Origin of the sequence: Pseudomonas sp. W2I6 (assembly GCF_030815935.1) — a bacterium.
Lineage (GTDB): Bacteria > Pseudomonadota > Gammaproteobacteria > Pseudomonadales > Pseudomonadaceae > Aquipseudomonas.
This window is the reverse complement of the sequence record NZ_JAUSXJ010000001.1, coordinates 1,889,784-1,944,671: the sequence shown is the minus strand read 5'-3', so window position 1 is coordinate 1,944,671 and position 54,888 is coordinate 1,889,784. Positions and strand designations below refer to the sequence as shown.

The following is a 54,888-nucleotide window of genomic DNA, read 5'->3' as shown; positions in this document are numbered from 1 at the left end:
AGGGTGGGTCTGACCGTTTGCTGGAACGCCGCGTTGCTGAAGGCGGGTCTGATCGCCTGCTGGAACGTCGTGTTGCTGAAGGTGGTGCTGATCGCCTTCAAGAAAACCGTGTAGCTGAAGGTGGCGCTGAGCGTCTCCAAGAAAACCGTGTCGCTGAAGGTGGCGCTGACCGCCTGATGGAAAACCGCGCGTAACCCCTGTCGTTCGCGGTTCACCCCCAGCCGGCCTGATCAGCCGGCTTTTTTTCGCCTGCTGTTAACTGATCCTCACAAGCGCCACGACCCCTGTGGCGAGGGAGCTTGCTCCCGCTGGGCTGCGCAGCAGCCCCAATGAACTCACCGCGTTTCTCCAGGAAGACCCCATTGGCAGGTGTTGGGGCCGCTTCGCAGCCCAGCGGGAGCAAGCTCCCTCGCCACGCAAGCTCCCTCTCCATTAGTGAAGTTCACGGTCCAGCCACACCACCGCCTTGCCAATCTGCTGCCGTGCCTCAATCCTCGCGTGCACCTGCTGCACCTCTTCCAGGGCGTAATGCCCTTCGATATCCACCGTCAGCGAACCTTCGAGCATCGCTGCAAACACCGCATTGGCACGCCGTTGCACGGTCGGGCCGTCGGCCATGTGGTCGTTGAGCCGTGGGCGAGTCAGGAACAGTGAACCGGCTTCCCCCAACTCCATCGGGTCCAGATCAGTGATCGAGCCGGAGACGTTGCCGTAATTGACGATCAACCCCCGCGTGCGGCACGCCCTGAAGCTCTCGCGCAAGGTGGCCTTGCCCACCGAATCGAACACCACATCCACGCCCTGCCCTTGCGTGGCCTCCAACACCCGCTTGGCAAACCCGTCGTATTGCCAGGCCTGATCCGCGCCACGCTCAAGGGCAATCGCGCACTTTTCGACGCTGCTGCCGGTGGTGAACACCGTGGCACCGAGCCGATGGGCCATTTGCACCAGCAACTGGCCGATGCTGCCGGACGCCGCGTGGATTAAGCAACGGTTGCCCGCCTGCAACCGCGCGACGTCTTCAATCAGGTAGTGAGCCGTGCAGCCCTGGAACATCGCCGCAGCCGCCTGATCGAAGCCGATCGCATTGGGAATTTGCGCCACTCGCGCGGCGGGCACGCTGGCGTATTCAGCGAACGCGCCCCAGGCAATGCACCAGGCCACCCGATCACCCGGAGCCAAATGGCTCACGCCCTCGCCCACCGCCACCACCACACCCGCCCCTTCCATACCCAGAGTGCACGGCAGCCGTACCGGGTAGGTCACCGACTTGGCGTACTTGCCCTGGCGGGTGTGAACATCCATGAAATTGATCCCGGCACAGGCCACCTTGACCAGTACATGGCCGGCGGTCACTTGGGGTTTGGGCACATCAAGGCGCAGTTGAACGACCTCAGGGCCGCCGTAGGTTTCAAGGGTGAGGGCTTTCATCGCGGGACAACTCCGTTTGCAGTGGGAATGCGCCATGGTAAAAGGCGCCACTCTGTACGAGAATTCCCCAATACCTCCCACCCTCCGTGCGGAAATAACCCGATGTTCGACTGGCAGGATCTGTTTTTCTTCACCGTACTGGCACGCACCCAGTCGCTGTCGGCTGCCGCCCGCGAGCTGCAGGTGGAACACGCCACCGTCGGCCGGCGCGTCGATGCCCTGGAAAAAGCCCTCGGCGTCAAACTGGTGGATCGCCTGCCCCGCAGCCGGCCGCTCACCGAGGAAGGCCGGGCACTGGCGAAATTGGCGGCAGGCATGGGCGACATGGCCACCGAAGTGATGCGCCTGTCCCGCGTGGCCTCGATCGAAGTGGCCGGCACCGTGCGGGTCAGTTGCCCGCCTTCGATTGCCATCCACTGCATCGCGCCCCATGTCGCACGCTTCAGGACGCAGTATCCCAAACTGAATATCGTGTTGATGTCCTCGACGACGCTGGCCGCCCTCGACAAAGGCGAAGCCGACATTGCCCTGCGCACGGTGCGTCCCGATGAGGAAGCGCTGGTACGCAGAAAGGTCGGCGCCGTGCGCTTCGGCCTCTATGCCACGCCCGAGCTCAAACAACTGCCCGCTGAACAGTGGACATTCATTGCCTATGACGCCACCCGCGACCACCTGCCCCAACAGGCGTGGATGCATCAGGTACGCGGCAACCGCACGATTGCCTTCGCCGCCAGCGACCTGATCACCCAGCAAATGGCCGCCCGGTCCCAAGTAGGTGCGGTGGTATTGCCCACGCTGGTGGGAGATCACGACGCGGCATTGGTGCGGTTGGCAACGAACACCGAAGGCCCGGTTCGCGATATCTGGCTGACGGTGTATCCGGATATGCGCCGCTCGCCTTCGGTGAAGGTGGTGATGGAGTTTCTGGTGAGCTGCATTGAAGGCGAGCCGCAGTTGCGGCGCTGCCTCAGTTGAGGGCGGGCTGGAATTTCTTGCGATAAGCCACCGGCAACACACCCACCCGTTGCTCAAATAAGCGGCGGAAGGAATTGCTGTCCTCATAGCCTACGGCGTAGGTGATGCTGTCCAGCGTCATACGGGTGGTTTCCAGCAGTAGCTTGGCCCGCTCCAAACGCAGGGTTTGCAGGTAGGCAATGGGTGTATAGCCGGTGGACTCCTTGAAGCGCCGCTTGAAATTGCGAACGCCAAAACCAAAGCGCCGAGCCAGGTCATCGATTACAACGGCTTGTGCAAAGTGCTGCTCCAGCCAGTGTTGCACCCGCAAAATATCTCCGTCGCAGTGGTTTTTAGGCGATGACCACATCACATAGATGGATTGCTCACTGCGCACGTTGTCGATCAGCAGGTACTTGCTGCAGGTATGCGCCAACTCCGGTGTGCCGAAGCGGCGTATCAGATGCAACAGCAGGTCCATCGCGGCACTCGCCCCGCCGCTGGTGATCACCCGGTTTTCTTCACAGAGCATCTGCGTCTCCTGCAACGTCACCCCGGGGTAGCGCCGGGCAAAGAGTTCGGCAAAAGCCCAGTGAGTGGTGGCGCGCAACCCATCCAGTAGACCGTTCTCGGCAAGCATGAACGCGGCGGTGCACATTGATGCAACCACCGCGCCTTGCGCGTGCTGCTTGCGCAGCCATGCACCGTAGGCGGGAAACGCCGGCAAGGCCTCTTTCAAGGTGAACAAAAACCCCGGTATCAGCACCAGATCCGTGTGCCCTAGTTGTGCCATCGAACAATCAACCTGCAAGCACTGCCCGCCCCAAGCGTTGACGACCTGACCGTCGAGCGAGACGACGACCACTTCAAAGGGCTGCTTACCCTCGGCAAACAGATTGGCCGCACTCAGCATCTCAAGGGCGAGCGTGGCGCTGGCAGCCGAACACCGATCGGCCAGGAGCAGGGTAATGTGCATAAAAATTCCAGATTGCGCTTTTCGCATGAAATAAGTCATTTGCGCACCTACCTTACCTGATTCCTCCGCACTACAGTGCGAGCTTCAATCACTGCTCGGCTAATTCATGAATCTCTGGTTTCGCTTACTGCTCATGCTGTTTCGGCGCCCCTGGCGCAAGCCCGTCGATGGCCTGGCCACCACCGTTGTACGGATGCGTGTCTGGCCGCTGGACCTTGACCTCAACCGGCACGTCACCAACGGCCGGTATTTCACCCTGGCCGATGTCGGGCGCATGGATTTCGTACTGCGCAGCGGCGCATTTCGCGTGGCTTTGCGCAATAAGGCGCTGCCGGTTGTCGGTGACACCTGGGGCAAGTTCCGACGGGAATTGAAGCTGTTCGAAGCGTTTGAAATCCACACCCGGATTCTGGGCTGGGATCAAAAATGGAGCGTGATGGAGCACCGCTTCGTCAGCCGGGGCCGCGTGGTCGGAGTAGTGGTGATGCGCGGGCTGTTTCGCTCGGCCAAGGGCACCCTCCCCGCCGCAGATTTTGTGCGGGAGCTGGGATTGGCCGAGGTATCACCCGCGATGCCTGAATGGCTGAGGGCGTGGACGCACAGTTGCGACACCATGAGCGCCCAGTTGCGCGAGGAGGAGCACCGTTCAGGTGTTATTGCGCGGTCGAGTACTGAGCGTCGCTGACCTGCTCCATACAGTCCACCACCTTGCCGTCGAGCATTTCGTTAATCGCGATATGGGTCATGGTGGCCGCCAGGCTTCACCCGCATTTGCGCTGTTGGTGGAAGCGTTGCGTTATCGCGGCTGAAGGAAGTCCGTCAGGGCCGCGCCCAAGCCATCGAACACCACGGCGATGCGCGGAACCTTGCGCATGTCCTGATGCATGGCGATCCACACGTCAACCTTGAAATCCACCTGCGCGGGCAACACCCGCACCAGCCCGTGACGTTGTGCCACCTGGGCTGAACACACGCCGATCCCAAGCCCCGCACGCAGAGCGGCCAACTGCGCGAGGTGATCGTCGGTGCGAATCACCGTACTGGGAGCCGAACAGTCGAAACCGCGCTCACCCAGGAATTCGATCTCCAGCAAGTTGCGGTCCGGCCCGATCAGCGGGTAGCCGTGCAATTGCGCAACGGTGTCCGGCGTGCCCTGCTCTGCCAACAGTTCGGGTGCGGCGTACAACCCTACGTGAAGGTCGCCGACCTTGCGCGCGACCACCGTGGATTCGACCGGGCGACGGATGCGTACGGCGACGTCGGCCTCTTGCCGGGCAAGTGCCTGCAGCCGATTGGATACGCTCAGTTCGATGGCCAATTGCGGATGATCACGGCGCAGGCTGCGCAACATGGGCGGCAGCACTTCAACGCCCAGCAGCTTGCCGCTGGTGAGCCGCACCGTGCCGCCGGCGAGCGCCGTGTCGGCCGAGGCTGCGCGGCTGAAGGCGTTGGCGGCAACGGCCATCGCTTCAACGTGGCTGATCAGGTCCTTGGCCGTTTCGGTGGGCAATAGCCCGGCGGGTGAGCGGATAAACAGGCTGACCCCGACGCTCTGCTCCAGGGCCTCGATCCGTCGCCGCGCGGTGGCCTGGGCAATCCCCAGCAAACGGGCCGCGCCCGACAGGCTGCCGGTGCGCAACACGGCGAGGAAGGCGCGCTGGGTTTCCCATTGGAGTTGCGGGGCGTTCATACATTTCCTGTGAGCCGCTGGGCAGTTTTGGCGGATGTTCTTTGTTCGGAGGCTGCGGCATGCTGGCGAGCATAACCGATGGGGCTTTCGCCCTCACTTTGCACAGGATCGTTTTTGATGACACTCACCGGCCAATGTCGCTGCACCCGCGTGACCTACACCCTCGATACCGACGCGCCGCTGGCGGTGTATGCCTGCCATTGCCGCCACTGCCAGACCTGGAGCGGCAGCGCGTTTGCCCTGCATGCGCTGTTGCCGGCGGATGCGCTGCGGGTTGAAGGTTCGCTGACGGAATATGCCTATGACGTTGATGGGCAGCGCTCGGAACATCGGTTGTGCGGGGTGTGCCATACGCGGATCTGCAACACCACGACGGCCGCGCCGGGGTTGGTTGTGCTGCGAGTCGGGACACTGGATGAGAGCCCGTCCGTGCAGCCGGTGGCGCATATCTGGCTGCGGCACAAGCAGCCGTGGGTAACGCTGGCGGAGGGTGTTCCGACCTGGCCGGAAAGCCCTGCGCCCCAGGCGTTTGCGCAGGCGTTGAGCGTTCCCCTGTAGACATGACTCACACCCACACTGTGGCGAGGGAGCTTGCTCCCGCTGGGTTGCGCAGCAACCCCAAAAGCATTGACCGGCCCATCCTGAAAGACCGCAGCGGCCTACCAGGGGGCGCTTCGCACCCCAACGGGAGCAAGCTCCCTCGCCACATTGGGCTCTGCGTCGATGTTGAGGCTCAGCACTTCGCCATTGCGCAACTGCCAGGCGAAGAAGTCTGAGAAATCATCGCGAACCAATGCGCGAATCGCCTTGGCGACAACCCCATGGGCAACCAGCACCACCACCTGTTGCCCATGGTTCACCAGCAACTGATTCAATCCGCCCCGGATGCGCTCGACGAACTGCGAGATTGACTCACCGTCCGTGGGTGCCCGCTCCCATTGCCGGGTAATATTCTGCGCCCAAAGGTCGGGATAACGCTGCGCCGCCTCCGCCTGGGTCAGTCCCTCAAACACCCCCACGCCGCGCTCACGAAACGCATCCAGCGTAGGCAGTTGCAGCCCATCATCCGCAAACACAATGGCCGCCGTTTGCTGAGCCCTGCGCAGCGGCGAGACGATGACGGCGTCGATCTGCGCCGGCAATTTTTCCCGCAACTCCCGCGCCTGCAGCACGCCCCGTTCGTTGAGATCAATGTCCAGCGAGCCCTGGTAACGCCCCTCGGCATTGGCTTGAGTTTCGCCGTGACGAACAACATACAACTGCATACCGCCCTCCTTCATCCTGACGCTGAAAGGCCGCGAACGGCGCACCCGATAAAGGCTTAAGCTAAGATCGAAAAATTATTTATCGAATGTTTTTTAGAACAATAAGCTCACCTTAATCCATTAAGAGTCGAGCACGCCATGCCCCAGTTTTCGCTCCATCGCCTTTTCATCGCAGGCCTTGCCACACTGGGCCTCTGCACCACCCTGAGCACACAAGCCCAGGAAACCGTACGCATCGGCTACCAGAAATCCTCGACCCTGATCACCTTGCTGAAAACCCAGGGCACCCTGGAAAAAGCCCTCAAGGCCGACGGCATAGACGTCACCTGGCACGAGTTCCCCAGTGGCCTGCCGCTGCTGGAAGCACTCAACGTCGGTAACGTGGATATCAGCGCCGACGTGGCCGACACCGTGCCGATCTTCGCCCAGGCCGCCCAGGCCAAGCTCACCTACTTCGCCCAGGAAGCGCCCTCGCCCCAAGCCCAGGCGATCGTGGTGCGCAAGGACTCGCCGATCCAGCAACTGGCGGATTTGAAAGGCAAGAAAATCGCCGTGACCAAGGCCGCCGGCACTCACTATTTATTGATCGCTGCCTTGAACAAGGCGGGGCCGGCCTTCTCCGATATCGAGCCGGCGTACCTGACGCCCGCCGATGGCCGCGCTGCATTTGAAAACAACAAGGTTGATGCCTGGGTCACCTGGGAACCGTTCCTCACCAGCGTGCAGCGCCAACTGCCCACCCGCACCCTTGCGGACGGTACCGGGCTGGCCAGTTACAAGCGCTATTACCTGACGGGTACGCCCTACGCCAAGGCGCATCCCGAAGTGCTGAAGCTGGTGTACGAGCAGTTGCACCAGGCTGGCGAGTGGGTGAAGAGCCACCCGCGTGATGCCGCGAAAGTGCTGGGGCCGTTGTGGGGCAACCTGGATGTGGAGACTGTCGAGGCCGCCAATGCTCATCGCAGTTATGAGGTGCAGCCGGTGACGCTGGATCAGTTGGGGGAACAGCAGAAGATTGCGGATGCGTTCTTCAAGGCGGGGTTGTTGCCCAAGGCGGTGGATGCGCAGGATGTGCAGGTGTGGAAACCCTGAGGCAGTCAACTGTGGGAGCCGGGCTTGTCCGCGATGCAGACAACCCGGTACTCCAGTCATACCGCGGTGATGCCATCGCAGCCTCGCCAAGGCTCGACAGCTCCCACAGGTGATGTTCAGGGCCTGAACTATCGGCGGTGTCAGCTTTTACGCGTCGCGTCATCCAGCGCCAGAATGGTATGGGCATTGGTCACCGTGGTCGCCAGGGTATTGATCACTCCCGAACGCAACGCCCCCAGCGTTGCCGCCGCCTTGGTGTTTTCACTGGCAATCGCCACCACATCCGGAATCCGGAACAGCTCCTGCACCGTCAACCCGATCACCCGCCCCTGAATCGCGTTGACCGCCGGCTGGCCATGAATGTCGATGAAGTCATAACCCATCATGTCCCCCACGGTGCCGGACAACCGCGCCTGGGCGATTTCCTGGGGCGAAAACCACCCCATGCGCACCATGTTGCTGTTTTCACTCATGTCACCGATGCCGATCAACGCCATGTCCGCACGGCGGGCACGGTCAAGCGTGGAACGCACCGTATCGTTGCTGATCAACACCCCACGCAGTTCCGGGTTGGCCACCAGCGCCGGGGCGTACAGGCTTTCACTCTCGCCACCAAACCGCAGGGCCAGGCGCCGGCAAATATGGTCGGGGTTCATGTATTCACCCGCCTTGAGCGAACCGCCAATGGCGCACACAAACGTACAGTTGCGGGTCACCGGCAAAAACACATTATCGGCCACCGCACCGACGTTACGCCCCCCATGCCGACCGCGACGATCATGCCGTCACTGAGGGTTTTGTTCAGGTAGTTGGCCACCAGGCTCGCCACCGCCGAGCGCTGGGTGTCCGGGTCGCTGTGGTCGACCGCAATCAACGCGCGGTCCAGCTGGAAGCGCTCCACCAGCGCCTGTTCCAGCTCGTTGTTCATCGCCGGGTGCTGCAACACCCGCACCTCGACAATCCCTTCATCCCGTGCGCGTTTGAGCAGGCGGCTGACTTTTGCCCGGGACAGGTCGAAGCGCTTGGCGATGGCTTCCTGAGTGACGTTCTCAAGGTAATAGAGCATCGCCACTTCGGTCATCAGGTCGATGTCGCTGGCGATGCGCTGGGTACTGTCACTCATGGGCACGGGCTTCCGTTTCGGTGTCAAAGGCGCATTCTCCCGACTCTTGCCCCGTTCCGTCCACTACTGATGCCCGTCACGCTCGATCGCGTTGATGCGGTCGACCTTGGCCCCGGAACGCGCGGCTTCGAACTCCGACTCCAGGAACGACTTGACGATGCTCTTGGCCAGTTCCGCGCCGATCACCCGTGCACCGATGGACAGGATCTGCGCATCGTTGCTCTTGCGTGCCCGCTCCGCCGAATAGGTGTCATGGGCCTGGGCCGCACGAATCCCCAGGACTTTGTTGGCCGAGATGGCCATGCCGATGCCAGTGCCGCACACCAGCACGCCCAAGCGTTGCTCGCCGGCATTGATCGCCGTGGCCACCGCCAGGGCAATGTCCGGGTACAGCACCGGCGCCGTGGAATGGGTGCCGAAGTCCGTCACCGGGTAACCCAGCGCCTCGATATGGCGCTTCAACAGCTCTTTGAGCTCATAACCCGCTTCATCGCATCCGATAGCCACCGGGAAAGGTGTGTTCATGGCGTTTGGCTCCGCTGCCGTTTTGGGTACTGGAGAGTGATCATATGATCACTCGATGAAATTTATCTCAGTCATTTCTCGGATATTCCAGTCGCCCTGTCAAGCAGGATTTAGCTGACCTCCCAGTCAAAGCCCTCTAAACCGGCGCACTTTGCGCAAATCCATCCATTTACAACTTTTCAGTGAAAGAGATTGACTGATCAGAATTTCATTTGATACACATATGCTCACAGCGAAACATGACTGTGCGACCTAATAAGAATTCACAGCACGAGGACACGCCGATGGCCACGCCATTACTGCTCCAGGCTGAACACGTCGCCAAGGCTTACGCCGGGATTCCTGCCCTGCGTGAGGGGCGCCTCTCTCTGCGGGCCGGCAGCGTCCACGCCCTGTGCGGCGGCAATGGCGCAGGCAAATCGACTTTCCTGAGCATCCTGATGGGCATCACCCAGCGTGACGCCGGGACCATCCTGCTCAACGGCTCCCCCGTCCAGTTCAACCGCCCCAGCGAAGCACTCGCGGCGGGGATCGCGATGATCACCCAGGAGCTGGAACCCATCCCCTACATGACCGTCGCCGAAAACATCTGGCTGGGCCGCGAACCGCGCCGCGCCGGCTGCATCGTCGACAGCAAGGAGCTCAACCGGCGCACTCGCGAACTGCTGGAAGGCCTGGAGTTCGACGTCGACGCCACCAGCCCCATGCATCGCCTGAGCGTGGCGCAGATCCAGCTGGTGGAGATCGCCAAGGCATTCAGCCACGACTGCCAGGTGATGATCATGGACGAGCCCACCTCGGCCATCGGCGAGCGCGAGGCCGAAACCCTGTTCAAGGCCATCCGCCGCCTCACCGCCCGTGGTGCCGGCATCATCTATGTGTCGCACCGCCTCAGTGAACTGGCGCAGATTGCCGACGACTACAGCATCTTTCGCGACGGCGCCTTCGTTGAGACCGGGCGCATGGCCGATATCGACCGCGCCCACCTGGTGCGCGGCATCGTCGGCCAGGAACTGACCCGCATCGACCACAAGGTCGGCCGCGAATGCGCCGCCGAATGCTGCCTGGACGTCGACAGCCTGAGCCGCGCCGGCGAGTTCCAGGACATCAGCCTGCAACTGCGCCAGGGCGAGATTCTCGGCATCTACGGGCTGATGGGCTCGGGCCGCAGCGAATTCCTCAACTGCATCTACGGCCTCACCACGCCGGACTCCGGCAGCGTGACCCTGCAAGGCAAACCGATGCCCATCGGCCTGCCCAAGGCAACGATCCAGGCCGGCATGTCACTGGTCACCGAAGACCGCAAGGACAGCGGCCTGGTGCTCAGCGGCAGCATCCTCTCGAACATCGCATTGTCGGCGTACAAGCAGCTGTCGAGCTGGTCGCTGATCAATGCCCGCAAGGAAAACCAACTGGCCCAGGACATGGTCAAGCGCCTGCAGATCAAGACCACTTCCCTGGACCTGCCGGTGGAATCCATGAGCGGTGGCAACCAGCAAAAAGTGGTGCTCGCCAAATGCCTGTCGACCCAGCCGATCTGCCTGCTGTGCGATGAGCCGACCCGGGGCATCGACGAAGGTGCCAAGCAGGAGATCTATCACCTGCTGGACCAGTTCGTGCGCGCCGGTGGCGCGGCGATTGTGGTGTCGTCCGAAGCCCCGGAATTGCTGCACCTGAGTGACCGTATTGCCGTGTTCAAAGGCGGAAGGCTGGTGACCATCAGCAGCGATACCGCCCTTTCCCAGGAAGCCTTGTTGAGTCTTGCCTCATGAATGCCAAATCACTTTCTACACCTGCAGCCGCCCCCGTCACGACCGCGCCCCGCAGCCGCCTGCGCTTGTCCCTCGACCGCTTCGGCCTGCCGCTGGTGTTTATCCTGCTGTGCCTGGTGATGGCCTTCGCCAGCGAATACTTCATGACCTGGCGCAACTGGATGGACATCCTGCGCCAGACCTCGATCAACGGGATTCTCGCCGTGGGCATGACCTACGTGATCCTGACCAAAGGCATCGACCTGTCGGTGGGCTCGATCCTGGCGTTTGCCGGGTTGTGCAGTGCCATGGTCGCGACCCAAGGGTATGGCGTGCTGGCGGCGGTCAGCGCCGGGATGTTCGCCGGGGCGATGCTCGGGGTGGTGAACGGCTTTATGGTCGCCAACCTGTCGATCCCGCCCTTTGTCGCGACCTTGGGCATGCTGAGTATTGCCCGGGGCATGACCTTCATCTTGAACGACGGCAGCCCGATCACTGACCTGCCCGACGCCTACCTGGCGCTGGGTATTGGCAAGATCGGCCCGATCGGTGTGCCGATCGTGATCTTCGCCGTGGTCGCGCTGATCTTCTGGATGGTGCTGCGCTACACCACCTACGGCCGCTATGTGTACGCGGTGGGTGGCAACGAGAAGAGCGCGCGCACCTCCGGGATCGGCGTGCGCAAGGTGATGTTTTCGGTGTACGTGGTCTCGGGCCTGCTCGCCGGGCTGGCCGGTGTGGTGCTGTCGGCGCGCACCACCTCTGCCCTGCCCCAGGCCGGCACCTCGTATGAGCTGGATGCGATTGCCGCCGTGGTAATCGGCGGCACCAGCCTGTCGGGCGGTACCGGCACGATTGTCGGCACGCTGTTTGGCGCATTGCTGATCGGCGTGATCAACAACGGCCTGAACCTGCTCGGCGTGTCCTCCTATTACCAGCAGGTCGCCAAGGGCCTGATCATCGTGTTCGCAGTGCTGATTGACGTGTGGCGCAAGAAGAAACGCTAGTTCTGAAAACTACCACTACAACAATAACGGAGTTCTCTCATGAAACCTGGTACGACTTTGGCCGCCGTCGCGGCACTCTCCCTGCTCGCCAGCAGTGTCACCCTGGCCGCCGATGGCAAGACCTACAAGATCGGCGCCGCCGTGTACGGGCTCAAGGGCCAGTTCATGCAGAACTGGGTGCGCGAGCTGAAGGAACACCCCGCAGTCAAGGACGGCACCGTGCAGTTGACCGTGTTCGACGGCAACTATGACGCACTGACCCAGAACAACCAGATTGAAAACATGGTGACCCAGCACTACGACGCGATCCTGTTTGTGCCGATCGACACCAAGGCCGGCGTCGGCACCGTGAAGGCCGCCATGAGCAATGACGTGGTGGTGATCGCCTCCAACACCAAGGTGGCGGACGCCAACGTGCCTTATGTTGGCAACGATGACGTGGAAGGCGGTCGCCTGCAGGCCCAGGCCATGGTCGACAAACTCAAGGGCCGCGGCAACGTGGTGATCATCCAGGGCCCGATTGGCCAGTCGGCGCAGATCGACCGCGAAAAGGGCGAGATGGAAGTACTGGGCAAGCACCCGGACATCAAGATCATCGAGAAGAAAACCGCCAACTGGGACCGCGCACAGGCCCTGGCCCTGACCGAAGACTGGCTGAACGCACACCCCAAGGGCATCAACGGGGTGATCGCGCAGAACGACGACATGGCCCTCGGCGCGGTGCAGGCGTTGAAGTCCCATGGGCTGACGTCCAAGGATGTGCCGGTGACGTCCATCGACGGCATGCCGGATGCGATCCAGGCGGCGAAGAAAGATGAAGTGACCACCTTCCTGCAGGACGCCCAGGCCCAGTCCCAAGGCGCGCTGGATGTGGCGCTGCGGGCGCTGGCCGGCAAGGATTACAAGCCGCAGTCGGTGATCTGGGAACGTTATGGCAAGGACGTGAAATGGGGTGACGGCACCGCCAGGAACTACATCCTGCCGTGGGTGCCGGTGACCAATGCGAATGCGGATGCGCTGTATCAGCAGGTGAGCGGTACGAAGTAAGTTTTGACTTGAAACCCGGTCAAGTGTGGGAGCGGGCTTGCTCGCGAAAGCGGTGGATCATTCAACAGATGTGCCACCTGATACACCGCTTTCGCGAGCAAGCCCGCTCCCACATTGGATCTCCACCGATCTGAAAAATGGAGTCATGTTCATGTCTGGATTCTGGAATCAAGCCTTCGACCTCACCGGCCGCTGCGCCGTGATCACCGGCGGGGCCGCCGGGATCGGTCTGGCTTGTGCCAGCCTGCTGGTGGAACGCGGCGCGCGGGTGGCCCTGCTGGACCGCGACCCGGCCGTGGTCGAAGTCGCCGCCAGCCTCGGCGCCGGGAACATCGGCATCGCCGTGGACCTGCGCCAACTCGACCAGGTGCACAGCACCGTCGATTACGTATTCGATCACTTCAAACGCTTGGATTACCTGATCAACAGCGCCGGCGTCGCCCTGCTGGACAAGGCCCTGGACGTCAGCGAAAACGCCTGGGACACCACTCTCGACATCAACCTCAAGGCCAGTTTCTTCGTGGCCCAGGCCTGCGCCAGGTACATGCTGGCCCAGGGCAGCGGGCGCATCGTCAACCTCGCCTCCCAAGCGGCGGTGATCGGCCTGGACCGTCACGTCGCCTACTGCGCCAGCAAGGCCGCCGTGGTCGGCATGACCAAGGTGCTCGCCATGGAATGGGCGCCGCATATCAACGTCAACGCCATCTCCCCGACCATCGTCGAAACCGCCCTCGGCAAAAAGGCCTGGGCCGGCGAGCTGGGGGAACGGGCCAAATTGCAGATCCCGGCGGGCCGCTTTGCCCAGCCGGAAGAAATCGCCGGGCTGGCGTTGTACCTGCTCAGCGACGCCGCACAGATGATCACCGGGGAAAACGTGGTGATCGACGGTGGCTACAGCATCCAGTAATTGATCTTTTGTCGTGAGGTTTATCGTCATGTCTACCGTTACCGTACGCACTGCCGAACAACTGTCCCCCGTCATTCCGAAAACCATGCAGGCCGTGGTCTGTCACGGCCCCGAAGACTATCGCCTGGAGACCGTCGATGTGCCGACGCCCGGCCCCGACGAGATCCTCACCAAGGTCGAGCTGTGCGGCATCTGCATGGGCGACATCAAGACCTACCGCGGCGCGCCCTCGTTCTGGGGCGACGCCGAGCAGCCGCGCTACGTGAAGCCACCAATGATTCCCGGCCATGAGTTTGTCTGCCGCGTGGTCGCCCTCGGCCCTGGCGCGGAAAAGCGCGGGGTGAAGGTCGGCGACCGGGTGATTTCCGAACAGATCGTGCCGTGCTGGGGCTGCCGCTTCTGCAACCACGGCCAGTACTGGATGTGCCAGAAACACGACTTGTACGGCTTCCAGAACAACGTCCAGGGCGCCATGGCCCAGTACATGATCTTCACCAAGGAAGGCATCATCCACAAAGTACCGGACTCGATTGCCCCGGACGAAGCCATCCTGATCGAACCCCTGGCCTGCTCGCTGCACGCGGCGGAACGGGCGAATGTGGATTTCGACGACATCGTGGTGGTGGCCGGCGCCGGCACCCTGGGCCTGGGGATCATCGGTGCGGTGCGCATGCGCAACCCGAAAAAACTCATCGTGCTCGACATGAAACCCGAACGCGCTGCCCTCGCCCTGCGCATGGGTGCGGATGAAGTGTGGAACCCGGCTGAAGTCGACGTGATGGCGAAGATTCGCGAGATCACCGACGGCTACGGTTGCGACATTTACATCGAAGCCACCGGGCACCACAAGGCGGTGAACCAGGGCCTGGCGATGCTGCGCAAGCTGGGGCGCTTCGTGGAATTCAGCGTGTTCAACGACGAGGCCACGGTGGACTGGTCAATCATCGGTGACCGCAAGGAACTGGACGTGCTGGGCTCGCACCTCGGCCCCTACATGTACCCGCGCGCCATCGACTTTATCGGCAACCGCAAGATCGACATGCGCGACGTGGTGACCCACAAGTTTGCCCTGGCGGACTTCAAGGAAGCGTTTGCGGTGATGGAGCGCGGGGACAAGTCGCTTAAAGTCGTCCTGGAACCCTGATTGGCCCAATAACACAAAACCCTGCGGGCGCCGGGCTCTTTGTGGGAGCTGGCTCCCACACCAAGAACAAGAACACAGGAAACCGCGTTATGAATCGAGTGATAAACGATCCCGACCAGGTGGTCGAGGACATGCTGCGGGGTATTCTGGTCGCGCACCCCGAGCTGCGCCAATACGAAACCAATCCCCGGGTGATCGGCAAGGCCAAGCCGTCACCACAGGGCCGCGTGGGCATCGTGACCGGCGGCGGCTCCGGCCATGAACCGGCCTTCCTCGGCTATGTCGGCCCGGGCCTGGTGGACGCCGTGGCCGTCGGCGAAATCTTCTCCTCGCCCACCGCCAAAAGCTTCTTCGACGCCTTCCGTGCCGCCGACCACGGCGCCGGCGTGGCGTGCCTGTACGGCAACTATGCCGGCGACAACATGAACGTGAAGCTGGCGATGAAGATGGCCGCCAGCAAGGACATGCGCATCCGCACCGTGGTCGCCAACGACGACGTGGCCTCGGCGCCCAAGGCCGACATCGCCAAGCGTCGCGGTGTGGCAGGCGAGATCTTCATGTGGAAGGTCGGCGGTGCAGCCGCGGCCCAGCATTACGACCTGGACGGGGTGATTCGTGTTGCCCAGAAGGCAGTCGACAACTGCCGCTCCATCGGCATCGGCCTCACGCCCTGCACCATCGCAGCGGTGGGCAAGCCGAACTTCCAGATTCCCGACGGGCAGATGGAATTGGGCATCGGCCATCACGGCGAGCCGGGCATTGAAGTCATCCCGATCGAATCCGCCGAGGCCATGGCGGCCCGCATGCTCGCACCGATCCTCGCCGACCGCGACTTCAGCCAGGACGACAGCGTGGTGGTGCTGGTCTCGGGCCTGGGTGCGACGCCGGTGATGGAACTTTACATTTTCTACGCCGAGGTTGAACGTCAGCTGCAAGCCAGGGGCTTGAAGATTCACCGCTGCTACGTGGGCAACTACTTCACCTCCCTGGAAATGATGGGCGTGACTTTGACCTTGCTGGGCCTGGACGCCGAGCTGAAAACCCTGATCGACCAACCCTGCCGCTCCATCGGCATGACCCAGGCGGAATAACCATGAGCCAGCATTTCTCCACCCACGACGGCAGCGCCATCGTCGCCGACCTGGTGAGCGTGATCGTTGCCAACCGCGAATACCTGAGCGAAGTCGACGGCGCCATTGGCGATGGCGACCACGGCATCAACATGGCCAAGGGGTTCGCCCATTGCGGGCGCACGATTGAAGGCCGCCAGCTGACCCTGGCCGAAGCCCTGGATGAGTTGACACTGAGCCTGATGGAAGGCATCGGCGGCTCCATGGGGCCGCTGTATGGCAGCCTGTTTATCGGCATGGCGGATGAGGTGCGCGGCAGCGAACAGATTGACGCGGCGACCTTTGCCCATTTGCTGCGGGGCGGGCTGACCTCGTTGCAGGACATCACCGAAGCCGGCGTGGGTGACAAGTGTTTGATGGACACCTTGATTCCGGCGGTGGAGGCGTTTGAACAGGCCCATGGGTCAGGAGCGTCATTCAGCGATGCGCTGGAGGCGATGAAAAGTGCTGCTTCGCGGGGGCGGGATTCCACCAGGGATCTGGTGGCGAAGATTGGCCGTGCCAGCCGCCTGGGCGAGCGCTCACTGGGCGTGCTGGATGCCGGGGCGGTATCGTGCTGCTTGATACTGACGCGATTGGCGGATTCGGTTCAACCGCGGTTGGTGTAGCGCCTGGTCAGGCCTCATCGCAGGCAAGCCAGCTCCCACAGTTGACCGCGTACACCCAGGCAACTCGGTCAACTGTGGGAGCTGGCTTGCCTGCGATGGCCGCGACCCGGCTTAACTTTTATCACCAAAACCAGCCGCACTCAGTTTGACCTGCTCGATATACCGCGCCACCGCCGGCGCCTTTTCAAAGCGCCGGTAAATCAGCGACAACCAGGACGACGCCTCGCTGCCTTCAATGCTGCGGTACACGACATTCGGCAAGCTCACATGCCCCACCACCGACTCCGGCACCACCGCCACGCCCTGCCCCAGTGACACCAACGCAATCACCGCCACCAACCCACCCGGCTGCGGCCCCAGTCGCGGCGCATAACCACCCTGCGCTGCCACGTGCAGCGTGCCGCTGATCTGCTCGGGCAAGATAAACGTCTCGTTCTGCAGGTGCTCGCAACTGATTGCCTTCAACCCCAGCAGCCACGAATCCTGGGGCAACGCCAGTACAAACCCTTCACTGCTCAACCGCACCGCTTCGACTCCGTCAGGCAAGGTCATCGGCGAACGAATGTAGCCAATGTCGAAACGCCCCTCCGCCACCAGCCCCGGCAACGCCGCCATGGGACTCTCGCGCACGCTGAGGCTCACGTCCGGGCAGTCCGCGCAGAACGACTGCACCTGACGCTGCAACAACCCCGAATACACCGCCGACGCCACATAACCCAGTTCGATATGACCGATCTCGCCACGCCCGGCGCGCTGGGCATTGCGTTGGGCAAACTCGAACTGGCGCACGGTGGCCTCTGCCTCGATCAGCAAGGCCGCGCCCGCCTCGGTCAGGCTGACCTCGCGCTGGCGGCGGATAAACAAGCGCGTACCGAGGGTGGTTTCCATGTCCTGGATCTGCCGGCTCAGGGTCGGCGGCGCGATACCCAGCTGTTCGGCAGCACGGGTGAAATTGCGTTGCCGGGCAACCGCCAGGAAGTAGCGGAAATGACGTATTTCCATCACAGGATTAGCTCAAAGGTAATGAAGTTCTGTATGGCGCCTAACAAGGACGCCACCTGCCGGGGATAAGCTCGCGGTACGTTCACAGTAGAGAGGCTTTCCCATGTTCGTCAAATCATTGGTCCTGGTGCTTGCCGGTCTTTGCACCGTGCCTGCAGCGCTGGCCGCAGAAGCCCCGGCAAGCATTGCCCACAAGGCAATCCTGAGCCTGGCAGCGGCCCAGCAGATCGCCGCACACGCGCGCAAGGTCGCCGCCGACAAGGGCTGGCCCTGCGCCGTGGCCATCGTCGATGACGGTGGCTGGCCGATCCTGACGCTGCGCATGGATGGCGCTCCCGTGGTGGCCGGTATCGAGCTGGCCCAGGGCAAGGCGCGCACTTCAGCGCTCTTCAAGCGGCCGTCCGGGGACCTGGAAAACGCCATCAACAACGGCCGCCCGGCAGCCATCACCGCCGGCCTGTTGATGATGAAGGGCGCCCAGCCAATCATCCTTGAAGGCCGGGTAGTAGGCGCCATCGGCATCAGCGCAGATACTCCGGCCCACGATGACGAGATCGCCCTCGCGGCGGTGGCTTCGGTGCAGCCATGAGCAAGGTCAGCCCGCGCCTGACGCTGCTGACCGCCTCCGGGGTCTGTTCGCTGATCGTGCTCGACACCAATATCGTCGCCGTGACCCTGCCGAGCATCGCCCGGGACCTGGGGGCGAATTTTGCCGATATCGAATGGGTGGTCAGCGCTTATATGCTGGCCTTCGCCGCCCTGTTATTGCCGGCCGGAAGCATTGCCGACCGCTTTGGCCGCAAGAAGACCCTGGTCTGGGGCCTGGGTATTTTCATCCTCGCCTCCCTCGGCTGCGGTGCGGCGCCGAATGCGTTGTTCCTGGATATCGCTCGCGCCGTCAAAGGTGTCGGCGCAGCGCTGCTGCTGACCTCGGCCCTGGCCTCCATCGGCCATACCTTCCATGACGAAGTGGAACGCGCCAAGGCCTGGGCCTTCTGGGGCGCGTGCATGGGCGTGGCGATGACCGCCGCGCCGACCCTCGGCGGGTTGATTACCCAATACCTGGGCTGGCGCTGGATTTTCTATCTGAATTTGCCGGTCGGCCTGGTGCTGATGGGACTGGTGCTGCGCGCGATTCCGGAATCCCGCGATGCCCAGGCTGCAAGGCTCGACCCTTGGGGCAGCCTGAGTTTCAGTGCCAGCCTGCTGTGCCTGATCTGGGGTTTGATCGAAGCCAACCGTATCGGCTGGGACAACCCGCTGACTTACGCGCGGCTGCTGGGAGGCGCTGCGTTGCTGGGTGTTTTTGTACTCGCCGAACGCCTGCAACAGCGGCCCATGGTCGACCTGCAACTGTTCAGGCACCCGCGCTTTATCGGCGCACTGCTGGGGATGTTCGCCTACGCCGGCTGTGCCCAGGTGATGATGACGCTGCTGCCGTTCTACCTGCAAAACGGCCTGGGCTTCTCCGCGATTGCCTCCGGGCTGGGCATGTTGCCATTTGCCTTGACCATGTTGATTTGTCCGCGGATAGGCGCCCGACTGGCTAGCCGTTTTGCCCCGGCAACGATGATGGCGACGGGGCTGGCGTTGGTGGGGTGCGGCAACCTGCTGAGTGCCTGGGCGGTCAATATCGGCGGCTATCTGCCGTTCGCCCTGGCGATTGCCGTCACGGGGGCCGGCGCGGGATTGCTCAATGGCGATACGCAGAAAAACATCATGGCCTGCGTGCCACGGGACCGCGCGGGGATGGCGTCGGGCATGAGCACCACCATGCGCTTCAGCGCGATCATGTTGGCGATCGGGGTGTATGGGGCGTTGTTGAGCAGCCATAGCGAACAGTTGCTGCACACGAGCATCGACTCCCAGTGGCAGGAACAGGCGGCAGGGATTGCTTCACGGGTAGTGGCTGGCGATATGCCGGCGGCCATGGCGTTGCTGCCCGAGTCAGCACGGGACACGGTGCAGCCACTGGCGCGGCAGGCGTTCGTCGGCGGGTTCAGCGTGGTGCTGTGGGTGGCGGGGTTGTTGGGTTTGCTGGGGGCGTTGGTAGTGGGATCGTTGATGCGGCACCCCATACCGGCGGTGCCTCAGGCCTCACTACTAGCTCGGTAATGTGACCAACACAAAACCAATGTGGGAGCGGGCTTGCTCGCGAAGGCGGTGTGTCAGTCACAGATGTATTGACTGACACACCGCCTTCGCGAGCAAGTCGAATCGTCGCACCGCCGCTCCCACATTTTGATCTTCGAACGTCAGCTGGAATTGTTACCAGAAACGCTGCTGGGTCAGCCGACTCCACCAGGTCAGCAGCACCCGGTCAACCGAACCGCTGGCCGCCAGGCCCACCCGCTCTTGCAGGCTTTTACGCTCGGCATAGTGCAGGTGGAACACCTCGGCGGTCTTGGCCTTGGTCGCCAGGTATTCGTCGCTGGTTTGCAGCTGGTCCACCAGTTGCTTGTCCAGCGCCGCGACACCCAGCCAGACTTCGCCGGTGGCCACATCATCAATCGCCAGCTGCGGGCGGTAGCGCGACACGAAGTTCTTGAACAGTTGATGGGTGATGTCCAGGTCTTCCTGGAACTTCTCGCGGCCCTTCTCGGTGTTTTCGCCAAACACGGTCAGGGTGCGTTTGTATTCACCGGCGGTCAGCACTTCGAAGTCGATGTCGTGCTTCTTCAGCAGGCGGTTGACGTTGGGCAACTGCGCCACCACGCCAATCGAGCCAAGGATGGCAAACGGTGCGCTGATGATCTTCTCGCCGATGCACGCCATCATGTAGCCGCCGCTGGCCGCGACCTTGTCGATGCACACGGTCAACGGCACGCCCGCCTCGCGGATACGCGCCAGTTGCGACGACGCCAGGCCGTAGCTGTGAACCATGCCGCCGCCGCTTTCAAGGCGCAGCACCACTTCGTCCTTGGGTGTGGCCAGGCTCAGCAGTGCCGTGATTTCATGGCGCAGGCTTTCAGTGGCCGAGGCCTTGATGTCGCCGTCGAAATCCAGCACGAACACCCGTGGCTTGGCTTCTGGCTTCTTCTTGCCCTTCTTCTTTTCGGCCTTGCCTTCAGACTTGCGCAGGGCCTTGAGCTGGTCCTTGTCGAGCAGGGTCTGCTCCAGGCGCTCACGCAAACCCTTGTAGAAGTCATTGAGCTTGCTGACCTGCAACTGGCCGGCAGCTTTGCGGCGGCCTTTGCTGCGCAGTGCGGCGAAACTGATCAGCACCACCAGGATGGCGACGACCAGGGTGACGGTTTTAGCCAGGAAAGTAGCGTACTCGGCCAGAAAATCCATGTGACTCCTTACAAGTGCAGTGCGCCAGGCGCGGATTGCCCAAGCATACCGACGCCACCGCCATGGGGCCAGTGATCAAACCGCCAGCAGCGGGCCTCTAACGACCTTTTAAAACAAGCGTATGTTTTTTCATTGACAGCTTCCCGGCATCCTCATAACCTCGCCAGACTTTCAACGTACCGGGAAAACGGACGTGGGCAGCATCTACCTGATTCGACATGGCCAGGCCTCCTTCGGTGCAGACGACTACGACGTGCTGTCGCCCATCGGTGTGCAACAGGCGCAAGTGCTTGGCCGCCACCTGGCGGAACTGGGCCTGAGCTTCGACCGCTGCCTGTCAGGCGACCTGCGCCGCCAGCAGCACACCGCCAACGCCGCCTTCGAACAATACAGCGCCCTCGGCCTGCCGGTACCCACGCTGGAAATCGACAGCGCGTTCAACGAGTTCGACGCCGAGGCGATCATCCGCGCCCTGCTCCCGGACCTGCTGCACAGCGAACCCGAAGCCCTGCATATCCTGCGCAACGCCGCGCAAAACCGTGGCGAATTCCAGCGCATCTTTTCCCTGATCATCGAACGCTGGCTGGCCGGCACCTACGACCCGCCGGGCCTGGAAAGCTGGCTGGGATTTGTCGAACGTGTCCAGGGTGGCCTGCAACGCCTCCTCGAAGCCGCCGACAACCGTGACAAGATCGCCGTGTTCACCTCCGGCGGCACCATCACGGCCCTGCTCCACCTGATTACCCGAATGCCTGCTGCACAGGCCTTTGAACTGAACTGGCAAATTGTTAACACCTCGCTCAACCAGCTGAAATTCCGTGGTCGCGAGGTGGCACTGGCTTCCTTCAACAGCCATACCCACTTGCAACTGTTGAAGGCGCCGCAGCTCATCACTTTCCGATGAATTGCGGCCAACCGTGACCCCAAGGTCACTGGACTCACCATAAAAGGATCGAAACCATGACTGACGTAGCTAAAGCCGTAGAAGCAATGAAAGCCAAGTTCAACCCAGCCGCTGCCGACGGCCTGGACCTGGTGTTCGGTTTCCGTATCGACGACACCCAGAACTTCTCGCTGGTCGTGAAAAACAACACCTGCGAACTGCTGGAAGGTGAAAACCCGGACGCCCAAGTCACCCTGGTGATGGACGGCGACACCATGAAAGGCATCGTCAGCGGCGAAACCGACGGCATGCAGGCATTCATGGGCGGCAAACTGCGCACTGAAGGCGACATGATGCTGGCCATGAAATTGAGCGAGCTGTTCCCGGCCTGATCAGGGCAACCCTGGCAAGACCCGTGTGGGAGCGGGCTTGCTCGCGAAAGCGGTGTATCAGCGCAGGATTTGTTGGCTGACCCACCGCTTTCGCGAGCAAGCCCGCTCCCACATTTTGATTGTGCTGTTTTCAGGTTTTTGGCTGCAACAACAGCGCCACCAACGCACTCCACCCCGTCTGATGCGAAGCCCCCAACCCCCGCCCCGTCTCGCCATGAAAGTACTCATGAAACAACACCAGATCGCGACTGGCCGGATCCGCCTCCAACTGCGCATACCCGACCATCGACGGCCTCGAACCGTTCTCATCCCTCAGAAACAATCGCGTCAAACGCTGGCTGAGCCCATCGGCAACCTCCTCCAGCGACGCCAGATACCCACTCCCCGCCGGATACTCCACCGAGAAATTATCCGCGTAGTACCGATGAAACTCCCGCAGCGACTCAATCAGCATGTAGTTGACCGGCATCCACAAGGGCCCACGCCAGTTGGAGTTACCGCCGTACAGCCGCGAATCGGACTCCGCCGGTTCATAGCGGGCACACAGGGTATTGCCATTCATCTTCAGCGCCAGCGGTTCCTCGGCGAACGCTTTCGAGAGTGAACGCACCCCAAAGGTGGAGAGAAACTCCGACTCATCCAGCATCCGCCGCAGCAAATCCTTGGTCCGCTCCCCCCGCAACAGCGCCAGCAGCAGGCGATTACCCTGCCCCGGCTCGTTCCAGCGCGACACCAGCTTGGCCAGGTCCGGCCGATGCTTCATAAAACCCAGCAATCGCTCGCGCAACCCCTCCAGCCCTTCATGCTCGCGCTGCTCCAGCACCAGCACCGCAAACAGCGGCATCAGGCCGACGATGGAGCGCAGGCGCACCGGTTCGCTTTCACCGCCAGGCCGATGCAGCACGTCATAGAAAAACTGGTCCTGCTCATCCCACAAGCCTTCGGCGCCATTGTCGACGCGGTTGATCGCCCCGGCGATGTACAGGAAGTGCTCAAAGAACTTCACCGCGATATCCACATACACCACGTTGCGTTTGGCCAATTCCAGGCCGATACGCATCAGGTCCAGCGCGTACGCCGCAACCCACGCTGTGCCGTCCGCCTGGTCCAACTGATAACCCGGCGGCAAATCAGCCGAGCGATCAAACAGCGCAATGTTGTCCAGCCCGAGAAACCCGCCCTGGAACAGGTTGCGGCCCTCGGCGTCCTTGCGGTTAACCCACCACGAGAAATTCAGCAGCAGCTTGTGGAAGATCCGCTCGAGGAAATCCATGTCGCCCACGCCATTCAGCGCCTTGTCCTGCTGATACACCCGCCAACTGGCCCAGGCATGCACCGGCGGGTTGGCGTCGTCGAAACGCCACTCGTAGGCCGGCAACTGACCGTTGGGGTGCATGAAGCGGTCTTTCACCAACAGCAACAGTTGCTGCTTGGCATAACCGGGGTCGATCAGGGCAACGGCCACCGCCTGGAACCCCTGGTCCCAGGAGGCATACCACGGATATTCCCAAGTGTCGGGCATCGAGAGAATGTCGAAATTCGACAAGTGCCGCCAATGGGTATTGCGGATATGCAAACGCTCGGGCGGCGGCGCGGGCTGGGCCGGGTCGCCGTCGAGCCATTGATTCACGTCGAAGTAGTACAGCTGTTTGGACCACAGCAACCCGGCCAGGGCCTGGCGCTGCACATTGCGTGCGTCTTCATCGGCGATGCCCTGTTGCAGCGCCGCATAGAAATCATCGGTCTCCTGACGGCGTTCTTCGAACAGCTTGCGCGCATTGATCCACGGCGCCTCCACCGGGGCGAAGCGCAGGTACAGGGTTTTGCTTTCCTGGCCCGCCAGCTCGAGGATGAAACGCGCAGCCACCTTGGTACCCGCATCCCGGCGAATCGCTGCTTGCGCCCCCGTGGTCACATAGTCGTTGATCCCGTCCTTGAACGGCCCCGGCGCCGGTTGCCCGTCCAGCCTGGGGTAGTTGGTTTCGTTCTCGCAGAACAGCCATTCCACCCCGTCCTGGCCCCAGGCACTGAGGTGGCGATCGAACAGCTCATGGTGCCGCGCCACCACCTGTTCGCCCTCCAGGCGCAACTCGGGCCTGGGGGCATCGTGGGTCCAACTCCAGTCGTTGCGCGCCCACAGGTGCGGCAACACCTGCAGGCGTGTGGATTGGTCCGAACGGTTGTGCACGGTAATGCGCATGAACACATCATCGGGCTGGTGCTTGGCGTATTCGACGGTGACATCGCAATAGCGGTTGTCTTCGAAAACCCCGGTATCAAGGATTTCGTATTCGGCATCTCCAAGGCCACGGCGGGCGTTCTCGGTGATCAGGTCGTCGTAGGGAAAGGCCGCGTGGGGATATTTGTAGAGCATGCGCATGTAGGCATGGCTCGGCACGCCATCGACGAAAAAATACAGTTCCTTGACGTCTTCGCCGTGGTTGCCCTCGGCGTTGTTCAGGCCGAACAGGCGCTCCTTGATGATCGCGTCGCGCTCGTTCCACAGCGCCAGGCCCAGGCACCAGCGCTGGGCCTTGTCGCTGAAGCCCGCCAGGCCATCCTCGCCCCAGCGGTAGGCGCGGCTGCGGGCATGTTCGTGGGGGAAGTAGCGCCAGGCATCGCCGTCGGCGCTGTAGTCTTCGCGCACCGTGCCCCATTGCCGCTCGCTCAGGTAGGGGCCCCAGTCACGCCAGCGCTCGCCGTCAGGCTTGGCCAGGCGCTGGCCTTCAATCGTTTCCAGAATGTTCGTCGCAGGCTGTGCCGTCATCGAGTCTTCCGTCGCGTTCAGAGGTGACGGCCAGTGTAGAGCCCTTCGACGGTGAGATGCACGTGAAGCTGGCGTCATCCAGCTCATTCATTTGCAGAATGAAGTCCAGAGGAATCTTCGTTTGCAAGGCGCCGACGGGCCCAACAAAATCAGGCATCCGTGCTTTTCCTCTCTATAGCCGCCAGGAATTTTTCTATGCCCGCCGCCCGCCCAGTCAGCCCTGACGAGATTCGCAAAGGCTTCTCCAAGGCCATGTCTGACATGTACCGCGATGAAGTGCCGCTGTATGGCGCACTGATGGAACTGGTGGCCGAGACCAATTCCCGGGTGCTGGAAACCGACACCGCGCTGGCTCATCAACTGCAACGCACCGGGGAAATCCAGCGCCTGGACAGGGAGCGCCACGGCGCCATCCGCCTGGGCACCGCTGAAGAACTGGCGACCATCAGCCGCCTGTTTGCGGTGATGGGCATGCAGCCGGTGGGCTATTACGACCTCACGCCTGCCGGGGTGCCGGTGCATTCCACCGCCTTTCGCGCCGTGCATGAAAGCGCCCTGCAAACCAGCCCCTTCCGGGTGTTCACTTCGCTGCTGCGCCTGGAGCTGATCGAAAACCCGGAACTGCGGGCCTTCGCCCAGTCAGCCCTGGCCAAGCGCTCGATCTTCACCCCACGCGCCCTTGAGTTGATCCAACAAGCCGAAGCCGACGGCGGCCTCGACGCCGCCCATGCCGAAGAGTTTATCCAGCAAGCCCTGGAAACCTTCCGCTGGCACCACACCGCCACCGTCACGGCCGCGCAATACCAGCAACTGAGCGACCAGCACCGGCTGATCGCCGACGTGGTCGCCTTCAAGGGCCCGCACATCAACCACCTGACACCGCGCACCCTGGACATTGACCAGGTGCAGGCCGCAATGCCCGGCAAAGGCATCACCCCCAAGGCGGTGATCGAGGGTCCGCCGCGCCGCCAGTGTCCGATTTTGCTGCGCCAGACCAGCTTCAAGGCCCTGGATGAAGCCATTGCCTTTACCGATGCCAAGGGCAGCCACAGCGCGCGCTTCGGCGAGATCGAACAACGCGGCGTGGCGCTGACCCCCAAGGGCCGTGCGCTGTATGACCAACTGCTGAATGCCGCACGGGATGAATTGGGCGCGTTTCCGAATGAGGCCAATGCCGGGCGCTACACCGAATTGATGGAGCAGCACTTCCAGGCGTTTCCCGATAATCACCAGCAGATGCGTGAGCAGGAGCTGGCGTACTTCCGCTACTTCGTGACCGAGAAAGGCTTGGCCGCCCAGGACAAGTTTAAAACCCTGGACGAACTGATCGCCGCCGGCCACGTGGACGTGGAGCCGTTGGTGTACGAAGATTTTCTGCCGGTGAGTGCGGCGGGGATTTTCCAGTCGAATTTGGGGGATGCGGCGCAGAGTCACTACGCGGCCAACTCCAACCAGGCCGAGTTTGAAAAGGCCCTGGGCCGCCAGACTATCGACGAGTTGAAGTTGTACGGTGAAACCCAGCAGCGCTCGATTGACGAATGCACCCGCGCGCTGCTGGCTTGAAAGAGAGAGTTCGCCCGGCCACAGCGCATTCCATGCGCCGTCTAAGAGCCCCAGTGCCGGGCGAACGGTTGGCATGATAGGCAGCGACGGGGTCGCTGTCTTTCAGGCAATTCTGAACAAATATTTTACTTGGCCGCGGCTTTCTCCAACTGCTCGACGATCTTGTCTTTGATCAACAGGCGTTTCTTCTTCAATTTCTCCAGCTCCTCGTCACCGCCACTTGCGGACTCAAGCTCCAGCACCTCCTTGTCGGCGCTGTCATATTGGTGGAGCAGCGAATCCAGGTAATTGTCGCCCGCCCTGCGCTGTTGAATGTCTTCCCTGGTGAAAGTCAGGTCCTGATACAGGTCGTGTTTCACTGGCATGGAGTACCTCCGCAAGTTGATCATTGACTGAATGCCCCTTGAAGCTAGCCCATCCGGCGGGCTCTTGTCATGTTTGAGATCAACCTGTCGCGTTTGCGTCCCCGTTCGTCGCGGGGCAGACGATTTCATAAAACCTTTGGCGCACGCTGCCCTCCACTGTAGATCGTCACCCGATGGAGAACAGGTTCCATGAATCACGCTGCCAACGCTGTCGACACCCAGTGCATCAACACCATTCGTACCCTCGCCATGGACGCTGTGCAAAAGGCCAACTCCGGCCACCCCGGCACGCCCATGGGCCTGGCGCCCGTCGGTTACACCTTGTGGAGCCGCTTCCTGCGTTATCACCCCGAGCACCCCGACTGGCCTAACCGTGACCGTTTTGTATTGTCCGTGGGCCACGCCTCGATGCTGTTGTATTCGCTGCTGCACCTGGCCGGCGTGGTGGAGATTGATGCCCACGGCAAGCGCTCCGGCCAACCGGCCATCAGCCTGGACGACATCAAGCAGTTCCGGCAGATGAGCTCCAAAACTCCCGGCCACCCCGAATACCGCATGACCACCGGCGTAGAAACCACCACCGGCCCACTCGGCCAGGGGTGCGCCAACAGCGTCGGCATGGCCATGGCCGAGCGTTGGCTGGCCAAGCGTTTCAACCGTGACGACCAGATGCTGTTCGACTACAACGTCTACACCCTGTGCGGCGACGGCGACATGATGGAAGGCATCAGCAGCGAAGCCGCGTCCATCGCCGGGCACTTGAAGCTGGAGAACCTGTGCTGGATCTACGACAACAACACCATCAGCATTGAAGGCCACACTGAACTGGCCTTCAGCGAAGACGTGATCAAGCGCTTCCAGGCCTATGGCTGGCACACCTTGCACGTCACCGATGCGAACAACCTGCTGGCTTTGAGCGACGCGCTTAGCACCTTCCAGAAAAACACTGGGGCACCGACGCTGATCGTGGTCGACAGCGTGATTGGCTATGGCTCGCCCCACAAGCACAACACCGCGTCGGCCCATGGCGAGCCTTTGGGCGATGAAGAAATCCGCCTGACCAAAGCCGCGTACGGCTGGCCCGAAGACTCAAGCTTCCTGGTGCCGGATGAAGCGCGCACGGTCCTGCGGGATGCACTGCTCAAGCGCAGCAAGCCGCTGTATGAGCAATGGACTGAGACCCTGTCCCACCTCGAACAGTACGAACCGGAACTGGCCGATGAACTGCGCCGCATGCGTGCCGGCGAGATGCCCGAGCATTGGCAGGAGCAACTGCCGAGCTTTGCCACTGATGCCAAAGGCGTCGCCAGCCGTGCCGCCGGTGGCGAGGTGTTGAATGCGTTTGCCAAGCAGATCCCATGGCTGCTGGGGGGTTCGGCCGACTTGTCGCCGTCCACCAAGACCAACCTGACGTTCGACGACGCCGGGCGCTTCAGCGCCGAGAACTACGGCGGGCGCAACCTGCACTTCGGCATTCGTGAACATGCCATGGGCGCGATTGCCAACGGCATGGCGCTGTCATACCTGCGGACCTACACCTCGACCTTCCTGGTGTTCAGCGACTACATGAAACCGCCGATTCGTCTCGCGGCGATCATGGAACTGCCGGTGGTGTTCGTGTTTACCCATGACTCGATTGGTGTCGGCGAAGACGGCCCCACTCACCAGCCCATCGAACACCTGACCCAGTTGCGGGCGACGCCGGGGTTGCTGACCCTGCGCCCGGGCGACGCGAATGAAACCCTGGAAGCCTGGAAGATCGCCCTGGCCCAGACCCATCGGCCAACCTGCGTGGTGCTGTCGCGGCAGAACCTGCCGACCCTGGACCGCACGAAATACGCAGCGGCGTCGGGCACTTCCCGTGGCGCGTATGTGCTGGCCGGCGCCGAGAAGCCTCAGGTGATCCTGATGGCCACCGGCAGTGAAGTCAGCCTGGCGATAGACGCCTATGAGCAACTGAAGGCCGAGGGCGTGGCGGCGCAAGTGGTGTCGATGCCGAGCTGGGAACTGTTCGAAGAACAGGACCAGGCCTACCGCGACAGCGTGCTGCCACCCGCAGTGAAGGCACGACTGGTGGTGGAACAGGCCGGCCCGTTGGGTTGGGACCGCTACGTGGGGCAAACCGGGGCCAAGGTGGTGATGAACAGCTTTGGCGCCTCGGCACCGCTGTCCAAGTTGCAGGCCAAGTTCGGCTTTACCCTGGACAATGTGGTGAAGCTGGCGAAGGAGCAAGTCAGGCTCAACAGCTGACCCAGTGCATGCCTGCCGGGCGCGGCCTACCGAGGGAAACCTCGGTAGGCCACGCCCTGCTGCTCATTTCCCGCCGGTGACATCCAGGAACGTACCGGTGATGAAGGACGCCTCGGCGCCTGCCAGCCACAGGATCGCCCGAGCCACTTCTTCAGGCTGGCCGCCGCGGCCCATGGGAATCGAATCCTTTACGCGATCAACCCGCCCTGGCTCCCCGCCACTGGCGTGAATGTCGGTGTAGATATGCCCGGGGCGGATGCAGTTGACGCGTATTCCCTCCCTGGCCACTTCCTTGGCAAACCCGATGGTGAAGGTCTCGAGAGCACCCTTTGATGCGGCGTAGTCGACATATTCGTTGGGGCTGCCCAGCCGGGCGGATGCCGACGAGATATTGATCACGGCACCACCCCGCCCCTGGTGACGAAACGACATGCGCTTCACCGCTTGCTGGGCACACAGCATCGGCCCGATCGCGTTGACCGCGAAAATCCGCTGCATCCGCTCGAACGGCAAGTCTTCGACCCGGGACTGCAATGCGTTGATCCCGGCGTTGTTAACCAGCACATCGATGCGCCCGAACGCCCGATCTACCGCCGCAAATAACTGGACGACCTGCTCCGGGTCTGCGCTGTCCGCGCGTACAGCCAACGCCCGGCGCCCTGCCGCTTCTACATCCGCCACCACCGCGAGGGCGGCAGACTCATCGGAAACGAAGCTGATCGCCACGTCATAACCTTGTGCGGCGGCCAGCCGCGCGGTGGCGGCGCCAACGCCACGACTTCCACCTGTTATCAGAATCAGCGGTGCCTGCGGGACGGTATCCATTGCGCGAACCTTCATGTGGTGGTGGAAAATGCTTTGCCTGCTGTCAGCCGATCAGGATGGTGCCCGTGGCAATCACCACGCACGCCAGCACCTTGCGGACCGTCAGTGTCTCGCCCAGGAAGAAATAGCCGATCAGTGCCGCAAACAGCACGCTGGTCTCGCGCAAGGCCGAGACCGCGCCCATGGGCGCACCGGCCATGGCATAGATAATGATTCCGTAGGCCAGGAGCGACACCAGCCCACCGGCGAAGGCCGTGAAAAACCCGGGCCGCAGGCTGAACAGACTTTTCGGGCCCCGCAGGCCGATATACACCGCCGGCATCAACACGCCCCACAAGGCGCACATCCACACCGTGTAGGCCATCGGCGCACCCGACAGGCGCGCGCCGATGCCGTCTGTCACGCTGTAGGCGGCAATGAAACAGCCGGTGCCCAGGGCGTATGGCAGGCTGGGAACGGCGAGCCGGCGCCCCCTGAACGCCAGGGAAATGATGCCGCCCGACACCAGGGCAATGCCCAGAAGCGAGCTGGCCGAGACACTCTCCCCGGCAAACACGGCGGCACCCAGGGTGATCAGCACCGGCGAGGAGCCCCGTGAAATCGGATAGGTCTGCCCCAGGTCTCCGACTTTGTAGCTACGCACCAGGAACAGGTTGTAGCCCACGTGCAGCACCGCTGACAGCACCACATAAAACCAGCTGGCTGGCGCCGGAGGGTCCAGGAACACCGCAACGCCGCCACTGGCGATAGCGACCGCCAGGCACATCACCGTCATCGACCAGAGCCGGTCGGCGCCGCCACGCAGCAGCGCATTCCAACTGGCGTGCAGTAAGGCGGCGAAGAGGACCAGGAGAATAATGGGATAAGGCATGCGCCCATCCTAAGCAAACCGGCGCCTTAACTGAAGCGAAGTCTGCTCATTGAAGAATGAGCAAATCCTCATGCTTTATTCGTAAGCCAGTCCGGCGTTTACGGCTTCCTGCATCAGCCAATCACGAAAGCTGACGATATGCGGCTGGGACTCGATGCCTTTGGGGCAGACAAAGTAATAAGCGACCGGTGACGGGAACGGCACATCGAACAGCCTCACCAGGCTGCCATCGCTCAGCTCTGACTCCACATGCCCACTGCGCGCCAATGCAATGCCCTGGCCGAGCAAAGCCGCCTCGATCGTCATGTTGGTGTCCGCAAACCTGACACTTTCCTTGAGCGGCGCAATCGCGAGCCCGACGTGCTGGAACCATACTTCCCACTTCGGCACCAGGTCGGCGCCGTCGCGCATCAGCAAGGGATAGCGCAGCAGTTCGGCGGGTGTGTGTGGCCGGCCAAAGCGCTTCAACAGATCGGGACTGGCCACCGGAAAAATCTGCTCGCGGAACAGGAACTCCGAATACAGCGCCGGGTAATTCCCGTTGCCCAGGCGGATTGCAACATCAGCCTCCGCACTGGAGAAGTTGATGATCTTGTCGCTGGAGTCCAGGGTGACCAATATTTCAGGGTGCCGTTGGGCCAGGCTCGGCAATCGGGGCAGCAGCCATTTCAGCGCGAAGGAATAGGTGGTACTGACCTTGAGCCGGACCCTGCCCTTTTGCTCGCGCAGGTCCGCGAGTGTCGCCTCAAGGTTCATGAAAAACTCGCGCACGATCGGCGCAAGGGCTGCTCCGGCAGGCGTCAGGCTGAGTGACTTGCCCCGCTGGAACAACTGCAACCCCCAGAGTTCTTCAAGGTGTTTGAGCTGATGGCTGACGGCACTCTGGGTGACATGCAACTCTTCTGAAGCCGAAGTGAAGGTTGCGTGGCGTGTGGCAACCTCAAAGGCGCGCAATGTCGAGGTGGGTGGCAGGTCTCTCATGGCATTGCTTCACCGTTTATGAATAGATGCTCATGATAGAACATCTATCCATTGCGCTGTAGGCCGCCCCTCAACCCAGCTGGAACCGCGCCGTGTTGTCGCTCAACGCCCGGCTGCCCTTGCTCAACATATCCGCCGCCTGGTTCACCGCCCGCGCGCCGTCGAGCAAGCGCCCGGCGGCCTGGTCAACCTGCTGGATATTGCCGCTCACTTCATCCGCCGTCGCTGCCTGTTCCTCAACCGCCGTGGCGATCTGCGCCAGGGTGTCAGTGACGCTCTGCACCGCGCTGGCGATCTCCCCCAGGCGATGGCCCAGGCCCGTGACGGACTCGGCATCGGTCACCGCCTGCTCACAGGCCACGCCCATCAGGGTGACCGCCTGGCTCACCGTCGCGCGCAAACTGTCGACCGTGCCGGCGATCTGCGCCGTGGAAGCCTGGGTCCGTTGCGACAGGCTGCGCACTTCATCGGCTACCACCGCAAAACCCCGCCCCTGTTCACCGGCCCGCGCAGCCTCGATGGCAGCATTCAGCGCCAGCAGGTTGGTCTGCTCGGCGATACCCCGAATGGTGTCAACCACCGACTGGATCTGCTGGCCCTGCTGGCTGACGCGCTCCAATGCATCGGAGGTGTCGGTCAAGCGCTGGTTGAGTTGCTGGATACTCGCGGTGGTGCGCTGGCTGTCGCGGCTGCTGTCTTCGGCAATCTGCCGGGTTTTCTGCGCGCTGCCGGAGGCCTGCTCGCAGCTCTTGGCGACGCCCATGGAGGTCGCGGCCAACTGTGTGGCGGCCGCTGCAATCTGGCTGATCTGCTGTTGCTGGTCTTCCACTTCGGTCAGCGTGCTGCCCGATTGCGAATTGAGTGTCAGCACCGCAGAGCCCAACTGCTGCGTCTCGTGATTGACCCCCAGCAGGCTGGTGCGCAACTGCACCACCGCCACGTTGAGCGCCGTGCTGATGGCCGCCAGTTCATCGCGCCCTTCCACCGCCACTTCAACGCACAGATTACCGTCGCGCAGGGATTCGGCCAGGGTGGTGATGCCGCTGGCACTGCGGCGAATCGATGCCTGCAAGCACACGAACAGGTACAGGGCTGCCAGCGCCAGCACGCTGAACGTGACCGCCACCGGGATGAATTGCTTGAGCGAGCTGTCGCGGTAGTAACCCAGGCGCGCGTCCAGCGAGGTCAGCGACTGTTTACGCAACGCGCCGAGGGCGCCAAGCATGCCATCCACACTGCGTTCGAAGCCGGTGGTATCGAGCTTGATGGTGCCGCCGAACACGCCTTCGTCCAGGGTCTTCAGCTCGTTGTCCAGCAATTGCAAGCTGTCGTCGTATGGCGCGATCCAGGTTTGCAGCCCCGGGTATTGCTTGGCCTTGAGGGATGCGGCGGCCTTGACCAACTGGTCCCTTGCGTCGCCGATGCGACCGCGCAAATCACGCATCTGCAAACGGCTTTGCAGGGTGAACTGCCCCGATGCGATGGATGACTGCCCGACGCTCGCCATACGCCCGATACGCTCGATCAGGTCGGGGGTTTGCTGGGTCGAAATCTGCATCAGCAAATAGGTTTCAAGCCACGGATCGAGGATCAACCCGGTGTCCATGGTGATCTGTTCGCGCAGGGTTTGCATCGCGCTCAGCGCAGACGTGAAACGGTCATAACCATCCGGCCACCAGCCCACGGTGCGCAGGGATTGGGAATCCATGCCCGTGACCGAGGCTTGCAATGCCTCAAAACGTGCAAGGGTATCCGGGCGGGCGTTCTGGGCTTTGAGGGCCTCGCCCAGGGCCTGCACGCTTTGCAGGATCAGCGGGAAATTGGTATCGACCGCAGTCATGGCCGCCTTGGCCGCGGGTGTCTGGTCGTGGAGGATGTCGGCAGCTTTCCAGCGCGCCGCCAGGTTGCGCTGGGCGGTCAGTTGGGCGTCCAGGGCATCCAGCGCTAACAGTTCGCGTACCCCGGATTGCTCATTGGAAATCACCGTCAGCTTGGTGCGGTACTCCTGCGCGATCATCCACAGGCTGCCCGCCAGGGGCAGCATGAACAGGAAAAACAGGATCTGGAACTTGCGCGCGAATCCAAAACGTCCGAGCAGGCGGATACCTGGCGACAACACACTTTGCATGTCCGACTACTCCTAGAACCACTCGCCTGTGCGGCGAATCAAGCTTTGAAATGATTGACGGCAAAATGCCATGTCATTGATTAAGCTGGCTCTAGCAAGAAACGGACCGCTGTTGTCGGGCCCGCTGGATAGGCGGGACGTCGTGCAAAACACGCTGTGCCGTGCGCGAAAATGGGGCGAAAGCACTCAGCGCAGGTGGCAGAACGGTAACCGTCTGACCAATACCGCAAGCGTGAGGGCGGCCGACAACCTGTGGCGAGGGAGCTTGCTCCCGCTGGGCTGCGAAGCGGCCCCAAAACAGGCACTGGTAGTCCGTCAGGTCGATATCGATTGCAGGGTTCAGGGCTGCTTTGCAGCCCAGCGGGAGCAAGCTCCCTCGCCACAGGGTGAGTGCTTGCTGAATCAGGAGTGCCAATGGACGGCGCGCGCGGAATTTCGGCGGAGAGCGGGATTTACTTTCTGGGTTTGCCGAACCTGGTGAACCTTTTGCTGTGGGGAAATTGATGCAGCTCGGACTCACATGGCAGACGTTGGCGACGGGTCCTCACAAAACGTGTTGAGAGGGTGCTTCGGGTCGACGCTCTTCGGAATGTACGTTCCAGAAAGGCATCGGAAACAAACTGCCGCGTAGCGTCCTGGCCTATGCGAAATCCCAGCCTCAGCTTTTGCTCGTTCAACTCACCCTCACCGAGGGTAATTTGCTTGTGGATCATGGCAGCACACGCACAGCTTGTTGCCATCAGTATCTCGAAAATACGCGCCGTAATAATCGGGGTGGTAGTGAGGCCTTAATCCAGGCTCTCCTTCACATATCCCGCCGAGCGCCAACGCCGCTCTATAACTTCTTCTAACCGCTTCCCGACTGGGCGCAAGTAGCCCCACCATCTGCCCATTCCCGGGTGCACTGGGGTTGCCATCAAATGGCGCCCCAATGACGAAGATCGGACGAGGTGCGGTTTCAGCCACCCAACCGGCCCACGGTTTATCCGCATCGCAAAATTTCAACCTGAGGCCCAACTCAGCCATCACCTTCGAATAGAAAGCAAAAGCCCGATCAAAATCACCTGTACCTAAAAACACATGGGAAATCATGGTGGCTACCTTGGGGCGATGAATGCCCATGAGTCTGGCGCGAAATGATTGCTGGCGAAAGCCTGATGACTCCGTCCGGCATATGTACGGCTCCCCTCCCCTCATACGCTCATAAAAACCACAAATCCCAACAATACGCAGGGTGCCGCCCGGCATTTCGTCAACCCATAATGGGCTTACAACAATAAAGGGGCTCACCCCGGGGCGCGTAAGCCATGTACAGAGACCATATCGTCAAGACCCGCATGACGGACAGCGCGGTATTCATGGGCGCGGTGGCCGTGGTGATTTTCATCATCACGCTCGCCTGCGGCGTCGGTGAAGGCCGCCTCTCCCACTTGATGGGCCCCATCGTTCTCGACCTGAAGGCACCACTGGCACGAGATATTGCAGTGGGCGGCACGTTCACCCTGACGGTGGTGCTGAACCTGTTCATCCTTGGCCGCTTTCCCTTGCGCGCGCAGATCATCACGGTCTGGTGCGAGTTGCTGGTGCTGTTCCTGTTGTTCTTCGACACCTTCAACCTTTCCTACAGTTTCATCGCGACCAAAATCGGCTTCATGATCACCCAGGGGGTGTTCACCACCGTCTACGTGTCGGCGATTTCGATTGCGATTGCGTTCGTCCTGGCGCTGCTGGGCGCCACCGCGCGCTTGTCTTCCAACGGCTTCGCGATTGCGATTGCGAGCTTCTATACCTCGTTTTTCCGCGGTGTTCCGCTGCTGATCCAGATCTATCTGATTTACCTGGGCATCCCTCAACTGGGCTATGTCGTCGGAGCGGTTCCAGCCGGGATCCTGGCGCTCTCGCTGTGTTATGGCGCCTACATGACGGAGATCTTCCGCGCCGGTATCAGCAGCATCTCGCGGGGCCAGTGGGAAGCCTCGCGGGCGATTGGCCTGAACCCGTTCCAGACGATGACCCGGGTGATTCTCCCGCAGTCCATGCGCCTGATCATTCCGCCAACGGGCAACCAGTTCATCTCGATGCTCAAGGACAGTTCGCTGGTGTCGGTGATCGGCGTCTGGGAGCTGATGTTCCTGGCACGAACCCAGGGACGCGCCGAGTTCCGGCACCTGGAAATGCTGATCACCGCCGCCGTGCTGTATTGGCTGCTGTCGATCGTGCTGGAAACCGTCCAGGCCCGCTTGGAAAAGCACTTCAACCGCGCCCATCGCTGAACCAGGAGCATGACGATGAATCAGCCCTCGATAGTCCCTGCTCCATACCCTGCAATATCGATCCAGGACATGCATAAATGGTATGGCGATTTTTATGTGCTCAAGGGCATCGACCTGCACATTGCCAGCGGTGAAATCGTTGTGGTCTGCGGGCCGTCGGGCTCCGGCAAGTCCACGTTGATTCGCTGCCTGAACCTGCTGGAAGACTTCCAGAAAGGCCACGTGTTCATCGAGGGCACCGAGTTGACCCGTGATGCCGCCTGCGTGGCGGGCATACGGCGCCAGGTCGGGATGGTGTTCCAGCAGTTCAACCTGTTCCCGCACATGACGGTGCTGGAGAACCTCATGGTGGGACCGCGCCTGGTGAGCAAGCTCAGCGAGCCCCAGGCCCGCGAACTGGCCTATGAATACCTGGACCGGGTGCGCATCGGGAACCAGGCCGACAAATACCCCAGCCAGCTCTCGGGCGGCCAGCAGCAGCGCGTCGCCATTGCCCGGGCCTTGTGCATGCGCCCGCGCATCATGCTGTTCGACGAGCCCACGTCGGCCCTTGACCCCGAGATGGTCAAGGAAGTGCTGGACGTGATGGGCGAACTGGCCCAGGACGGCATCACCATGGTCTGCGTCACCCACGAGATGGGATTCGCCCGGCGGGTGGCCGACCGGATCATCTTCATGGACCAGGGCTGCATCATCGAGCAAGCCAAACCCACCGAGTTTTTTGACAACCCGCAGCACGAGCGTGCCCGGGAATTCCTGTCGCAGATTCTCAGCCACTGAGCAGCACCGTCGAACCTTGCGAAGTCACCGATAAAAACAACAGGCACCGCACTCAAGATACTGGAGGCTTACCCATGATCTCGTTCACTCGCTTCTTCACCGCAGCCGCTGTCGCCACCGCCCTCACCAGCCTCACAGGCGCGGCCTGGGCGGGCTCGACCCTCGACCGCATCCATGAAACCAAGGTGATCAAGGTGGCCACGTCGGCCAACTGGCCACCGCAATCGTTCCTGGGCCCGGACAATAAGCTGCAAGGCTTCGATATCGACGTCGCCAGCGAAATCGGCAAACGCCTGGGCAGCAAAGTCGACTTCGTGACGCCCGAATACGGGATCATCACCGCCGGGCGCTGGTCGAGCCGCTGGGACCTGTCGGTCGGCTCCATGACCCCGACCACCGAGCGCACCCGGGTGCTCGACTTCCCCGCGATCTACTACTACACCCCGTATGTATTCGCGGTGCACAAGGACGCGGCCGAGACCAAAGTGGCGGACCTGAACGGCAAGATCATCGGCGTCGAAGCCGGTACGACTTCGGAGGACTATATCAACCGCCGCCTGAAGATCGACGCCGCCGATGTGCCGCCGTTCACTTACGAAGTCACCCCCGGCGAGGTTCGCACGTACGGCGACAGCATGGGCCCGCTGGATGACCTGCGCATGGGGGACGGGGTGCGCCTGAACGCAACCCTGTCCGCCCTGCCCACCATCGTCGCCGCCGTCAAGAATGGCTACCCCATCGTCAGGGTGGAAGGCAAACCCGCCTACTACGAACCCCTGGCCATCGCCGTGGACAAGGGCGATGAAGCGTTCAACAGCGCGCTGACCAAGATCGTCGCCGACATGAAAGCCGACGGCACGCTCAAGCAATTGTCAGAGAAATGGTACGGCGCCGACCTCACCCAGGTGCAGTAAAAACCCCCACAGGCCGTACAGGCGCCCCGTCCTCGACGCGGCGCGCTGTATGCCTGCGCCGCGAAAAAAGGACGACCGACTTCATGTACACCTATAACAACAATTACTACACCGCCACGATGCGCGACACGACTGAACGCCAGGCGCTGTGTGGCAACGCCCGGGCCGATGTGTGCGTGATCGGCGCCGGGCTGGCGGGGCTGAGCACGGCGTGGGAGCTGGTCTCCCGCGGGCAGTCGGTGGTGCTGCTGGATGCCGGTCGCGTGGCCTGGGGAGCGTCGGGGCGCAACGGTGGCTTCGTGCTCCAGGGCTGGTCCGAAGGGTTGGCCGCCATTGAGCGACGCTGCGGCAAACCGACGGCCGCCGCGCTGTTCAAACTGTCGCTTGAAGGCGTCGAGATTGTTCGGGGCATGATCGCCGGTCATCAGTTGCCCGGCTGCACGCCAACCCCGGGAAAACTGAGTGTTGTGCGCTACGAGGATGGCGACAACCTGCAGCGTGTGCGGGACAAAATGGCCGCGGATTTCGACTTTCACCTCGACTACCTGGATCGCCAGGCGGTGCGCGAAAAGCTCAAGACCGAGCGGTATTTCCAGGCGCTGCGCGACAACCATGGCTTTCACTTTCACCCCTTGAACTATTGCCTCGGCCTGGCCCGACTGATCGAGCAAAGTGGTGGCAAAATCCATGAACGCTCGCCCATGACCGCCGTCGAAAGCCGCAACGGGCGACACCGGGTCATCACCGATCAGGGCACTGTCGATTGTGCCCACGTGGTGTACTGCTGCGGCGGCTATGGGGGGCCTGAGTTCGGCAAATTACGCCGCGCCTTCCTGCCCATCGCGACCTATGCAGTGCTGACCGAGCACCTGGGCGATCGCCTGGCCGAGGCGGTCTGTACCTCCGATGCCGTGGGCGATAACCGCCGGGCCTCGGACTATTACCGCATCGTCGAGGGCGACCGCCTGCTCTGGGGCGGCCGCATTACCACGCGCAACCTGCAGGATGAGAAACGCCTGGGGCAATTGCTGACGCAGGATATCCTCGACGTTTATCCGCAATTGCGCGGCATCAGGATCGACAAGGCCTGGTCCGGGTTGATGGGTTATGCGCGGCACAAGATGCCGCACATTGGCCCGCTGGGGCAGGGATTGTGGGCGTGTACATCATTTGGTGGCCATGGTATGAACACCGCGCCGATCGGCGCACGCGTCATCGCCGAGGCGATCTGCGGCGAAACCGATCGCTACCGCCTGTTCGATGCCTACGGCCTGGAATGGAATGGCGGCCCCCTGGGCCCGGCGGCCGCACAAACGGTTTACGCCGGCCTGAAAATGATGGATATGTTTCAGGAAAAGCGCTCGCAACACAGGGCGACTCATAAAAACTGAACCCCAGCGAGGGTCAAGGACGTGTCCATGGATACGCAGAATCCCGGTCCATTGTTTAACCTCACCGACAAGGACAGGCAATTGCTTGGCCTGCTGCAAGCCAACGCACGCGAACCCACCGCGTCATTGGCCCGCAAGCTCGGGGTCTCGCGCTCTGCGGTGCAGGAGCGGATTACCCGCCTGGAAAAGGCCGGCGTCATCACCGGCTACAGCGTGCGCATCGACCAGGACCGGCTTCAGCAGACGGTGACCTGCTTTACCATGACCTCCTGCACCAACAAGAGCTACACCGATGTGATGACCTCGCTGCGCAGGATGGAAGCGGTGCAGGCCGTTTACGCGGTCTCGGGGGAGTCCGATTTCATCATTCACCTGGCCACCGCCACCCTGAGCGAACTCAATGCCGAGCTCATCAGGATCAACATGATCAAAGGGGTGGCGCACACCGCTTCGCATATCGTGATGGAAACCAAGTTCAGCCGGAAACTGATGGTGTGAAGTGCTGCCGGCCGTGGGAAACCGCGCGTCTCACGCTCCCCCCTCGGCTGCCATAGCGACTCAGCCACCTGACAAGTCATTCCTTGCAAAATAATTCGCCTCAACGCAATATTAAAAGCAATTGCTTGGTTAATTACCTCAAGCCTGACGCTTATGCCCTTCGCCGGCTTCCATACCGCGAACGCATTACAAGGAATCGTTGATGCAAACCCAAGACAGCAGTTGGGGCGAGTTGCTTAGCGGCAAGAACGCCACGCGCTCCATTGCCCTTTCAGGCGGCATCGCGCTGTATGCCACCAACACCTACATCGCCACCACCATCCTGCCGTCGGTGGTGGCCGAAATCGGCGGCCTGGCGCTTTATGCGTGGAGCACCACACTGTACGTGGTGGCCTCGATCCTCGGTTCCGCCCTCACCTCCAAGCTGTTGCAACGCACCGGTCCACGGCTGGCGTATGCGCTGGCCACACTGGTGTTCATGGTAGGCGTGCTGATCTGTGCCATGGCGCCGAACATGCCGGTGATGCTCGCGGGGCGCTCCATCCAGGGGCTGGGCGGCGGGGTCTTGCTGGCCCTGTGTTACTCGATGATCCAACTGGTGTTCGAAGAGCGCCTGTGGCCGCGCGCAATGGCACTGGTGTCGGGGATGTGGGGCGTGGCGACGCTCGTCGGGCCGGCGGTGGGTGGCGTGTTTGCCGAGATGGACGCATGGCGCCTAGCCTTCGGCTCGATGGTGCCGGTGAGCCTGGCGTACATGGTACTCACCAGCCGCGCCCTGCCCCCGCGCGACACCACGGCGACCGCCACCGCCCGTTTGCCGGTGCCGCAACTGGTGCTGCTGGCGGGCGCGGTGCTGGCAGTGTGTGCCGGCAGCGTCTCGGCGCTGCCGAGCTGGAACCTGTTGGGTATCGCCACCTGCGTCGTGCTGGTGGTGCTGTTGATCCGCAAGGAGTCCAGCGCCACCGTGCGTCTTTTGCCCCGGGATGCATTGAAGTTCAGCACCCCGCTCTGCGCGCTTTATGCGACCACCTGTCTGTTGGTGATCGGCATGAGCAGCGAGATCTTCATGCCGTACTTTCTGCAGCACTTGCATGGCCAGTCGCCGCTGATCGCCGGTTACATGGCCGCGCTGATGGCGGCCGGCTGGACGGTCTCGGAAATCATCAGCTCCGGCTGGACCGGCCGCGGCCCACATCGCGCCATCATCGCGGGGCCGCTGTTTATCGTGGCGGGCTTGATGATGCTGGCGATCACTACGCCCATCGCCAGCCAGGGCGAATGGACATTGCTGGCCCCTATCTGCCTGGGGCTGTTCCTGGTGGGGTTCGGCATCGGCCTGGGTTGGCCGCACCTGCTGACGCGCATCCTGCAAGTGGCTTCGGAACAGGACAAGGACACGGCCGCTTCGTCGATCACCACCCTGCAACTGTTCGCCATGGCCATGGGCGCGGCGCTGGCGGGGGTGATCTCGAACATGGCGGGCATCAATGAAGTGGCGGGCAATGGCGGCATCGCCCATGCCGCGCGCTGGCTGTTCGCGCTGTTTACCCTGGCACCCGTGTTGGCGCTGTTGATGGCGCTGCGGGCAACGCGGACGAAGCCGATCGAAGGCGCGCCCCTCGACCTTGGAATCGTCCAACCTGCCCCCATAACTAGCGAGGTATCCAACAAGGGGAAGCACAGACCATGACCAACCCGACCGAAACCGCCCTGCTCGCCGGCGGCTGCTTCTGGGGCATGCAAGACCTGCTGCGCCGCTACCCCGGCGTGCTGCACACGCGGGTCGGCTACACCGGCGGCGATGTGCCGAATGCCACGTATCGCAACCACGGCAACCATGCCGAAGCCATCGAGATCGTCTTCGACCCGACGGTGATCACTTACCGGCAGATCCTCGAGTTCTTTTTCCAGATCCACGACCCCAGCACGCCCAACCGCCAGGGCAACGACCTGGGCCCCAGCTACCGTTCGGCGATTTATTACCTGAGCGAACAGCAACGCGACATCGCTGAAGACACCGCCGCCGACGTCGACGCCTCAAAGCTGTGGCCGGGCCGTGTCGTCACCGAGATCGAACCGGCGGGGCCGTTCTGGGAGGCGGAGCCGGAGCATCAGGATTACCTGGAGCGGATTCCGAATGGCTATACCTGCCACTTCATCCGACCCAACTGGAAACTGCCGAAACGCGGTTGAAAATGTGGGAGCGGGCTTGCTCGCGAAGGCGGTGTGTCAGTCAGCAAGTTCTTCACTGACCCACCGCCTTCGCGAGCAAGCCCGCTCCCACATAAAGCAGTTCCTACACAAAGCGCCTCCCTCACAAGGCGCATTTCCCTCAGCGCATTTGCAGAATGATCGGGCTACTGCTCGCCGGGCCCGTGTGCTCACGCAACTTGCCCACCGCCTTGGCATCCACCGCCCCACCCTGATTGCCCCAGGTGCCGCGCACAAACGTCAGCACTTCAGCAATCTCCTGGTCCGACAACTGCTCACGGAACGCCGGCATGCGATAAGCGTCCGCCACATTGGCCGCCACTACGCGCTGCGAGCCATTGAGGGTGATGTTGATCGCCGAGGCGTCCTCCTTGGCCAGTGCGGAGGTGGCGCCGGCCAGCGGCGGCATCCAGTCCGGTTGCCCTTTGCCTTCCAGCCCGTGGCACGAGGCGCAGCGGGTCACATAGGTATGCGCACCCGGCGCATCCAGGCGTTGCGCAGCCGACACCGCCTGATACTGCCAGGCCGCACCGTCGCGCTGCTCGTCGCCCGGCAATGACCGCAGATAGCGTGCAATCGCCGCCAGGTCATCGTCGCTCATGAACTGCGTGGAGTTGTTGAACGCCTCGGTCATCGAGCCATAAACCACCGCATGTTTGTTGCGACCGGTCTTGAGGAACTGCACCACTTCCGGCTCGCTCCAGCGCCCCAGGCCGGTGTTGGGATCATCCCGCAGGCTCGGTGCGTACCAGCCGTCGAGCAAGCCACCGGCCAGGTACGGCTTGCCACTTTCATCCAGTGCCTTCTCGTTGAAGGCCAGGCCCCGTGGCGTGTGGCAACTGCCGCAATGCCCCGGGCCCTGCACGATGTAGGCCCCCCGGTTCCACAGTTCATCCTTCCCGGCCTTCGCGACATACGGCTTGCTGTCGGTAAACACGCCATTCCACAGCGCGATCGGCCACCGCATATTCAATGGCCACGGGATCGAACTCTTGATATTGGCCTGCTGCACCGGCGCCACGCCCTTCATGAAGAACGCGTACAGGGCGCGCACATCATCGTCGCTGAGCTTGGCGTAGGACGGATACGGCATCGCCGGATACAGGCGGCGCCCACCCGGCGCGACACCCTGGCGCACCGCGCGGTCGAAGTCGGCGAGGCTGTAGCTGCCAATACCGGTTTCCGGGTCTGGCGTGACGTTGGTGGCGTGGATCGCCCCCAGCGGCGTGGCCATTTCCAGGCCACCGGCAAAGGGCTTGCCGTTGGGCACGCTGTGGCACGCCACACAGTCGCTGAGCCGGGCGACATACTCGCCTCGGGCGACCAGCGCCGGGTCCGTGGCGACGGGCTCGGCCCCCAGCGGCGAGACAGGCTCGCGGGTGACATACCAGGCCAGCAGGCCTGCGGCGACCAGGCACGGCAGCGCCAGCCAGCCAACGGTTCTTGCGAATCGACGGTTGTTCATAAGTGCTCAGGCCCCGGTCAGGTGAAGGAGTGGCGGCTTAACGGCATGCTGCGAACACGCTGCCCGGTCAACGCCGCGACGGCGTTGGCCACGGCAGGCGCCACGGCGGGCAGCGGCGGTTCGCCAATACCGCCCATTTTTTCCCCGCTCTCGATCACGCGCACGTGCACCCGGGCCATCCGCGAAGGCGGCAACACCGGGTACAAATCGTAGTTACGCGCCCGAGGCAAGCCGTCCACATACACCGCTTCCTCCAACAGCACCTGGGACAAGCCCAGCGACACTGCCCCATTCACCTGCGCCTCGACAATCGCCGGGTTGACGATGCTGCCCGGGTCGACTGCCTGCCAGATGTCATGCACCTTGACCTGGCCGTTCTCGATCGACACCTCGGCAATCACCGCCGTCTGGGTGCCGAACGGTGACGCCATCGCCACCCCGCGTGCGCGCTTGCTGCCGTCTTCGGCAACAAACGGCCCACGTTTCCAGCCACCCGACAACTCGCCCACCGCCTTCAGCAGGGTGGTCAGCCGCTGGTTATCCCGCAACAGATGCAGGCGCAACTCGAACGGGTCCTTGCCCCCCTTGTCGGCCAGTTCATCCAGGAAAGATTCGTAGAAAAAGTCATTCAGCGAATTGCCCACCGAACGCCAGTAGCCCAGCATCACCGGGCCCTTCACATAGATCTGCGCGATACGCTTGTTGGGAATCGCATAGGACTTGCCGGACAGTCCCTCAAGGGCAGTCGGGTCGAGCTTCTCGCCCTGCTTGCCCGCCAGGGCCTCGGTTGGCCCCTCCGTGGCACTCACCGCTTCAATCGCCACCGGCCAGCCGTCGCTGTCCAGCGCCCCACGGAAATTCACCGCTGCGACCGGGCGCAGCACATCCCGCAGGAATTCTTCTTCGCGGCTCCAGATCAACTTCACCGGGCGCCCCACCGCCTTGGCCAACTCGATGGCCTGCGGGTAAGGACTGGCCGAGTCATACAGGAAATGCCGCCCGAAAAAACCACCCAACAACGGCGAATGCAGGGTAATCCGCTCCGGGGCCAGGCCGGTGCGCTTGGCGATATCGGCCAGGAACATGTCCTGCGCCTGATTCGGCAGCCAGATCTCCAGCGAACCGTCAGGGTTGAAGCGCGCCAGCGCCGAAGGCGGCTCCAACTGGGCATGGTGCAGGTACTGGTTGTGGTAAGTGGCCTCGACCCTGGTCTTGGCATTGGCCAGCGTGCCGGCCACGTCGCCCTCGTTCTCATCATCACGGGCCGGGCCGGTTTCTGCGGCCAGGCGCTTGAAATGCTCGTCGCTGGAAAAGTCCTTCGGCATCCCGCGCACCTTGGAATCAGCCGTCGGCTCCAGCCAGTCGACCTGAATCGACTCCACCGCACGCTTGGCATGCCACCAACGCTCGGCCACCACCGCCACCGCACCGGGCAGGCGATGCACCGAGTGCACGCCCGGCATGGCCTTGACCTGGTCTTCGTTGCGCAGGCTGCCCACGGTCATGCCGAGTCGGGGCGCATGCTGCACGGCGGCATGGAGCATGCCGTCGACCTTCATATCAATGCTGTACAGCGCCTTGCCGGTGGACTTGTCATACGCATCGAGACGCTTCACCGGCTTGCCGATCCAACGGAACTGGCTTGGGTCGCGCAGCTTCACACTGGCCACATCCGGTACCGGCAGGTCCATCGCCCGCCCGGCCAACTCGCCATACGCAAGAGAACGCCCGGACGCCGCGTGTACCACCTTGCCCGGCTCGGTCGACAGCTCGCTCACCGGTACCTTCAGCGCCTGCGCCCCGGCCTCCAGCAACATGGCCCGGGCCAGCGCACCCAGCCGGCGCATCGTGGGGTAACTCATCCGCACCGACATACTGCCGCCGGTGATGCGCATGCCGTTCTCCATCACCACAAAGGCTTCACCGGGCGGGGCACACTCAACCAGGAACGTGGCCGGGTCGGCGTCCAACTCCTCGCCGACAATCTGCGCCATCGCGGTGAACGTGCCCTGGCCGCCTTCGATAAACGGGCTGAGCAAACGAATCGTGTTGTCCGGGCGAATCTCCAGGAAGGCCGGCACCTGCGTACCGCGTTCGGCCGTGGCCGCGGCGGTGGCCGCCTGCACTCGGCCAGACCCCAACGGCAGGCCAAAACCGATCACCAGCGCGCCCACGGCCGTACTGGCCAGGAAGCGACGGCGGGACAGGTTCACCGGGTCAGTCAACGCCGCGACCAAGGGCAGCGCGGTGGGATCAATGCGAATGTTCATCAGGCCTCTCCCTTCTGCGCAAGGTCATGCACGGCGGCATGAATGGCGTTATAGGTGCCACAGCGACAGAGGTTGACCATGGCGGCCTCGATCTGCGCATCACTGGGCTTGGGCGTGTGCTTGAGCAGCGCGGTGGCCGCCATTACCTGGCCGGATTGGCAGTAGCCGCATTGGGCGACCTGGTATTCGACCCAGGTGGCGACGACCCGCTTGCCGACGTCATCGGACTCGATGGCTTCGATGGTGGTGATTTCGCGGCCGACCACGCCGGAAACGGGCGTGACGCAGGAACGCACGACATTGCCGTCCACAAGCACCGAACACGCACCGCATTGCGCCAGGCCGCAGCCGTATTTGGTGCCGGTCATGCCCAGGTTGTCGCGGATGACCCAGAGCAGAGGCGTGTCGGGTTCGGCGTCGACTTGGTGGGTCTGCTGGTTAATTCGTAATTCCATGGCTCACCCGCTGATCATCGGTTGGTGTTGCATTTTTTAGTATTTTTAGACGGCAAGACGGGGCCTCGCCGCTGGGCATCGATGGCCCGTCTGGTTCGCGCGCGCGTGGTTTGACTAGTCTAGCGGGCGATGGGAATGACTTTAGACCCTGGTTCATCAAGGCGCTATGCAGGGGTGGGCAAGATCGCAGGATTAGGCAAGTATTCAAGAGGATTGCGTCAGGGGGAGCGGCCTGTGGTGTCAGTGGCGGTCACGCCGGGTGGTGTTCCACCAGAAAGTCGACAAATGCCCTGACCCGCGCAGGCATCGCCGCGCCGCCGACGAACACCGCGTGAATCGGCTCCTGGTCTCCGGGGTTGTACGCTTCAAGCAACGGCACCAGATCACCGCTGGCCAGGTCATCTGCCACGCTGAATGCGCCAATGCGTGCGATGCCGGCACCCAGCTTGGCCAGCTGGGACAATACCTCCCCGCTGTTACCCTCGATCGTACCCGACACCTGCAGCGAAAAATCGCGCCCGTCCACGCGAAACGGCCAGTCGGGCGCTGCCCGGCGGAAGTTGAAACGCAGGCAGTTGTGGTTGAGCAAATCCTGCGGCACCTGCGGCGTGCCGTGACGCGCCAGGTAGTCCGGGGAAGCCACGATCACCTCGCCGATGGAGCCGATAAGGCGAGCGGTCAAGGGGCTGTCGGCCAATTGACCGAAGCGGATTGCAACGTCCGCTTGCCCGCCCAGGATATCCACCACCTCATCCTCCAGCCGCAACTCAACCACGATGGCCGGGTAGCGCGCGCTGAACGCGGCAACCAGCGGCACGATCGACAGCCGCCCGTGTGCGAGCGCCGCGCTGACCCTCAGCCGGCCCCGTGGTGCGCCCTGGTCGGTGATCGCATCCTCGACTTCGGCCATGTCCGCCAGGATCCGCCGGGCGCCGCGCAAATACGCTTCGCCTTCGGCGGTGAGCGTGATCGCCCGGGTGGTGCGCAGCAGCAGGCGGGTGCCTATGCGCCCCTCGATGCGGGTGATGATGCGGCTGATGGATGACGGCGTGAGGCCCAGCACCCGAGCCGCCCCCGAGAGGCTGCCCTGCTCCGCGACCATGGCGAACACCGCCATCTCCCCCGACCGACCGCCTATGTCCACTTGTGATCTCCACGCAAAGCTGTAGTGCCCTGCCGAGGGCTACCGCCTGAAAAGCCGTGATTGTAGCATTTGACACAAAGATGAGGAGTCACCCATGCGTATCAACCCACCCCTTGTAGCACTGTCCATCGGCGCCTTCGGCATCGGGGTCACCGAGTTTGCCCCCATGGGCATGTTGCCCGGGATCGCCGCCGACCTCGGTGTTTCCATTCCCGCCGCCGGGCTGCTGGTCAGCGCCTATGCCATGGGCGTGCTGATCGGCGCCCCGATCATGACCCTCGCGACAGCCAGGGTGGCGCGCCGTTATCTGCTGGTGGGCCTGATGGCCATTTTCACCCTGGGTAATCTGCTGTCCGCCCTGGCCACCGACTACCAGACCCTGATGGTCGCCCGGTTGGTGACATCGCTGAATCACGGGGCATTCTTCGGCATCGGCTCCATCGTGGCAGCGAGTGTGGTGGCGCCCGACAAACGCGCGGGGGCCGTCGCCGCGATGTTCCTCGGGCTGACACTGGCGACCATCGGTGGCGTGCCCCTGGCAACCTGGTTCGGCGAGAACTTCGGCTGGCGTACGGCGTTCTGGGGCATCAGCGGGCTCGGGGCGTTCGTGATGGTGGCCCTGTGGTGGGCGCTACCGAATACGCCCGCTCCAAAAGGGGCAAGCCTGATGGCCGAAATCCGCGTACTGGGCCGCGGGCCGGTGCTGGCAGCGCTGGCGTTGACCGTGGTGGGGTCCAGCGCCATGTTCACGGTGTTTACCTATATCGCGCCGATTCTGCGGGATGTCACCCACGCCTCGACCAACTTCGTCACCGCAATGCTCGTGCTGTTCGGGATCGGCCTGACCCTCGGCAACGTCTGGGGCGGCAAGTCTGCGGACCGTTCGGTGGACCGCACCCTGATAACGTCGCTCGTGGTCCTGATTGCCGTGCTGCTGGCCTTCTCTGTGCTCATGCAATGGCCGCTGCCCGCCGCCTTGTCGATCCTGCTGTGGGGCGCCGCCAGCTTTGCGCTGGTACCTCCCCTGCAGATGCGCGTGATGGAAGCCGCCAAGGATGCACCCAACCTGGCTTCGGCGATGAACATCGGTGCGTTCAACTTCGGTAACGCCATTGGCGCGGCGCTGGGGGGAGCAGTGATCAACGCAGGGCTGGGCTACCCGGCCATTTCGCTGGCTGGTGCGATCATGGCGGCCCTGGGTTTGCTGATGGTGCTGGGCCTCGGCTGGCGCTCGCGGCGCACAGGTTCACGTATCTGCCAGGAACCGGCGCAGGCATAAGGACAGCCGCGCTCACACGGTTCCCTACACCCTCCCCTCTGAAAAGCCCCGAATCCCGGGGCTTTTTTGCGTCTGCCTGCCCGCCATCCAGCGCTGCAAAAAATTTCAACTAGTGACTTTCATTATGAAATCCACTGTGCAATATTACTTGCGTAATATTTAGCAACAGATCCCGGAGTCCCTCATGAAGAAAGCCAGCTTCCAACCCATGTCCTGCCCGGTCGCCCGTGCCCTGGAGCACATCGGTGATGGTTGGAGCCTGTTGATCCTGCGTGATGCGTTCTACGGGCTGCGCCGTTTCGACGAGTTCCTGCAGAGCCTCGGGATCGCCTCGAACACCCTGACCCGCCGCCTGAATGCGTTGGTGGCCGGCGGCTTGCTGGAACGGCGCCCGTACCAGGACAACCCGCCGCGCCATGAGTACCACCTCACCGAAGCGGGCCGGGACTTGCGCCAGGTCATCCTCACGCTGATGGCCTGGGGCGCGCGGCATGCCGAGGGCTCGACCAAGGTGTTTCTCGCCGATGAGGCCACCGGGCGCCCGGTGGTGCTGGCGTTGATGGATGCCAACACCGGCAAACCCATCACCCGTGCGGGCCACCGCGTACATATCAGCGCCGATGCCGAACCGCTGACCCTGTGGCGCGCACGAACCGGCCGGGCCTACGCCGAAAAAGACCAGTTGGTCAGCCCCTTCCCCCACTAATACTCAACGAGGTCATTTCGTCATGGACGCTCCAGTCAGCGCTGTGCCCGAACCCACCCAACCATCCCGGCGCAAACAGGTTTTGCGCCTGGGGCTGCTGACCCTGGCCGTGGCGGGCGGCGTGTGGTACGCCAGCCACTGGTGGCTGGTCAGCCGGTTTATCGAAGACACCGACGACGCCTATGTCGGGGCGGATGTGACGGTGATCAGCGCCAAAGTGCCGGGCTATATCAGCGAAGTGACGGTGCAGGACAACCAGTTCGTACGGGCCGGCGACGTGCTGGCGCGCATCGATGTGCGCGACTACCGCACGGCCCTGGCCAAGGCCGACGGCGCCGTGGCCGCGCAACAGGCCTCGCTCGCCAACCTCGACGCCACCGAACAACTGCAACTGGCGGTGATCAACCAGGCCAAGGCGCAGATCGACGCCACCGATGCCGAAGCACAACGGGCCGGCGACGATCAAACGCGTTACCAGAACCTGGTGCGCAGCCAGGCCGTATCGGTCGAAAGCGCACAGCGGGTCAGCGCCGTATGGAAGACCGCCCGCGCCGACCACTCCCGGGCACAGGCCGGGTTGATGGCGGCGCGCCGGCAAATCGACGTGATTGAAACCCAGCGCGGCCAAGCGCGTGCCGCGTTGCAACAGGCGCAGGCCGAACGCGACCAGGCGCAATTGAACATCAGCTATACCGAACTGCGGGCGCCGGTGGATGGTTACGTGGGCAACCGCCGCGCCCGGGTCGGCGCCTACGCCGCGGCCGGCAGCCAACTGATCTCGGTGGTGCCCGCGAAAGGATTGTGGGTGGATGCCAATTTCAAGGAAGACCAATTGGGGCGCCTGCAGGTCGGGCAAAGCGTGAGCATCCGCGCCGACATCCTCCCCGGCCGTGAATTCCACGGGCACATCGAGAGCCTGGCCCCTGCCACCGGGGCGCAATTCAGTGTGCTGCCGCCGGAAAACGCCACCGGCAACTTCACCAAGATCGTGCAGCGAGTGCCGGTGCGCGTGCGCCTCGACAGCAATGACGCCGACTTCGGCGCCCTGCGTCCGGGCCTGTCGGTGATGGCGAAGGTCAACACCGATGAGGCGTTCGAGGACCAGGCCAGCGCCCTCAAGGCCCAGCTATGAACAGCCCGTTGCCCGCCCTCAGCACCGCACAAAAGGTCGCGGCCTTCGCCACCATGTGCGTGGGCATGTTCATCGCCTTGATCGACATCCAGATCGTCTCCGCCTCCCTCAAGGACATCGGCGGCGGGTTGTCTGCCGGCGCGGACGATACGGCGTGGGTGCAGACCGCCTACCTGATCGCGGAAATCATCGTGATCCCCATGTCAGGCTGGCTCTCCCGGGTGATGAGCACGCGCTGGCTGTTCGCGGCGTCGGCGGCCGGGTTCACCTTGACCAGCCTGCTGTGCGCGATGGCCTGGAACATCCAGAGCATGATCGCGTTTCGCGCCTTGCAGGGGTTCCTGGGGGGCTCGATGATTCCGTTGGTGTTCACCACCGCGTTCATGTACTTCAACGGCAAGCAGCGGGTGATCGCCGCCTCCACCATCGGCGCCATCGCGTCCCTGGCCCCCACATTGGGCCCGGCCGTGGGCGGTTGGATAACCGACATCTCCTCCTGGCATTGGCTGTTCTACATCAACCTGCTGCCCGGCCTCTTCGTGACCTTTGCGGTGCCGATGCTGGTCAAGGTCGACCGCCCCAACCCGTCATTGCTCAAGGGCGCCGACTATATCGGCATGGCGTTGATGGCGGTGTTTCTCGGCTGCCTGGAATACACCCTTGAAGAGGGCCCGCGCTGGAACTGGTTCAGCGACAGCACCATCTCGACCACTGCCTGGATAGCCGCCATCAGCGGCGGGCTGTTTATCTGGCGTTGCCTGGAGATCAAGGAGCCGATCGTCGACCTGCGCGCGCTTCGGGACAGGAACTTCGCCCTGGGCTGCCTGTTTTCATTTATCACCGGCATCGGCATTTTCGCCACCATCTACCTCACGCCGCTGTTTCTCGGGCGGGTGCGCGGGTACGGCTCGCTGGATATCGGCCTGGCGGTGTTTTCCACGGGGGTGTTCCAGTTGCTGGCGATCCCGGTGTACGCCTTGCTGGCCAATCGTTTCGACCTGCGCTGGATTTTGATGTTCGGGTTGTCGTTATTCGCCCTGTCTATGTGGGACTTCTCCCCCATCACCCACGACTGGGGCGCCAGGGAGCTGCTGCTGCCCCAGGCCATACGCGGGTTTGCTCAACAAATGGCAGTGCCGCCGGTGGTCACCCTGACCCTCGGCGCACTGGCCCCCGACCGCCTGAAGCTCGCCTCGGGCCTGTTCAACCTGATGCGCAACCTCGGCGGCGCCATCGGCATCGCCGCCTGCGCCACGGTGCTCAATGACCGCACCAACCTGCACTTCCTGCGCCTGGCTGAACACCTGAACATCCGGAACGAATCGATGAATGTGTGGCTTGACCAGCTTTCCGGGAATGCCCAGTTGCTGGGACAAAACAGCCTGGATTCGAGCCAGTTCGCGCTGAGTCAGCTGTGGGCGCTGACCTGGCGCGAGGCGCAAACGCTGACCTATGCGGACGCATTCCTGATGATCATGGTGTGCTTCGTCGTCGCCGTGTTGCTGGTGCCGTTGATGCGCAAGGTGCAGCCGCCGAAGCAGCCGACTGCGGATGCGCATTGAATCGTCCGATCATGTTAAAGGCCGCACCGGCGCCAGCCGGCTGAGCTTGGTCATCTGTTTGAATATCAGGCCAGGCGCAACCCGGCTGGCTACCTTCAGCACCTTGCTCAACCCCGGGCATATGTCCAGTTGGCCGGCTTCGATTTGCCGGATGCAGTGCTGCACCATCAGCACCGGGTCCATGCCTTTTTCGTTCTTCATTTCTTCCGCGAACTCGGCCCTGAGCAGCGGTGTTTCGGTGCCGGGTGGGGCAAGCTCCACCACGGTGACGGCGCTGTGCTGAAGCTGTGCCCGCAGGCACTGGGTGTAAGCGTGCAATGCGGACTTGGACGCACTGTAGACGGGCGCCGCCGGAAACGGCACAAACGCCAGCCCGGACGAGACGTTAACAATCAAACCGTGCGGGTGCTTGAGCAGCCAGGGAAGAAACTGCTGGATCATCCGGATCGGGCCGTTCAGGTTGATCTCGATCTCTTCAGTCACGTCCGCCAGCGCCCGCCCTCCGGCCAGCTTGATATTGCGCATCACGCCCGCGTTATTCACCAGCGTATCGAGCCCAGGGAACTGACCGGTGACTGCCGCAAACAGCGTTTGGATGCTGGCGGGGTCGCGCACGTCGCTTTGAAACGTGTGCAGGCTCGGCAGCAGTTGCCGCGCCTCGTCCAGCCTGTGCTGATCGCGGCCCGTCACGATCACGGTATTGCCTCGTGCCACAAGCTGGCGGGCAAGCTCAAGCCCGATACCACTCGAACCTCCCGTCACTAGCACTGTTCGTCCGGTCATCTTCATCGAAACTCTCCAATGGTGGGTCACACGCAAGGAGCTTGAGGGATACACTGGCCTTAAGTAAGTAGGCACCCAAAAGATCTATACGCACCTGAAAGAGAGCGTCCAACGAATGAACAAACACCCTGGCTTTACCGACGAGCAGATTGCCGCCGCCCAGTTTTATGCCCGGCAAACACCCCCGAAGGATCTGGACCCACGGATCGCGCCCCTGGTGACCGACCTGATAGGTCGCGTTGCAGACAAATGGACCATGCTGATTCTTGAAGCCTTGATCGAGACGACGCCGCTGCGCTTCACGCGCCTGAGTGAGCGAGTCGGCGGCATCAGCCAGAAAATGCTGACGCAGACTTTGCGGGGGATGGAGAGGGACGGCTTGGTGGTGCGCAAGGTCTACCCCGTCGTACCGCCGAAGGTCGAATACAGCCTGACAACCCTCGGCTTTACGCTGGGTGCCGCCTTTTGTGGCGTATGGGTCTGGGCGGCAAACAACCTGGAGGAGATTGAACAGGCACGGGCGGATTTCGATCTACGGTGCAACACCGAGTCATAAGGCCGCAAGGCACTGGAGCACCTCTCCAATCCCGTCAATATCGGGAGCCTCGCTCACGGCGGCTTGCGGGCTGCACCATGGGTAACTCAGGCCGGACACCCAGCTCATCACGCTCCCCAGGTCTGACGCCGGCAGCGTCTTCATATGCTTGATGGTAATCGTCAGCCTTTCGACCAGCCCCGCTTCGGCATTGAACTGCCATTCATACACCCCGCACCCAACCCGGGCTTCGCCGGAGTTCTTGTCGGACATGCCCACCAGCCATTTGCACTGATAGGTTTTGGCCCCCGCCTGCGGTGGCTGCCCCAGGCAAAACGTATAGACGTTTTCAAAGGTCTGCCCGAACCGCCTCACCAGCACATCGCCGATGCCGCCCACCCCTTCGACGTGGGGCGGAAACGAGATGGACCCGGTGCGCACCACCATGTCCAGGATTGCCTCGGGAACAAACGCCCGGCTGAGCAAATGCGGGCGGTTGCCGTCCTTGGCGAGTATGTAGTGCTGAATCGCGAGTTGAGCAGTGTTCATGGTTTTTCCGTCGATTCCCTATCAGGTAATGCTTAGGCCTTCTGGATCAGCTCTCAGAGGTAACAACAGGCTCATCACCGGACTCGGCAGCCAGCTTCAATCGGTCTGCTTTGCTGATGTATTTATCCTTTTTGGCCGGTGCCAATTTGGCGCTGGCCTTTTTGGCCTTGGCCTTGAACAGCTGCTGTAGTTTTTTTTGACGATTCATGTTTTCTATCCGGTGTGTAATCAGTGCTTGCCGGCGTGATTATCCATCTTTCATGCCTTTATCGAAGCAGATTTAATTCACGGCACTCCACAGCACCACCGCGGTCTGTCCCTATACGCCTCTATTCTCGCCCAGCGGAGCCACCATGATCATCGTCCACCACCTCAACAACTCCCGTTCGCAACGCATCCTGTGGCTGCTCGAAGAACTCGGCCTGCCCTACGAGCTCAAGCGCTACCAGCGCGACCCGAAAACCAACCTCGCGCCCCCTGAACTCAAGGCGATCAATGCCCTGGGCAAATCACCGGTGATTCAAGACGGTCCCCACGTGGTGATCGAGTCCGGCGCCATCATCGACTACCTGATTCGCCGCCATGGCAACGGCCGCCTGCAACCGGATCCGGCCACTGCCACCTATGACGAATACGTGCAATGGCTGCACTTCGCCGAAGGTTCGGCCATGCTGCCACTGATGCTCAACCTGTACGTCGGGCGCCTGGGTGACGCGGGTGCGCCGTTGCATCCGCGTATCGAATCCGAGGTGGCGAACTACCTGGGTTATCTGGACAACGCACTGGGGCTCACGCCGTACCTGGTGGGTGACGAATTGACCGGCGCGGATATCCAGATGAGCTTCATCGGCGAAATCGCCCGGGCTCAGGGCAAGCTGCAGGCCTACCCGAATGTGGCGGCATGGGTGCAACGGTTCCAGGAACGGCCGGCGTATCGCAAGGCGCTGGAACAGGGTGGTGAATATGCGTT

Annotated in this window: 53 protein-coding genes and 2 pseudogenes (2 of these 55 running past the window's edge); 31 read left to right on the top strand and 24 right to left on the bottom strand. The window is 62.4% G+C overall.

The features are described from left to right. A protein-coding gene (locus QF039_RS09215) for a hypothetical protein (RefSeq protein WP_307517603.1) crosses the window boundary here: on the top strand, positions 1-194 show its 3' portion. Its footprint begins 115 nt before the window's first position; only the last 194 of its 309 coding nucleotides appear in the window; its start codon lies beyond the left edge, outside the window; it ends in the stop codon at positions 192-194. 238 nt (positions 195-432) lie between these two features. On the opposite strand, the gene QF039_RS09210 is transcribed toward QF039_RS09215, so the two are convergent. After that, positions 433-1,431: a quinone oxidoreductase gene (locus QF039_RS09210; RefSeq protein ID WP_307517601.1), complete on the bottom strand. Its 999-nt coding sequence runs from the start codon at positions 1,429-1,431 to the stop codon at positions 433-435. Positions 1,432-1,533: 102 nt separating this feature from the next. On the opposite strand from QF039_RS09210, the gene QF039_RS09205 reads away from it, so the two are divergent. Further along, positions 1,534-2,406: a LysR family transcriptional regulator gene (locus tag QF039_RS09205; RefSeq protein ID WP_307517599.1), complete on the top strand. Its 873-nt coding sequence runs from the start codon at positions 1,534-1,536 to the stop codon at positions 2,404-2,406. On the opposite strand, the gene QF039_RS09200 is transcribed toward QF039_RS09205, so the two are convergent. Beyond that, positions 2,399-3,361, bottom strand: coding sequence for a GlxA family transcriptional regulator (locus QF039_RS09200; protein WP_307517597.1), 963 nt, complete (start codon positions 3,359-3,361; stop codon positions 2,399-2,401). The genes QF039_RS09205 and QF039_RS09200 overlap by 8 nt on opposite strands. Before the next feature lie 106 nt (positions 3,362-3,467). Here QF039_RS09200 and QF039_RS09195 point away from each other — a divergent pair, with 106 nt between their 5' ends. After that, positions 3,468-4,046: an acyl-CoA thioesterase gene (locus QF039_RS09195; protein WP_102368798.1), complete on the top strand. Its 579-nt coding sequence runs from the start codon at positions 3,468-3,470 to the stop codon at positions 4,044-4,046. Here the strand turns inward: QF039_RS09195 and QF039_RS09190 are convergent. Together QF039_RS09190 and QF039_RS09185 are read right to left on the bottom strand one after the other, a co-directional pair. After that, a pseudogene (locus QF039_RS09190) lies at positions 4,015-4,107 on the bottom strand (cupin domain-containing protein); the annotation flags it as partial. The gene QF039_RS09195 and the pseudogene QF039_RS09190 overlap by 32 nt on opposite strands. Before the next feature lie 50 nt (positions 4,108-4,157). Then, positions 4,158-5,051 (bottom strand): LysR family transcriptional regulator, encoded by an 894-nt coding sequence (locus tag QF039_RS09185; protein WP_003215726.1) that lies wholly within the window; start codon positions 5,049-5,051, stop codon positions 4,158-4,160. 117 nt (positions 5,052-5,168) lie between these two features. Here QF039_RS09185 and QF039_RS09180 point away from each other — a divergent pair, with 117 nt between their 5' ends. Beyond that, positions 5,169-5,609 (top strand): GFA family protein, encoded by a 441-nt coding sequence (locus QF039_RS09180; protein ID WP_177019908.1) that lies wholly within the window; start codon positions 5,169-5,171, stop codon positions 5,607-5,609. Between the two features lie 101 nt (positions 5,610-5,710). Here the strand turns inward: QF039_RS09180 and QF039_RS09175 are convergent, their stop codons facing one another. Beyond that, a complete protein-coding gene (locus QF039_RS09175) occupies positions 5,711-6,316 on the bottom strand; it encodes a histidine phosphatase family protein (RefSeq protein WP_003215723.1) in 606 nt (201 codons plus the stop codon). Between the two features lie 138 nt (positions 6,317-6,454). Here QF039_RS09175 and QF039_RS09170 point away from each other — a divergent pair, with 138 nt between their 5' ends. Then, positions 6,455-7,408 carry an aliphatic sulfonate ABC transporter substrate-binding protein gene (locus QF039_RS09170; protein WP_307517593.1) on the top strand — a complete coding sequence of 318 codons (954 nt, stop codon included), beginning with the start codon at positions 6,455-6,457 and terminating at the stop codon, positions 7,406-7,408. 140 nt (positions 7,409-7,548) lie between these two features. On the opposite strand, the pseudogene QF039_RS09165 reads toward QF039_RS09170, so the two are convergent. Together QF039_RS09165 and rpiB are read right to left on the bottom strand one after the other, a co-directional pair. After that, a pseudogene (locus QF039_RS09165) lies at positions 7,549-8,531 on the bottom strand (sugar-binding transcriptional regulator). A gap of 63 nt (positions 8,532-8,594) precedes the next feature. Beyond that, positions 8,595-9,056, bottom strand: coding sequence for a ribose 5-phosphate isomerase B (gene rpiB, locus QF039_RS09160; protein ID WP_003215716.1), 462 nt, complete (start codon positions 9,054-9,056; stop codon positions 8,595-8,597). Positions 9,057-9,340: 284 nt separating this feature from the next. Between rpiB and QF039_RS09155 the strand changes: the two genes are divergently transcribed. From QF039_RS09155 to dhaL, 7 genes are all read left to right on the top strand, one after another. After that, positions 9,341-10,828: a sugar ABC transporter ATP-binding protein gene (locus QF039_RS09155; RefSeq protein ID WP_003215714.1), complete on the top strand. Its 1,488-nt coding sequence runs from the start codon at positions 9,341-9,343 to the stop codon at positions 10,826-10,828. Beyond that, complete coding sequence (locus QF039_RS09150) at positions 10,825-11,814, top strand: ABC transporter permease (RefSeq protein WP_003215711.1); 990 nt, start codon at positions 10,825-10,827, stop codon at positions 11,812-11,814. The genes QF039_RS09155 and QF039_RS09150 overlap by 4 nt, the downstream gene beginning before the upstream one ends. 39 nt (positions 11,815-11,853) lie before the next feature. Beyond that, positions 11,854-12,861: a substrate-binding domain-containing protein gene (locus QF039_RS09145; RefSeq protein ID WP_087694868.1), complete on the top strand. Its 1,008-nt coding sequence runs from the start codon at positions 11,854-11,856 to the stop codon at positions 12,859-12,861. A gap of 151 nt (positions 12,862-13,012) precedes the next feature. Next, the gene (locus tag QF039_RS09140; protein WP_307517589.1) at positions 13,013-13,768 is read left to right on the top strand and encodes an SDR family oxidoreductase; all 756 of its coding nucleotides are present in this window, start codon (positions 13,013-13,015) and stop codon (positions 13,766-13,768) included. A 28-nt stretch (positions 13,769-13,796) separates the two neighbouring features. Beyond that, positions 13,797-14,912, top strand: a complete 1,116-nt coding sequence (locus QF039_RS09135; protein WP_307517587.1) for an alcohol dehydrogenase catalytic domain-containing protein — start codon at positions 13,797-13,799, stop codon at positions 14,910-14,912. An 89-nt stretch (positions 14,913-15,001) separates the two neighbouring features. Next, positions 15,002-16,003 carry a dihydroxyacetone kinase subunit DhaK gene (locus tag QF039_RS09130; protein WP_177123696.1) on the top strand — a complete coding sequence of 334 codons (1,002 nt, stop codon included), beginning with the start codon at positions 15,002-15,004 and terminating at the stop codon, positions 16,001-16,003. 2 nt (positions 16,004-16,005) lie between these two features. Further along, positions 16,006-16,650 carry a dihydroxyacetone kinase subunit DhaL gene (dhaL, locus tag QF039_RS09125; protein WP_003215682.1) on the top strand — a complete coding sequence of 215 codons (645 nt, stop codon included), beginning with the start codon at positions 16,006-16,008 and terminating at the stop codon, positions 16,648-16,650. 111 nt (positions 16,651-16,761) lie between these two features. Here the strand turns inward: dhaL and QF039_RS09120 are convergent, their stop codons facing one another. Beyond that, entirely contained in the window at positions 16,762-17,652 is an 891-nt protein-coding gene (locus QF039_RS09120) for a LysR family transcriptional regulator (RefSeq protein WP_307517584.1), read from the bottom strand. Between the two features lie 103 nt (positions 17,653-17,755). Here QF039_RS09120 and QF039_RS09115 point away from each other — a divergent pair, with 103 nt between their 5' ends. Further along, positions 17,756-18,241, top strand: coding sequence for a heme-binding protein (locus QF039_RS09115; RefSeq protein ID WP_307517582.1), 486 nt, complete (start codon positions 17,756-17,758; stop codon positions 18,239-18,241). Beyond that, positions 18,238-19,767, top strand: a complete 1,530-nt coding sequence (locus QF039_RS09110) for an MFS transporter (RefSeq protein ID WP_307517580.1) — start codon at positions 18,238-18,240, stop codon at positions 19,765-19,767. Before QF039_RS09115 ends, QF039_RS09110 begins: the two co-directional genes overlap by 4 nt. A gap of 153 nt (positions 19,768-19,920) precedes the next feature. Here the strand turns inward: QF039_RS09110 and sohB are convergent, their stop codons facing one another. Further along, positions 19,921-20,946, bottom strand: coding sequence for a protease SohB (gene sohB / locus QF039_RS09105; RefSeq protein ID WP_008434663.1), 1,026 nt, complete (start codon positions 20,944-20,946; stop codon positions 19,921-19,923). A gap of 193 nt (positions 20,947-21,139) precedes the next feature. Between sohB and QF039_RS09100 the strand changes: the two genes are divergently transcribed. Both QF039_RS09100 and QF039_RS09095 read left to right on the top strand, forming a co-directional pair. After that, entirely contained in the window at positions 21,140-21,850 is a 711-nt protein-coding gene (locus QF039_RS09100) for a histidine phosphatase family protein (RefSeq protein WP_307517576.1), read from the top strand. 56 nt (positions 21,851-21,906) lie between these two features. Further along, on the top strand, positions 21,907-22,221 hold the full coding sequence (locus QF039_RS09095) for an SCP2 sterol-binding domain-containing protein (RefSeq protein WP_087694874.1): 315 nt from the start codon (positions 21,907-21,909) through the stop codon (positions 22,219-22,221). A 130-nt stretch (positions 22,222-22,351) separates the two neighbouring features. On the opposite strand, the gene QF039_RS09090 is transcribed toward QF039_RS09095, so the two are convergent. Continuing rightward, complete coding sequence (locus QF039_RS09090) at positions 22,352-24,988, bottom strand: glucosidase (RefSeq protein WP_307517573.1); 2,637 nt, start codon at positions 24,986-24,988, stop codon at positions 22,352-22,354. Then, entirely contained in the window at positions 24,948-25,145 is a 198-nt protein-coding gene (locus QF039_RS09085) for a hypothetical protein (protein ID WP_307517570.1), read from the bottom strand. Before QF039_RS09085 ends, QF039_RS09090 begins: the two co-directional genes overlap by 41 nt. A gap of 38 nt (positions 25,146-25,183) precedes the next feature. Here QF039_RS09085 and QF039_RS09080 point away from each other — a divergent pair, with 38 nt between their 5' ends. Continuing rightward, entirely contained in the window at positions 25,184-26,551 is a 1,368-nt protein-coding gene (locus QF039_RS09080) for a VOC family protein (RefSeq protein ID WP_307517568.1), read from the top strand. A 125-nt stretch (positions 26,552-26,676) separates the two neighbouring features. On the opposite strand, the gene QF039_RS09075 is transcribed toward QF039_RS09080, so the two are convergent. Further along, entirely contained in the window at positions 26,677-26,916 is a 240-nt protein-coding gene (locus QF039_RS09075) for a DUF465 domain-containing protein (protein ID WP_177044948.1), read from the bottom strand. A gap of 189 nt (positions 26,917-27,105) precedes the next feature. Between QF039_RS09075 and tkt the strand changes: the two genes are divergently transcribed. Continuing rightward, positions 27,106-29,166: a transketolase gene (gene tkt / locus QF039_RS09070; RefSeq protein ID WP_307517564.1), complete on the top strand. Its 2,061-nt coding sequence runs from the start codon at positions 27,106-27,108 to the stop codon at positions 29,164-29,166. A gap of 63 nt (positions 29,167-29,229) precedes the next feature. On the opposite strand, the gene QF039_RS09065 is transcribed toward tkt, so the two are convergent. From QF039_RS09065 to QF039_RS09040, 5 genes are all read right to left on the bottom strand, one after another. After that, entirely contained in the window at positions 29,230-29,991 is a 762-nt protein-coding gene (locus QF039_RS09065; RefSeq protein WP_307517562.1) for an SDR family oxidoreductase, read from the bottom strand. A gap of 43 nt (positions 29,992-30,034) precedes the next feature. After that, complete coding sequence (locus QF039_RS09060) at positions 30,035-30,862, bottom strand: DMT family transporter (protein WP_008434678.1); 828 nt, start codon at positions 30,860-30,862, stop codon at positions 30,035-30,037. 75 nt (positions 30,863-30,937) lie between these two features. Continuing rightward, the gene (gene gcvA, locus QF039_RS09055; RefSeq protein WP_087693730.1) at positions 30,938-31,843 is read right to left on the bottom strand and encodes a transcriptional regulator GcvA; all 906 of its coding nucleotides are present in this window, start codon (positions 31,841-31,843) and stop codon (positions 30,938-30,940) included. Positions 31,844-31,913: 70 nt separating this feature from the next. Next, positions 31,914-33,971 (bottom strand): methyl-accepting chemotaxis protein, encoded by a 2,058-nt coding sequence (locus QF039_RS09050; protein WP_307517558.1) that lies wholly within the window; start codon positions 33,969-33,971, stop codon positions 31,914-31,916. A gap of 684 nt (positions 33,972-34,655) precedes the next feature. Beyond that, positions 34,656-35,063, bottom strand: a complete 408-nt coding sequence (locus tag QF039_RS09040; RefSeq protein ID WP_307517556.1) for a VOC family protein — start codon at positions 35,061-35,063, stop codon at positions 34,656-34,658. Between the two features lie 215 nt (positions 35,064-35,278). Here QF039_RS09040 and QF039_RS09035 point away from each other — a divergent pair, with 215 nt between their 5' ends. The 7 genes from QF039_RS09035 to msrA all read left to right on the top strand — a co-directional run bounded on the left by QF039_RS09035 (position 35,279) and on the right by msrA (position 42,020). Beyond that, on the top strand, positions 35,279-36,244 hold the full coding sequence (locus tag QF039_RS09035; RefSeq protein WP_008434702.1) for an amino acid ABC transporter permease: 966 nt from the start codon (positions 35,279-35,281) through the stop codon (positions 36,242-36,244). Between the two features lie 15 nt (positions 36,245-36,259). Next, a complete protein-coding gene (locus QF039_RS09030; protein ID WP_023658742.1) occupies positions 36,260-37,024 on the top strand; it encodes an amino acid ABC transporter ATP-binding protein in 765 nt (254 codons plus the stop codon). A gap of 74 nt (positions 37,025-37,098) precedes the next feature. Further along, on the top strand, positions 37,099-37,938 hold the full coding sequence (locus tag QF039_RS09025; RefSeq protein WP_003215621.1) for a transporter substrate-binding domain-containing protein: 840 nt from the start codon (positions 37,099-37,101) through the stop codon (positions 37,936-37,938). 83 nt (positions 37,939-38,021) lie between these two features. After that, complete coding sequence (locus tag QF039_RS09020) at positions 38,022-39,329, top strand: FAD-binding oxidoreductase (protein WP_178903695.1); 1,308 nt, start codon at positions 38,022-38,024, stop codon at positions 39,327-39,329. A 27-nt stretch (positions 39,330-39,356) separates the two neighbouring features. Beyond that, on the top strand, positions 39,357-39,827 hold the full coding sequence (locus QF039_RS09015) for an Lrp/AsnC family transcriptional regulator (protein WP_003215617.1): 471 nt from the start codon (positions 39,357-39,359) through the stop codon (positions 39,825-39,827). 202 nt (positions 39,828-40,029) lie between these two features. Then, on the top strand, positions 40,030-41,517 hold the full coding sequence (locus tag QF039_RS09010; RefSeq protein WP_177122691.1) for an MFS transporter: 1,488 nt from the start codon (positions 40,030-40,032) through the stop codon (positions 41,515-41,517). Then, the gene (msrA, locus tag QF039_RS09005) at positions 41,514-42,020 is read left to right on the top strand and encodes a peptide-methionine (S)-S-oxide reductase MsrA (protein ID WP_003215613.1); all 507 of its coding nucleotides are present in this window, start codon (positions 41,514-41,516) and stop codon (positions 42,018-42,020) included. The genes QF039_RS09010 and msrA overlap by 4 nt, the downstream gene beginning before the upstream one ends. Before the next feature lie 139 nt (positions 42,021-42,159). Here the strand turns inward: msrA and QF039_RS09000 are convergent, their stop codons facing one another. The 4 genes from QF039_RS09000 to QF039_RS08985 form a co-directional block, all read right to left on the bottom strand. After that, a complete protein-coding gene (locus QF039_RS09000) occupies positions 42,160-43,503 on the bottom strand; it encodes a cytochrome c (protein WP_003215611.1) in 1,344 nt (447 codons plus the stop codon). 17 nt (positions 43,504-43,520) lie between these two features. After that, positions 43,521-45,773: a molybdopterin cofactor-binding domain-containing protein gene (locus tag QF039_RS08995; RefSeq protein WP_177044964.1), complete on the bottom strand. Its 2,253-nt coding sequence runs from the start codon at positions 45,771-45,773 to the stop codon at positions 43,521-43,523. Then, positions 45,773-46,228, bottom strand: a complete 456-nt coding sequence (locus tag QF039_RS08990; protein WP_003215609.1) for a (2Fe-2S)-binding protein — start codon at positions 46,226-46,228, stop codon at positions 45,773-45,775. Before QF039_RS08990 ends, QF039_RS08995 begins: the two co-directional genes overlap by 1 nt. A gap of 250 nt (positions 46,229-46,478) precedes the next feature. Further along, the gene (locus QF039_RS08985) at positions 46,479-47,372 is read right to left on the bottom strand and encodes a LysR family transcriptional regulator (RefSeq protein ID WP_023658741.1); all 894 of its coding nucleotides are present in this window, start codon (positions 47,370-47,372) and stop codon (positions 46,479-46,481) included. A gap of 94 nt (positions 47,373-47,466) precedes the next feature. Here QF039_RS08985 and QF039_RS08980 point away from each other — a divergent pair, with 94 nt between their 5' ends. From QF039_RS08980 to QF039_RS08965, 4 genes are all read left to right on the top strand, one after another. Beyond that, the gene (locus tag QF039_RS08980; RefSeq protein ID WP_177022097.1) at positions 47,467-48,651 is read left to right on the top strand and encodes an MFS transporter; all 1,185 of its coding nucleotides are present in this window, start codon (positions 47,467-47,469) and stop codon (positions 48,649-48,651) included. Positions 48,652-48,835: 184 nt separating this feature from the next. After that, on the top strand, positions 48,836-49,357 hold the full coding sequence (locus QF039_RS08975) for a helix-turn-helix domain-containing protein (protein ID WP_307517539.1): 522 nt from the start codon (positions 48,836-48,838) through the stop codon (positions 49,355-49,357). A 22-nt stretch (positions 49,358-49,379) separates the two neighbouring features. Then, complete coding sequence (locus tag QF039_RS08970) at positions 49,380-50,489, top strand: HlyD family secretion protein (protein WP_008434719.1); 1,110 nt, start codon at positions 49,380-49,382, stop codon at positions 50,487-50,489. Then, positions 50,486-52,051, top strand: coding sequence for a DHA2 family efflux MFS transporter permease subunit (locus QF039_RS08965; RefSeq protein ID WP_177036111.1), 1,566 nt, complete (start codon positions 50,486-50,488; stop codon positions 52,049-52,051). The genes QF039_RS08970 and QF039_RS08965 overlap by 4 nt, the downstream gene beginning before the upstream one ends. A 9-nt stretch (positions 52,052-52,060) precedes the next feature. Here the strand turns inward: QF039_RS08965 and QF039_RS08960 are convergent, their stop codons facing one another. Then, complete coding sequence (locus QF039_RS08960) at positions 52,061-52,840, bottom strand: SDR family oxidoreductase (RefSeq protein WP_307517534.1); 780 nt, start codon at positions 52,838-52,840, stop codon at positions 52,061-52,063. Between the two features lie 109 nt (positions 52,841-52,949). Between QF039_RS08960 and QF039_RS08955 the strand changes: the two genes are divergently transcribed. Then, positions 52,950-53,390 (top strand): helix-turn-helix domain-containing protein, encoded by a 441-nt coding sequence (locus QF039_RS08955; RefSeq protein WP_003215603.1) that lies wholly within the window; start codon positions 52,950-52,952, stop codon positions 53,388-53,390. Here QF039_RS08955 and QF039_RS08950 read toward each other — a convergent pair. Beyond that, entirely contained in the window at positions 53,385-53,918 is a 534-nt protein-coding gene (locus QF039_RS08950; protein WP_307517532.1) for a hypothetical protein, read from the bottom strand. The genes QF039_RS08955 and QF039_RS08950 overlap by 6 nt on opposite strands. Before the next feature lie 46 nt (positions 53,919-53,964). Then, the gene (locus tag QF039_RS08945; RefSeq protein WP_008434728.1) at positions 53,965-54,126 is read right to left on the bottom strand and encodes a DUF2986 domain-containing protein; all 162 of its coding nucleotides are present in this window, start codon (positions 54,124-54,126) and stop codon (positions 53,965-53,967) included. Positions 54,127-54,271: 145 nt separating this feature from the next. Here QF039_RS08945 and QF039_RS08940 point away from each other — a divergent pair, with 145 nt between their 5' ends. Continuing rightward, positions 54,272-54,888, top strand: the 5' portion of a protein-coding gene (locus tag QF039_RS08940) for a glutathione S-transferase family protein (RefSeq protein WP_167663250.1). The gene runs 10 nt beyond the window's last position; the window shows 617 of its 627 coding nt (coding positions 1-617); its start codon is at positions 54,272-54,274; its stop codon lies beyond the right edge, outside the window.

What these genes read in the sequence shown, in the direction of transcription:
- rpiB (WP_003215716.1), bottom strand. Translation starts at nt 9,056, where the DNA reads ATGAACACACCTTTCCCGGTGGCTATCGGATGCGATGAAGCGGGTTAT.
- QF039_RS09060 (WP_008434678.1), bottom strand. Translation starts at nt 30,862, where the DNA reads ATGCCTTATCCCATTATTCTCCTGGTCCTCTTCGCCGCCTTACTGCAC.
- QF039_RS09140 (WP_307517589.1), top strand. Translation starts at nt 13,013, where the DNA reads ATGTCTGGATTCTGGAATCAAGCCTTCGACCTCACCGGCCGCTGCGCC.
- QF039_RS09180 (WP_177019908.1), top strand. Translation starts at nt 5,169, where the DNA reads ATGACACTCACCGGCCAATGTCGCTGCACCCGCGTGACCTACACCCTC.
- QF039_RS09185 (WP_003215726.1), bottom strand. Translation starts at nt 5,051, where the DNA reads ATGAACGCCCCGCAACTCCAATGGGAAACCCAGCGCGCCTTCCTCGCC.
- QF039_RS08955 (WP_003215603.1), top strand. Translation starts at nt 52,950, where the DNA reads ATGAACAAACACCCTGGCTTTACCGACGAGCAGATTGCCGCCGCCCAG.
- QF039_RS08965 (WP_177036111.1), top strand. Translation starts at nt 50,486, where the DNA reads ATGAACAGCCCGTTGCCCGCCCTCAGCACCGCACAAAAGGTCGCGGCC.
- QF039_RS08950 (WP_307517532.1), bottom strand. Translation starts at nt 53,918, where the DNA reads ATGAACACTGCTCAACTCGCGATTCAGCACTACATACTCGCCAAGGAC.
- QF039_RS09000 (WP_003215611.1), bottom strand. Translation starts at nt 43,503, where the DNA reads ATGAACAACCGTCGATTCGCAAGAACCGTTGGCTGGCTGGCGCTGCCG.
- QF039_RS08960 (WP_307517534.1), bottom strand. Translation starts at nt 52,840, where the DNA reads ATGAAGATGACCGGACGAACAGTGCTAGTGACGGGAGGTTCGAGTGGT.
- QF039_RS09115 (WP_307517582.1), top strand. Translation starts at nt 17,756, where the DNA reads ATGTTCGTCAAATCATTGGTCCTGGTGCTTGCCGGTCTTTGCACCGTG.
- QF039_RS09040 (WP_307517556.1), bottom strand. Translation starts at nt 35,063, where the DNA reads ATGATTTCCCATGTGTTTTTAGGTACAGGTGATTTTGATCGGGCTTTT.
- QF039_RS09110 (WP_307517580.1), top strand. Translation starts at nt 18,238, where the DNA reads ATGAGCAAGGTCAGCCCGCGCCTGACGCTGCTGACCGCCTCCGGGGTC.
- QF039_RS08945 (WP_008434728.1), bottom strand. Translation starts at nt 54,126, where the DNA reads ATGAATCGTCAAAAAAAACTACAGCAGCTGTTCAAGGCCAAGGCCAAA.
- QF039_RS09095 (WP_087694874.1), top strand. Translation starts at nt 21,907, where the DNA reads ATGACTGACGTAGCTAAAGCCGTAGAAGCAATGAAAGCCAAGTTCAAC.
- QF039_RS09010 (WP_177122691.1), top strand. Translation starts at nt 40,030, where the DNA reads ATGCAAACCCAAGACAGCAGTTGGGGCGAGTTGCTTAGCGGCAAGAAC.
- sohB (WP_008434663.1), bottom strand. Translation starts at nt 20,946, where the DNA reads ATGGATTTTCTGGCCGAGTACGCTACTTTCCTGGCTAAAACCGTCACC.
- gcvA (WP_087693730.1), bottom strand. Translation starts at nt 31,843, where the DNA reads ATGAGAGACCTGCCACCCACCTCGACATTGCGCGCCTTTGAGGTTGCC.
- msrA (WP_003215613.1), top strand. Translation starts at nt 41,514, where the DNA reads ATGACCAACCCGACCGAAACCGCCCTGCTCGCCGGCGGCTGCTTCTGG.
- QF039_RS09015 (WP_003215617.1), top strand. Translation starts at nt 39,357, where the DNA reads ATGGATACGCAGAATCCCGGTCCATTGTTTAACCTCACCGACAAGGAC.
- QF039_RS09155 (WP_003215714.1), top strand. Translation starts at nt 9,341, where the DNA reads ATGGCCACGCCATTACTGCTCCAGGCTGAACACGTCGCCAAGGCTTAC.
- QF039_RS09150 (WP_003215711.1), top strand. Translation starts at nt 10,825, where the DNA reads ATGAATGCCAAATCACTTTCTACACCTGCAGCCGCCCCCGTCACGACC.
- QF039_RS09175 (WP_003215723.1), bottom strand. Translation starts at nt 6,316, where the DNA reads ATGCAGTTGTATGTTGTTCGTCACGGCGAAACTCAAGCCAATGCCGAG.
- tkt (WP_307517564.1), top strand. Translation starts at nt 27,106, where the DNA reads ATGAATCACGCTGCCAACGCTGTCGACACCCAGTGCATCAACACCATT.
- QF039_RS09075 (WP_177044948.1), bottom strand. Translation starts at nt 26,916, where the DNA reads ATGCCAGTGAAACACGACCTGTATCAGGACCTGACTTTCACCAGGGAA.
- QF039_RS08980 (WP_177022097.1), top strand. Translation starts at nt 47,467, where the DNA reads ATGCGTATCAACCCACCCCTTGTAGCACTGTCCATCGGCGCCTTCGGC.
- QF039_RS09025 (WP_003215621.1), top strand. Translation starts at nt 37,099, where the DNA reads ATGATCTCGTTCACTCGCTTCTTCACCGCAGCCGCTGTCGCCACCGCC.
- dhaL (WP_003215682.1), top strand. Translation starts at nt 16,006, where the DNA reads ATGAGCCAGCATTTCTCCACCCACGACGGCAGCGCCATCGTCGCCGAC.
- QF039_RS09050 (WP_307517558.1), bottom strand. Translation starts at nt 33,971, where the DNA reads ATGCAAAGTGTGTTGTCGCCAGGTATCCGCCTGCTCGGACGTTTTGGA.
- QF039_RS09120 (WP_307517584.1), bottom strand. Translation starts at nt 17,652, where the DNA reads ATGGAAATACGTCATTTCCGCTACTTCCTGGCGGTTGCCCGGCAACGC.
- QF039_RS09065 (WP_307517562.1), bottom strand. Translation starts at nt 29,991, where the DNA reads ATGGATACCGTCCCGCAGGCACCGCTGATTCTGATAACAGGTGGAAGT.
- QF039_RS09085 (WP_307517570.1), bottom strand. Translation starts at nt 25,145, where the DNA reads ATGCCTGATTTTGTTGGGCCCGTCGGCGCCTTGCAAACGAAGATTCCT.
- QF039_RS09130 (WP_177123696.1), top strand. Translation starts at nt 15,002, where the DNA reads ATGAATCGAGTGATAAACGATCCCGACCAGGTGGTCGAGGACATGCTG.
- QF039_RS08990 (WP_003215609.1), bottom strand. Translation starts at nt 46,228, where the DNA reads ATGGAATTACGAATTAACCAGCAGACCCACCAAGTCGACGCCGAACCC.
- QF039_RS09200 (WP_307517597.1), bottom strand. Translation starts at nt 3,361, where the DNA reads ATGCACATTACCCTGCTCCTGGCCGATCGGTGTTCGGCTGCCAGCGCC.
- QF039_RS08975 (WP_307517539.1), top strand. Translation starts at nt 48,836, where the DNA reads ATGAAGAAAGCCAGCTTCCAACCCATGTCCTGCCCGGTCGCCCGTGCC.
- QF039_RS09080 (WP_307517568.1), top strand. Translation starts at nt 25,184, where the DNA reads ATGCCCGCCGCCCGCCCAGTCAGCCCTGACGAGATTCGCAAAGGCTTC.
- QF039_RS08970 (WP_008434719.1), top strand. Translation starts at nt 49,380, where the DNA reads ATGGACGCTCCAGTCAGCGCTGTGCCCGAACCCACCCAACCATCCCGG.
- QF039_RS09210 (WP_307517601.1), bottom strand. Translation starts at nt 1,431, where the DNA reads ATGAAAGCCCTCACCCTTGAAACCTACGGCGGCCCTGAGGTCGTTCAA.
- QF039_RS09205 (WP_307517599.1), top strand. Translation starts at nt 1,534, where the DNA reads ATGTTCGACTGGCAGGATCTGTTTTTCTTCACCGTACTGGCACGCACC.
- QF039_RS09090 (WP_307517573.1), bottom strand. Translation starts at nt 24,988, where the DNA reads ATGACGGCACAGCCTGCGACGAACATTCTGGAAACGATTGAAGGCCAG.
- QF039_RS09135 (WP_307517587.1), top strand. Translation starts at nt 13,797, where the DNA reads ATGTCTACCGTTACCGTACGCACTGCCGAACAACTGTCCCCCGTCATT.
- QF039_RS09145 (WP_087694868.1), top strand. Translation starts at nt 11,854, where the DNA reads ATGAAACCTGGTACGACTTTGGCCGCCGTCGCGGCACTCTCCCTGCTC.
- QF039_RS09170 (WP_307517593.1), top strand. Translation starts at nt 6,455, where the DNA reads ATGCCCCAGTTTTCGCTCCATCGCCTTTTCATCGCAGGCCTTGCCACA.
- QF039_RS09035 (WP_008434702.1), top strand. Translation starts at nt 35,279, where the DNA reads ATGTACAGAGACCATATCGTCAAGACCCGCATGACGGACAGCGCGGTA.
- QF039_RS09195 (WP_102368798.1), top strand. Translation starts at nt 3,468, where the DNA reads ATGAATCTCTGGTTTCGCTTACTGCTCATGCTGTTTCGGCGCCCCTGG.
- QF039_RS09030 (WP_023658742.1), top strand. Translation starts at nt 36,260, where the DNA reads ATGAATCAGCCCTCGATAGTCCCTGCTCCATACCCTGCAATATCGATC.
- QF039_RS09020 (WP_178903695.1), top strand. Translation starts at nt 38,022, where the DNA reads ATGTACACCTATAACAACAATTACTACACCGCCACGATGCGCGACACG.
- QF039_RS08995 (WP_177044964.1), bottom strand. Translation starts at nt 45,773, where the DNA reads ATGAACATTCGCATTGATCCCACCGCGCTGCCCTTGGTCGCGGCGTTG.